Source organism: Bradyrhizobium sp. 23AC, from assembly GCF_054863025.1.
The window spans coordinates 398436-455115 of record NZ_JAVAYN010000003.1 but is presented as its reverse complement, the minus strand read 5'-3'; the positions used below and the strand labels follow the sequence as shown (position 1 = coordinate 455115).

50 protein-coding genes and 2 pseudogenes (2 of these 52 only partly in view) are annotated in these 56680 nt (G+C 64.2%); 28 read left to right on the top strand and 24 right to left on the bottom strand.

The window, feature by feature from the left end; all coding sequences use genetic code 11:
• The 3 genes from RAD10_RS10460 to RAD10_RS10450 all read right to left on the bottom strand — a co-directional run.
• A protein-coding gene (locus tag RAD10_RS10460) for a CBS domain-containing protein (protein WP_461617383.1) crosses the window boundary here: on the bottom strand, window positions 1-69 show its start. The gene continues 372 nt to the left of window position 1, outside the view; only the first 69 of its 441 coding nucleotides appear in the window; it begins with the start codon at window positions 67-69; its stop codon lies off the left edge, out of view.
• Window positions 70-209: 140 nt separating this feature from the next.
• Window positions 210-506 (bottom strand): HGGxSTG domain-containing protein, encoded by a 297-nt coding sequence (locus RAD10_RS10455; RefSeq protein ID WP_461617382.1) that lies wholly within the window; start codon window positions 504-506, stop codon window positions 210-212.
• Window positions 503-1150, bottom strand: a complete 648-nt coding sequence (locus RAD10_RS10450) for a hypothetical protein (protein WP_461617381.1) — start codon at window positions 1148-1150, stop codon at window positions 503-505. Before RAD10_RS10450 ends, RAD10_RS10455 begins: the two co-directional genes overlap by 4 nt.
• A 453-nt stretch (window positions 1151-1603) precedes the next feature.
• Between RAD10_RS10450 and RAD10_RS10445 the strand changes: the two genes are divergently transcribed.
• Entirely contained in the window at window positions 1604-2587 is a 984-nt protein-coding gene (locus tag RAD10_RS10445; protein WP_461617380.1) for a Bug family tripartite tricarboxylate transporter substrate binding protein, read from the top strand.
• Between the two features lie 21 nt (window positions 2588-2608).
• Here RAD10_RS10445 and RAD10_RS10440 read toward each other — a convergent pair whose 3' ends face one another.
• Window positions 2609-3070 carry an NUDIX domain-containing protein gene (locus tag RAD10_RS10440; protein ID WP_461617507.1) on the bottom strand — a complete coding sequence of 154 codons (462 nt, stop codon included), beginning with the start codon at window positions 3068-3070 and terminating at the stop codon, window positions 2609-2611.
• Window positions 3071-3176: 106 nt separating this feature from the next.
• Between RAD10_RS10440 and RAD10_RS10435 the strand changes: the two genes are divergently transcribed.
• The gene (locus tag RAD10_RS10435; protein ID WP_461617379.1) at window positions 3177-4298 is read left to right on the top strand and encodes a DUF1236 domain-containing protein; all 1122 of its coding nucleotides are present in this window, start codon (window positions 3177-3179) and stop codon (window positions 4296-4298) included.
• A gap of 48 nt (window positions 4299-4346) precedes the next feature.
• Here RAD10_RS10435 and RAD10_RS10430 read toward each other — a convergent pair whose 3' ends face one another.
• Window positions 4347-5306 (bottom strand): lytic transglycosylase domain-containing protein, encoded by a 960-nt coding sequence (locus tag RAD10_RS10430; RefSeq protein ID WP_461617378.1) that lies wholly within the window; start codon window positions 5304-5306, stop codon window positions 4347-4349.
• A gap of 185 nt (window positions 5307-5491) precedes the next feature.
• On the opposite strand from RAD10_RS10430, the gene RAD10_RS10425 reads away from it, so the two are divergent.
• Window positions 5492-6526 carry a L,D-transpeptidase family protein gene (locus RAD10_RS10425; RefSeq protein WP_461617506.1) on the top strand — a complete coding sequence of 345 codons (1035 nt, stop codon included), beginning with the start codon at window positions 5492-5494 and terminating at the stop codon, window positions 6524-6526.
• Between the two features lie 6 nt (window positions 6527-6532).
• Here the strand turns inward: RAD10_RS10425 and RAD10_RS10420 are convergent, their stop codons facing one another.
• From RAD10_RS10420 to RAD10_RS10410, 3 genes are all read right to left on the bottom strand, one after another.
• Window positions 6533-6808: a hypothetical protein gene (locus RAD10_RS10420; protein ID WP_461617377.1), complete on the bottom strand. Its 276-nt coding sequence runs from the start codon at window positions 6806-6808 to the stop codon at window positions 6533-6535.
• A 77-nt stretch (window positions 6809-6885) separates the two neighbouring features.
• The gene (locus RAD10_RS10415; protein ID WP_461617376.1) at window positions 6886-7743 is read right to left on the bottom strand and encodes a VOC family protein; all 858 of its coding nucleotides are present in this window, start codon (window positions 7741-7743) and stop codon (window positions 6886-6888) included.
• 148 nt (window positions 7744-7891) lie between these two features.
• Window positions 7892-9094 carry a urate hydroxylase PuuD gene (locus tag RAD10_RS10410; RefSeq protein ID WP_461617375.1) on the bottom strand — a complete coding sequence of 401 codons (1203 nt, stop codon included), beginning with the start codon at window positions 9092-9094 and terminating at the stop codon, window positions 7892-7894.
• 178 nt (window positions 9095-9272) lie between these two features.
• On the opposite strand from RAD10_RS10410, the gene RAD10_RS10405 reads away from it, so the two are divergent.
• Window positions 9273-10637 (top strand): PQQ-dependent sugar dehydrogenase, encoded by a 1365-nt coding sequence (locus RAD10_RS10405; protein WP_461617374.1) that lies wholly within the window; start codon window positions 9273-9275, stop codon window positions 10635-10637.
• A gap of 44 nt (window positions 10638-10681) precedes the next feature.
• Here RAD10_RS10405 and RAD10_RS10400 read toward each other — a convergent pair whose 3' ends face one another.
• Entirely contained in the window at window positions 10682-11482 is an 801-nt protein-coding gene (locus tag RAD10_RS10400) for an SDR family NAD(P)-dependent oxidoreductase (RefSeq protein WP_461617373.1), read from the bottom strand.
• Between the two features lie 249 nt (window positions 11483-11731).
• On the opposite strand from RAD10_RS10400, the gene RAD10_RS10395 reads away from it, so the two are divergent.
• From RAD10_RS10395 to cyoD, 4 genes are read left to right on the top strand one after another with little or no spacing between them, the layout of a single operon-like run.
• Window positions 11732-12565, top strand: coding sequence for a cytochrome ubiquinol oxidase subunit II family protein (locus RAD10_RS10395; RefSeq protein ID WP_091964603.1), 834 nt, complete (start codon window positions 11732-11734; stop codon window positions 12563-12565).
• A complete protein-coding gene (gene cyoB, locus RAD10_RS10390; protein WP_461617505.1) occupies window positions 12555-14555 on the top strand; it encodes a cytochrome o ubiquinol oxidase subunit I in 2001 nt (666 codons plus the stop codon). The genes RAD10_RS10395 and cyoB overlap by 11 nt, the downstream gene beginning before the upstream one ends.
• Window positions 14555-15196, top strand: coding sequence for a cytochrome (ubi)quinol oxidase subunit III (locus RAD10_RS10385; protein WP_104465877.1), 642 nt, complete (start codon window positions 14555-14557; stop codon window positions 15194-15196). Before cyoB ends, RAD10_RS10385 begins: the two co-directional genes overlap by 1 nt.
• On the top strand, window positions 15193-15579 hold the full coding sequence (cyoD, locus tag RAD10_RS10380; RefSeq protein WP_461617372.1) for a cytochrome o ubiquinol oxidase subunit IV: 387 nt from the start codon (window positions 15193-15195) through the stop codon (window positions 15577-15579). The genes RAD10_RS10385 and cyoD overlap by 4 nt, the downstream gene beginning before the upstream one ends.
• A gap of 217 nt (window positions 15580-15796) precedes the next feature.
• Here the strand turns inward: cyoD and RAD10_RS10375 are convergent, their stop codons facing one another.
• The gene (locus tag RAD10_RS10375; RefSeq protein ID WP_179735506.1) at window positions 15797-16585 is read right to left on the bottom strand and encodes a thermonuclease family protein; all 789 of its coding nucleotides are present in this window, start codon (window positions 16583-16585) and stop codon (window positions 15797-15799) included.
• A gap of 200 nt (window positions 16586-16785) precedes the next feature.
• Between RAD10_RS10375 and RAD10_RS10370 the strand changes: the two genes are divergently transcribed.
• The 4 genes from RAD10_RS10370 to RAD10_RS10355 all read left to right on the top strand — a co-directional run bounded on the left by RAD10_RS10370 (window position 16786) and on the right by RAD10_RS10355 (window position 21740).
• Window positions 16786-18384: a GMC family oxidoreductase gene (locus RAD10_RS10370; RefSeq protein ID WP_461617371.1), complete on the top strand. Its 1599-nt coding sequence runs from the start codon at window positions 16786-16788 to the stop codon at window positions 18382-18384.
• Window positions 18385-18391: 7 nt separating this feature from the next.
• A complete protein-coding gene (locus RAD10_RS10365; RefSeq protein ID WP_461617370.1) occupies window positions 18392-18838 on the top strand; it encodes a hypothetical protein in 447 nt (148 codons plus the stop codon).
• Between the two features lie 92 nt (window positions 18839-18930).
• Complete coding sequence (locus RAD10_RS10360; RefSeq protein WP_461617369.1) at window positions 18931-19950, top strand: S1C family serine protease; 1020 nt, start codon at window positions 18931-18933, stop codon at window positions 19948-19950.
• A gap of 59 nt (window positions 19951-20009) precedes the next feature.
• Window positions 20010-21740 carry an FAD-dependent oxidoreductase gene (locus tag RAD10_RS10355; RefSeq protein ID WP_461617368.1) on the top strand — a complete coding sequence of 577 codons (1731 nt, stop codon included), beginning with the start codon at window positions 20010-20012 and terminating at the stop codon, window positions 21738-21740.
• A gap of 266 nt (window positions 21741-22006) precedes the next feature.
• Here RAD10_RS10355 and RAD10_RS10350 read toward each other — a convergent pair whose 3' ends face one another.
• Window positions 22007-25483 (bottom strand): indolepyruvate ferredoxin oxidoreductase family protein, encoded by a 3477-nt coding sequence (locus RAD10_RS10350; RefSeq protein ID WP_461617367.1) that lies wholly within the window; start codon window positions 25481-25483, stop codon window positions 22007-22009.
• Window positions 25484-25649: 166 nt separating this feature from the next.
• Here RAD10_RS10350 and RAD10_RS10345 point away from each other — a divergent pair, with 166 nt between their 5' ends.
• The 3 genes from RAD10_RS10345 (at window position 25650) to RAD10_RS10335 (ending at window position 29372) form a co-directional block, all read left to right on the top strand.
• The gene (locus RAD10_RS10345; RefSeq protein WP_461617366.1) at window positions 25650-26609 is read left to right on the top strand and encodes a hypothetical protein; all 960 of its coding nucleotides are present in this window, start codon (window positions 25650-25652) and stop codon (window positions 26607-26609) included.
• 386 nt (window positions 26610-26995) lie between these two features.
• Window positions 26996-27694, top strand: a complete 699-nt coding sequence (locus RAD10_RS10340) for a cysteine hydrolase family protein (protein WP_461617365.1) — start codon at window positions 26996-26998, stop codon at window positions 27692-27694.
• A gap of 10 nt (window positions 27695-27704) precedes the next feature.
• Entirely contained in the window at window positions 27705-29372 is a 1668-nt protein-coding gene (locus RAD10_RS10335) for a regulator (protein WP_461617364.1), read from the top strand.
• Window positions 29373-29450: 78 nt separating this feature from the next.
• On the opposite strand, the gene RAD10_RS10330 is transcribed toward RAD10_RS10335, so the two are convergent.
• Complete coding sequence (locus RAD10_RS10330) at window positions 29451-30455, bottom strand: helix-turn-helix domain-containing protein (RefSeq protein WP_461617363.1); 1005 nt, start codon at window positions 30453-30455, stop codon at window positions 29451-29453.
• A 164-nt stretch (window positions 30456-30619) separates the two neighbouring features.
• Here RAD10_RS10330 and RAD10_RS10325 point away from each other — a divergent pair, with 164 nt between their 5' ends.
• Together RAD10_RS10325 and RAD10_RS10320 are read left to right on the top strand one after the other, a co-directional pair.
• On the top strand, window positions 30620-32278 hold the full coding sequence (locus tag RAD10_RS10325; protein ID WP_461617362.1) for a hypothetical protein: 1659 nt from the start codon (window positions 30620-30622) through the stop codon (window positions 32276-32278).
• Between the two features lie 33 nt (window positions 32279-32311).
• Entirely contained in the window at window positions 32312-32836 is a 525-nt protein-coding gene (locus RAD10_RS10320) for a hypothetical protein (RefSeq protein ID WP_461617361.1), read from the top strand.
• A gap of 2 nt (window positions 32837-32838) precedes the next feature.
• Here RAD10_RS10320 and soxA read toward each other — a convergent pair whose 3' ends face one another.
• Genes soxA through RAD10_RS10285 form a run of 7 tightly spaced genes read right to left on the bottom strand, consistent with a single transcriptional unit; the run spans window position 32839 to window position 38825 of the window.
• A complete protein-coding gene (gene soxA / locus RAD10_RS10315) occupies window positions 32839-33618 on the bottom strand; it encodes a sulfur oxidation c-type cytochrome SoxA (RefSeq protein WP_461617360.1) in 780 nt (259 codons plus the stop codon).
• Window positions 33615-33932 (bottom strand): thiosulfate oxidation carrier complex protein SoxZ, encoded by a 318-nt coding sequence (gene soxZ / locus RAD10_RS10310; protein ID WP_461617359.1) that lies wholly within the window; start codon window positions 33930-33932, stop codon window positions 33615-33617. The genes soxA and soxZ overlap by 4 nt, the downstream gene beginning before the upstream one ends.
• Window positions 33932-34399: a SoxY-related AACIE arm protein gene (locus RAD10_RS10305; protein ID WP_461617358.1), complete on the bottom strand. Its 468-nt coding sequence runs from the start codon at window positions 34397-34399 to the stop codon at window positions 33932-33934. Before RAD10_RS10305 ends, soxZ begins: the two co-directional genes overlap by 1 nt.
• Window positions 34400-34407: 8 nt before the next feature.
• Entirely contained in the window at window positions 34408-34860 is a 453-nt protein-coding gene (gene soxX, locus RAD10_RS10300; RefSeq protein ID WP_461617357.1) for a sulfur oxidation c-type cytochrome SoxX, read from the bottom strand.
• On the bottom strand, window positions 34853-36124 hold the full coding sequence (locus RAD10_RS10295; RefSeq protein ID WP_461617356.1) for an FCSD flavin-binding domain-containing protein: 1272 nt from the start codon (window positions 36122-36124) through the stop codon (window positions 34853-34855). The genes soxX and RAD10_RS10295 overlap by 8 nt, the downstream gene beginning before the upstream one ends.
• A 52-nt stretch (window positions 36125-36176) precedes the next feature.
• The gene (locus RAD10_RS10290; protein ID WP_461617355.1) at window positions 36177-38363 is read right to left on the bottom strand and encodes a xanthine dehydrogenase family protein molybdopterin-binding subunit; all 2187 of its coding nucleotides are present in this window, start codon (window positions 38361-38363) and stop codon (window positions 36177-36179) included.
• A gap of 12 nt (window positions 38364-38375) precedes the next feature.
• The gene (locus RAD10_RS10285; RefSeq protein WP_461617354.1) at window positions 38376-38825 is read right to left on the bottom strand and encodes a (2Fe-2S)-binding protein; all 450 of its coding nucleotides are present in this window, start codon (window positions 38823-38825) and stop codon (window positions 38376-38378) included.
• A 331-nt stretch (window positions 38826-39156) separates the two neighbouring features.
• On the opposite strand from RAD10_RS10285, the gene RAD10_RS10280 reads away from it, so the two are divergent.
• A complete protein-coding gene (locus RAD10_RS10280; RefSeq protein ID WP_461617353.1) occupies window positions 39157-40773 on the top strand; it encodes a B12-binding domain-containing radical SAM protein in 1617 nt (538 codons plus the stop codon).
• Window positions 40774-41031: 258 nt separating this feature from the next.
• Complete coding sequence (locus RAD10_RS10275) at window positions 41032-43227, top strand: hypothetical protein (protein WP_461617352.1); 2196 nt, start codon at window positions 41032-41034, stop codon at window positions 43225-43227.
• A 39-nt stretch (window positions 43228-43266) separates the two neighbouring features.
• Here RAD10_RS10275 and RAD10_RS10270 read toward each other — a convergent pair.
• Window positions 43267-44654 (bottom strand): annotated as a pseudogene (locus RAD10_RS10270) (MFS transporter).
• 173 nt (window positions 44655-44827) lie between these two features.
• On the opposite strand from RAD10_RS10270, the gene RAD10_RS10265 reads away from it, so the two are divergent.
• On the top strand, window positions 44828-45889 hold the full coding sequence (locus RAD10_RS10265; RefSeq protein WP_461617351.1) for an isocitrate/isopropylmalate dehydrogenase family protein: 1062 nt from the start codon (window positions 44828-44830) through the stop codon (window positions 45887-45889).
• A gap of 150 nt (window positions 45890-46039) precedes the next feature.
• Here the strand turns inward: RAD10_RS10265 and RAD10_RS10260 are convergent, their stop codons facing one another.
• The 3 genes from RAD10_RS10260 to RAD10_RS10250 all read right to left on the bottom strand — a co-directional run bounded on the left by RAD10_RS10260 (window position 46040) and on the right by RAD10_RS10250 (window position 47155).
• Window positions 46040-46315 carry a hypothetical protein gene (locus RAD10_RS10260; protein ID WP_461617504.1) on the bottom strand — a complete coding sequence of 92 codons (276 nt, stop codon included), beginning with the start codon at window positions 46313-46315 and terminating at the stop codon, window positions 46040-46042.
• 14 nt (window positions 46316-46329) lie between these two features.
• Complete coding sequence (locus tag RAD10_RS10255; RefSeq protein WP_461617350.1) at window positions 46330-46761, bottom strand: pyridoxamine 5'-phosphate oxidase family protein; 432 nt, start codon at window positions 46759-46761, stop codon at window positions 46330-46332.
• Window positions 46762-46978: 217 nt separating this feature from the next.
• Window positions 46979-47155 carry a hypothetical protein gene (locus RAD10_RS10250; protein WP_018322718.1) on the bottom strand — a complete coding sequence of 59 codons (177 nt, stop codon included), beginning with the start codon at window positions 47153-47155 and terminating at the stop codon, window positions 46979-46981.
• Between the two features lie 879 nt (window positions 47156-48034).
• Between RAD10_RS10250 and RAD10_RS10245 the strand changes: the two genes are divergently transcribed.
• The 4 genes from RAD10_RS10245 to RAD10_RS10230 all read left to right on the top strand — a co-directional run bounded on the left by RAD10_RS10245 (window position 48035) and on the right by RAD10_RS10230 (window position 52025).
• The gene (locus RAD10_RS10245) at window positions 48035-49663 is read left to right on the top strand and encodes a coiled-coil domain-containing protein (protein ID WP_461617349.1); all 1629 of its coding nucleotides are present in this window, start codon (window positions 48035-48037) and stop codon (window positions 49661-49663) included.
• Window positions 49664-49725: 62 nt separating this feature from the next.
• Complete coding sequence (locus RAD10_RS10240) at window positions 49726-50769, top strand: TAXI family TRAP transporter solute-binding subunit (protein WP_461617348.1); 1044 nt, start codon at window positions 49726-49728, stop codon at window positions 50767-50769.
• Window positions 50766-51383, top strand: a complete 618-nt coding sequence (locus tag RAD10_RS10235; RefSeq protein WP_461617347.1) for a hypothetical protein — start codon at window positions 50766-50768, stop codon at window positions 51381-51383. The genes RAD10_RS10240 and RAD10_RS10235 overlap by 4 nt, the downstream gene beginning before the upstream one ends.
• Window positions 51384-51407: 24 nt before the next feature.
• The gene (locus tag RAD10_RS10230; protein WP_461617346.1) at window positions 51408-52025 is read left to right on the top strand and encodes a DsrE family protein; all 618 of its coding nucleotides are present in this window, start codon (window positions 51408-51410) and stop codon (window positions 52023-52025) included.
• A 61-nt stretch (window positions 52026-52086) separates the two neighbouring features.
• Here RAD10_RS10230 and RAD10_RS10225 read toward each other — a convergent pair whose 3' ends face one another.
• Entirely contained in the window at window positions 52087-52830 is a 744-nt protein-coding gene (locus RAD10_RS10225) for an SDR family NAD(P)-dependent oxidoreductase (protein ID WP_461617345.1), read from the bottom strand.
• A gap of 146 nt (window positions 52831-52976) precedes the next feature.
• Between RAD10_RS10225 and RAD10_RS10220 the strand changes: the two genes are divergently transcribed.
• The 4 genes and pseudogenes from RAD10_RS10220 to RAD10_RS10205 all read left to right on the top strand — a co-directional run.
• Window positions 52977-53747 (top strand): methyltransferase domain-containing protein, encoded by a 771-nt coding sequence (locus tag RAD10_RS10220; protein ID WP_461617344.1) that lies wholly within the window; start codon window positions 52977-52979, stop codon window positions 53745-53747.
• A 198-nt stretch (window positions 53748-53945) separates the two neighbouring features.
• Complete coding sequence (locus tag RAD10_RS10215; RefSeq protein WP_461617343.1) at window positions 53946-54947, top strand: DctP family TRAP transporter solute-binding subunit; 1002 nt, start codon at window positions 53946-53948, stop codon at window positions 54945-54947.
• A 155-nt stretch (window positions 54948-55102) separates the two neighbouring features.
• A pseudogene (locus tag RAD10_RS10210) lies at window positions 55103-55579 on the top strand (TRAP transporter small permease); the annotation flags it as partial.
• A gap of 219 nt (window positions 55580-55798) precedes the next feature.
• Window positions 55799-56680, top strand: the 5' portion of a protein-coding gene (locus tag RAD10_RS10205; protein ID WP_244550726.1) for a TRAP transporter large permease. Its footprint extends 399 nt past the window's final position; 882 of the gene's 1281 nt are visible here — the first part of the coding sequence; the start codon lies at window positions 55799-55801; the stop codon falls past the right edge of the window.

Genomic DNA, 56680 nt, shown 5'->3' with positions numbered 1-56680 from the left:
TGCGTCCTTGATGCTGTCCTGCGGGGTGCAAAGCTGCACCTCGGGAGTCATTACATCCCTGACTCTCATGGAAATCTCCGTCGCTGATAGGCCGCCAACAAAATGCGCCGGCGGTCGTTCCACCGGCGGGTCGCAAATGGGCGACGAATTCATGAAGTCATGATGCAGTACCGCAGGCAATGATTGTCCATTGACGGCACGCTTTTGGACTAAGCGGTTTGATCCCTCGGATCGTCTGACGCCATCTCCCTCAGCAGTCTTCCTGCCTCATCAAGCAGTTCCCGGATCGCCCTTCGTTCGACGATCCGCTCCTGCGTGAAGGCGCCATGCTTGTGCGCGTTGCGGTTTCCCCATGGCGCGCCCGATCCGGGCGCGCCGCCGTGCATACGACAGCGGAGCTTGCCGCGCAGGGCCGGCGCGCGGCAGGCGAGGCCGCCGCGGGTGCCGGCGCCGCAGCGCGGGCTTGCCGCCATCGCGCGCGTGTTGCGGATGTGACCGGCACTCATGCGGTGGCGCCTTGCATGGCCTCGGCGCGGCCGTGTTCTCCGACGTTGCCGGACGGGACCGGCCCCGCGTCGATCGCGGTGCCCGGCTCGGCAGCGATCAGATGCGCCTGTTGCGTGACATTCCCCACGATCGCGCTGCCGCCGTCCTGCACCGACAGATTCTGCACCGTGATCGGACGTTCGCCGTTGCCGCGATGGCGGTTGAGAGCCTCCATCTGGGCTGCGAAGGTGCGGGCCAGCCGGGTCAATGTGCGTGCCACGCCTTCCTGCTGCGGGATGCCTTCGGCGAAGGCGAGGCGGCAGGCAAAGCGCATGGTCGCGACGTGGACGGACACCATCTGCGCCGTCAACATGGTCTCGAGGGAATCCCGCGGCGCGATGCTTTTCACCATCGAGATCATGAAGGCGAGATTATCCTCATCGGGCTTCTGCAGGATCACGCTGGCTTTCATCAATTGCTTGAGGATGCCATGCAGAGCGTCTTGATCGGCGGCACCGAGCGCCTCGCCCATCAAGTGCTCGCCGGTCTCCGCGTCCGGATGCTGAATTGCGATCCGTTGTCCAGTGAGCTTGACCCGCGGGGTGGGCCTGCTGCCGTACCTGACGATTGGCGTCGTGCTGTTGCGTGTCATGGCTGTTGTCATGTCGATGTCTCCTTTGAGCCCACGGCACGGGCGAGCAGGCCCCTCTGGTGCGAGGCCGACCCTCTCGGTTGCCGTGCGGCGATTGCGTTTTCAAATGTCGATGCTGGGCTTGTGCGCGATCGAAGCGAGGCCCACATGACCGTGGAGGCCGGGTTGCTGACGCTAATCGCGATGATGGCATTATGCCCCTGTTTTGCCCGACGAGTCAAAATCGACTTCGTAACATCCGAAAGCCTCTGCCTGGCGTAAGTCCTTGTTCGGACAGGGGCCGTCTACTGTGCATGGGGTTGTTTTCGCATTTTTTGTTTGCGAGCGATGCGCACGTGCCGTGCGGCGGAATGCCGGCGACCAAACGCGATTGCGAAATCCGGGATGGCCGCTATTCATGATCTTCAGATGCGTCGCACCAACAAGCCTGCACAAGTGGCGCTGCTGATGTCTGGGAGAGAACCAATGCAACGAACCGCCCGCCTGCTGGCCGTCATCGCCGGATTGTGTGCCTCTGCGCTGTCGACGCAGGCCATGGCGCAGAAATATCCGGTGCGGCCGGTCAAGGTCATGGTCGGCTTCAGCGCCGGCGGTCCGGTCGATGTCGTCGCGCGCATCATCGGCGATCGCCTGGGCAACAAGCTCGGGCAGCCCTTCGTGGTCGAGAACCGCGCCGGCGCCAACGGCATGATCGCAGCCGAAGGTGTCGCGCGTGCGGACGGCGACGGCTACACCATGCTCGCCTGCAACTCGTCCACCATTACGCTCAACAAGACGCTGTTCAGGGATATCCGCTACGATCCGCAAGGCGACTTCGCGCCGCTGACGACCGTCGTGTCGGCGCCGCTCGTGCTCGTGGTCAATCCGGAGAATCCCAAGACGGCAAACGTCAAGACCGTCGCCGATCTCGTCGCAGCGGCAAAGTCCGCACCCGGTGCGCTGGCTTACGGCTCGGGCGGCAACGGCAACCTCGCCCATCTCGCGATGGAGCTGCTCAGCCAGAAGGCCGGTATCAAGCTGATCCACGTGCCCTATCGCGGCGGTTCGGCGGCCGAGGTCGGCATCCTCGCACAAGAGGTGCTGGCCGTGTTCGATCCGCTCTCCGCCGTGCCGCTGGTCAAGGCCGGAAAGTTGCGCGCGCTCGCGGTGTCGTCGGCCGAGCGGCTGCCGTCACTGCCCGATGTGCCGACCGTCGCGGAAGCAGGCTTCCCCGGCTTCGACATCTCGTTCTGGGTCGGCTTCTTCATGCCGAAGGCGACGCCGGCGCCGATCCTGGAGACGCTGCACCGGGAGATCGCCGCGGCAGCCAAGGATCCGGCGGTCGCGGAGAAGCTCGGCTCGCAGGGCGTGGTCAGCGTGCTGACCCCGGCCGAGTACGCCGCGAAGATCGCGAAGGAGACGAAGGAGCTCGCCGAGGTCGTCGCAGCCGCGGACATCAAGGCGGAGTAGGGAGCGCACCTGCTTCCATCGCTATTCACCGCCGGCCAGCCGCGCCAGCCGATCGAGCAGCGGGCGTTGTCCCGCGTTGATCTTTTCCCGCGCCTCTTCGAGCGTGAACCATTCGGCACGGTCGACCTCCGGGAAGACTTGCCGTTTGCCGCTGCGCGGTGGCCATTCCATCTCGAATGTGTTGCTGCGAATGCGGCGCACATCGATATCGAGCTCGGCGGCGAACGCGATGACGAGCTTGCCGCCGCGCTGCTTGACCTCGCCAAGCGCGATCAGCGGCCCGGACAGCTCGAATCCCAGCTCCTCGGCAAATTCCCGTCGCGCGGCGGCCTCCGCATCTTCTTCGTCCGCATACTCGCCCTTGGGGATCGACCACGCGCCGAGATCCTTGTTGCGCCAGAACGGCCCGCCGGGATGAACGAGGAGAACCTCGAGCTTCCGGCGTTTGCGATAGGCGATGATCCCGGCACTCTTCGATGGCATCGCAGGTTCCGTGCAGAAGCGGTCCGCTTTGTCTCGGGAAAAAGTGGAACCGGCCGTTTTAGCGCAGGTTAGTAGCCAACGTTCATTTGAAAAAAGGGAGTGAACCATGATCCGCCTGTTGGCAACCACCGCATTGGGGCTGGTGCTGGCGAACGCCGCCTTCGCGCAATCGCCAAGCACGACCACGAAGTCCGAGCAGACGCCGCAATCCCAATCAAATTCCACAGCGCCAGCGACGACCTCGCCGTCCGGCACGGCAGGCACGCAGCAGACCACATCGCAGCCGCAGCAATCACCGTCGACAGGAACCTCGGCACAGACGACGCAGAGCACCGCGCCGTCCTCCGGGGCTGCCAATTCCGGATCGGGCACGTCCAATGCTGCGAACAGCACGGACACCTCGCGGCCGCAGAGCGGCACGGCAAGCTCGAACACGACCGGCAACCAGCCCGCGACCCAGCAGGGCGCCAACCCGCCGCCGGCAAACACGAACCAGGCGCAGGATCGGTCCAATCCGCCGCCGGCCAATAGCAATCAGGCCCAGCAGGCGCCCGCTGCATCCGGGACCAACCAAGCTCAGCAGGCGCCGACTGCGCCAACCGGCAATCAGGCGCAGGGCGAGCGGTCCGGAACCAACTCTCAGGCGGCTGCGCAGACCAACGTCAATCTGAACCGCCAGCAGGAGACCAGGATCAGCACCTCGATCTCGCACCTGAACGTTCGGCCGCTGACCAGCGTCAATTTCTCGCTGAATGTCGGCACGGTGGTGCCGCGCGATGTGCATCTGTCGACACTGCCGCCTGACGTGGTCGAGATCGTGCCGCAATATCGCGGCTACAGCTTCGCGCTGGTGAAGAATGAAATCGTCGTGGTCGATCCGGCGACCTACAAGATCGTGACGGTGCTACCGTATTCGGGGCAGTCCACGGCAACGACGACCACCCGCGAGCGTAGCGCCAGCAAGTTCTCTGACCGCGATCGCGATGCGATCCGCAAGCATGCGAAAGCTCGTCCCGAGGGCCGGAGCGAACGGCAGACCACCGGAAGCACCGCACGCACCGAGATCCATGTCGGCGATCGCGTCCCTGATAGCGTCGAGGTCGAGGAATTTCCGAGCACGGTCTACCGTGATGCGCCCGACCTGCGAGAGTATCGCTACATCCATCGCGATACCCGGACTTATGTCATCGAGCCTCGCGAACGACGCGTGATCGAGGAGATCGACTAGTTCACAGCCGTCGGAAGCCGCCCATCGGGCGGCTTCTCGATTTGTGTGTCAGATCGCCGAACGTTCGCGCGCTGCAATGCGGATGGCGCGAGCCTTGGTGCCCTTCGCCGCGCGGGCTGCAATCATGCCCCTCGCCTTGCCACGGGCCGAGGCGTTCTTGTGGAGCAGGGATACGAGCCGCTTGCGCGCGCGGTTTGTCGACAGGCGCACCGCAAGCTGTTCGGCCTTGCGAATGATGGTCGCGACCGAGGGTGTCAGGTTGACTGGGACCCAGGCGATATCCTTCGCCTTGGAGAGGCTGCCGATGCCCTCGCACGGCGCCTCGCGCGGCAGGTCGATCCTGATCGCGAGCGCCTCCGACCGCTCGGTCCAGTCCTCAGCCTTGGTGCCGGTGATGATGCGGACATAGTCGCGCGTCTCACGGGGCAGCTCGCTCTCCTTGGCGAGCCACTTCTGAACGCGGCCGGGACCGGCATTATACGCAGCCGCGGCGAGGCCGAGATTGCCGAAATCGTCGCGAAGCTTGCGCAGGAATTTTGCCGATGCGGGCAACGCCTGCATGGGATCGAAGGGATCGTCGAGCCCGACTTCGGCGGCCGTCCCGGGCATGAACTGCGCCACGCCCTGGGCGCCGGCCTGGCTCACCTCGTTGGACTTGAAGCGGCTCTCCTGCCAGAGCAGGCGGGCAAAGAATGGAACGGGAATGCCGCTGGCCTCGGCGGCCTCGCGAAGCGCGTGGCAAAATCGCTCGGTGGGGGAAACCGGCGCCTGTAGGGCTGGCTCGTCCGCGCGGGGCGGCTCGATCACCTGCTCATGGGCGGCACGCGCGTTGGCGAGCTCGATGGCCTGCACACTTGCGAGGAAGAGTTCGACCACCGGAACAAGTGGGGAGGCCCGATTGTTCTGAATAACGGCGCGGTCGAAAGTTGATGTTTGCCGGGACGCCGACGGATCGAAGTCGCACATCAGAATCATGAACGCGGCGCAAGCCGCGATGACAAATCGCATTTGCGGAGACAACCTCGAACTGTGTGATGAACGGCCAGCGGTGCGCCGGCGATAAGGAGTTCTTAACCGTCCGATTGCGGCAAAGCTGCGGTCTCGTCGGTTCCTTCGGTGTTACTACGGTGTTCCCAAACAGAAACTTCCCGCGGTTTTGCGGACCTTTATTTTGCGAATTGGGACGAGCGATGATGATGCGATGGATGCTTGGCGCGGTGATGTCGCTGTGGCTCATCTGCCCGGTGCTCGCGGGCAATCTCGATGCAAAAGCGGTGAATGATGCCGCGCGGCCCGCAAAACAGCCGGCCACCGACAAGCTCAACGCATCGGTGGTGAAGCTTCAGGTCCTGCTCGATCGTGCGCAATTCTCGCCCGGCGAGATCGACGGCAAGCTCGGCGAGAACGCGCAGAAGGCGCTGAAGGCATTTGCCGAGCAGAACGGTATCGCATCCGAGAAGGGAATTGCGCCCGAACTCTGGGACAAGCTGACGGCAGCGAGCGAGGGAGCCATTGTCGTCGACTACAAGATCGACGAGGCCGATGTAAAAGGACCTTTCCTGAAGGAGCTGCCGGCCAGGCTCGATCAGATGAGGTCGCTCAAGGCGCTGAGCTACACCAGCGCGCTCGAGGGGCTCGCCGAGAAATTCCATATGAGCGCGGATCTGCTCAAGGCGCTCAATCCGGGAAAGTCCTTTGACAAGGCCGGAGAGACGATCGTCGTTGCGAATGTTTCCGCGCGAAAGGAGCTGCCGCGCATTGCACGTCTCGAGGTCGACAAGAAACTGGGAACGCTCAAAGCGTTCGACGGCAGTGGTGCTCTGCTCGCGTTCTATCCGGCTTCAATCGGTAGCCCGGATCGTCCGACGCCGAGTGGCACACTCAAGGTCACGAGCACCAACGAGAAGCCGACCTACCACTACAATCCCGAGTACAAGTTCAAGAGCGTTAAATCCAGGGAGCCATTCGACATCAAGCCGGGCCCGAACAATCCGGTGGGATCGTACTGGATCGGGCTGTCGGCGCAGGGCTATGGCATCCACGGGACGGCGGAGCCCGACAGGGTCAGCAAGTCGGCGTCCCACGGCTGCGTCAGGCTGACCAATTGGGACGCCCGCACGCTCGGCGACAACACCAGGCGCGGTACGCCCGTCGTCTTCCTCGATGCGCCGACGGAATCTTCCTCGAAGCAGAAGGGCAAGACGGCCGGCAGGCGCGCCGCGAATTAGTTCATGCTAGCCCTGGGGGAAATCCTTGCGCATCGCCATCTCGGCGGCATCGCCCGGCGACAGCACGGTCTGATCGAAGGCCGCTTGCGGCTTCGTCATGATGTCGTAGAGCGAGATGCCCTTGATCGGCTTGCCCATGAGCTCGCGGACGCAGTCGGCGAGCGTGCCGTTGTAGACGAGATAGGGCGGACCTCTGTCCTTCTGCCTCTCGCCCTTGAGTGACGGCCACTTCTTCAGCTCGGCCGGCGCGTCATAGGCGATCGGCGATCCCTCTTTGAACATGCGTTTGGCCCCGGTGGCTTGGATTGCAGGGAATCCTAGAGCCGCCGGGTAAACACGCGTTAAAGAATTAGTTCAAATCAGCCGGCAATGAAGGCGAGCAGGGTGCCGTTGGCCTTGGCCGGCGGCACACAGATCGCCGGCCCGCTGCGCACCGCTGCCGAACCCAGCGCTTTTTCGGTCGAAGCCAGATCGCCGCTGACGAGCACCAGCGCCGCGCCACCGCGCTCGGAGAGGCCCGCGAGGGGCACGCCCGGATAGCGTTTGGCGAGCTGGTCCAGTGTCAGATAGACGAAGTCGGCACGATCGCCGCCGGAGGGCACCCTGACCGCGCCATCGGCCTCGGCGGTCGGTGCGCGGTCGATCAGCCTGCCGAGATGCGCGGCGTCGTTTGCCGGCTCCGGCGTTGCGATCAGCGTCTGCCTGATCCGCTTCGCCGCATTGGCGTGTTTCATCAACTCGGGAATCCAAACCGTGTCACGCGTCTTGTGCTGGCAGGCGAAGATGCGTACCCCGCCGGGCGCTTCCGCGGTCGGCCACATGAAGGTGCGGAATTTGGCCGCCGAGACCGTGCCGTCAGGCAGCGTGACCGGGCGCTCGAAATCGGTCGGGCCGATCGGCGTGAAGCCTCGTGCGCGGATCTCCTCGGCACCTTCAGCGGAATCGACCGCGGTGAAGGCGATGCGCTCGATGCCTTCGCCGCGCTTGTCGAGGAAGGCGCGCGCCGGCGCGTTGTGCTCGGTCGCCGCGAGCACGCCCAGCAGCTCCATATAGTCAGGGTCGAACATGATGGTGTAATTGCCGGTGCCCATATGCGCGCTGTGGGTGCCGCGCGGCGACACGGTGAAGCCGAGCTGCCGATAATTCTCGGCAGCCTTGTCGAGGTCTTGAACCATGACCACAGCGTGGTCGATACCGATGACGTTCTTGAGGGCCACTGTTCTTTCCCCGCGCATGCAAATGACTTTGGGCCGCGTCGGCGGCCGCTGGTCCTGTCTACGCCGGATAGGCGGTCAAGTCATTTTCAATTCAGTAGGAGATGCGGAATTTCATTCCGCGAAATGATCTGTCGCCGCGCGGGCAGCATCAGCGGGCCTGCTCAAGATAGGCGGCGAGGATCGCGCGCTCCTCGCCGGTCATTTCGGTGATGTTGCCCGGCGGCATCGCGCTCGACCAGGCCGCGACGCGGCCGATCAGGCGGATGTTGCGATGGATGTGCTCGGGCGCATCGAGCAGGATGCCCTTCGGCGCGGTCACGATGCCGGCCCAGACCGGCTCGGCGGCGTGGCACATGCTGCAGCGGGACATCACGATCTCCTCGACAGCGGCAAGCGTCGGCTGTGTCGGCAGTGCGCCGGACTTGACCTCGCGCGGTCCTGCGGCGGAGAGGAAGAGGATCGCGACCATGCCGGCCGCGGCCACGCCCCACACCCACCACGGCGATTTGCGCCCCGCGTGTCGCTCGTTGAAGAAGTGGCGGATCACGGCGCCCAGCGCCAGGATGATGGCGACGATGATCCAGTTGAAGCGCGTGGCGTAGAGCAGGGGATAGTGGTTGCTGATCATCAGCACGACCACGGGGAGCGTCAGGTAGTTGTTGTGGACCGAGCGCTCCTTGCTGGCTTTGCCGAGCCTTGGATCCGGCGGCTGTCCTGCGATCAGGCTGGCCACGATCTTCTTCTGGTTCGGAATGATCAGCGCAAAGACATTGGCCACCATGATGGTGCCGATGATGGCGCCGATCTGGTTGAAGGCGCCACGGCCGCTGAGCACATGGATGAAGGCAAAGGTCAGCGCGACCAGGAACAGATAGCCGCCGATGGCGAAGGGCAGTTCGCGCTGGGCAAGCCCGGTGCGGCAGGCGGCTTCATAGAGCAGCCACGCCAGTGCCAGGCTCGCGAGGCTGAACAGGCCGGCCTGGAACGGCGTGAGATCGAGGATCGATTTGTCGACCAGGAACAAATCGGCCTCGAGATAATACACCACCACCATCAGCGCGAAGCCGGACAGCCAGGTGGTGTAGGCCTCCCATTTGAACCAGGTCAGCTCGTCCGGCATCTGGGAGGGTGCGACCAGATATTTCATGATCCGGTAGAAGCCGCCGCCATGGACCTGCCAGGCTTCGCCCTGCACGCCGTCGGGCAAGTCACTCGTTCGGTTGCCCTTGGGCCTGAGGCTGAGGTCGAGGGCGATGAAATAGAAGGAACTGCCGATCCAGGCGATCGCCGCCACCACGTGGAGCCAGCGCAGCAGCAGGCTCGCCCATTCCGATATGATGGATCCCCACATGATCATCCCGTCAATTGCGACAGCGATGCCGCAGCTTTGATGACCGCAACCCCCGCCCTTACAATGTGTCGCACCTATCCGCGGTGTTTTCCAGTACGATGGGCGCAACTGATGCACATCGTGCGGGCATCGGTTGACGTGGGATGCGGCAGAGCTTCGACCTGTCGCGGTGGTATCGATGTTCGAGATCGCAGGCCGGGAGGACAATTTGAAGAGCAGAATTTCGTCCGTCGCGATATCCGCGGGGCTACTGATTGCTACCGGTGCACAGGCCGAGCCGGTGTTGCAGGGCAAGGACGCTTATGGCGATTGGAAGGCTGACAAGCCGGGCACGGTCAGGCTGATCCGGCCGCAGGATCTGGTCAGGCCCGGCGCCACGCGCTCGGTTGCGAGCTCTTCGCGCGTGGTGCCGCGCCCGGCCGAGGCTGCGCTCCAGGTGCCGGCGGGCTTCAAGATCGAGCTGTTCGCCGAAGGCCTGCGCGCGCCGCGCATCGTGCGGGTGGCGCCGAACGGCGACGTCTTTGTCGCGGAGACGCGGGCCGGCACCATTCGCGTGCTTCGTGCCGGGGAGGGCAACAAGCTCGCGACCAATGAAGTGTTTGCCAGCGGCCTGAGGCAGCCATTCGGCATCGCCTTCTTCCCGAACGGTGACAATCCGCAATGGGTCTATGTCGCCAACACCGACAGCGTCGTCCGCTTTCCCTATCAGGCCGGCGATCTCAAGGCGCGCGGCAAGGCCGAGACGATCGTGCCGAGCCTGCCGCATGACGGCGGCCATTCCACCCGCGACATCGTCTTCACGCCCGACAACAAGCGTATGCTGGTCTCCGTCGGCTCGCTCAGCAACGTTGCGGAAGGCATGGGCACGCCGCCGGGCGGGATGGAGGCGTGGGCGAAAACGCAACCGCTCGGCGCAGCCTGGGCTAGCGAGACCGAACGCGCGGCGGTGTTGGCTTTCAATCCCGATGGCAAGGAGCGGAAGATCTACGCCACCGGCATCCGCAATTGCGTCGGCCTTGCGATCCAGCCGCAGACCGGTCTGCCCTGGTGCTCGACCAACGAGCGCGACGGCCTCGGCGACGATCTCGTGCCCGACTACGTGACCAGCGTGAAGGAAGGCGCATTCTACGGCTGGCCCTGGTTCTATATCGGCGGCAACGAAGACCCACGCCATGCCGGTGCGCGGCCGGATATCAAGGACAAGGTGACGACCCCCGACGTGCTGGTGCAGCCGCACTCGGCCTCGCTCGGCATGGCCTTCTATCACGGCACGCAGTTTCCGCCCGAGTATCAGGGCGACGCCTTCGCGGCCGAGCATGGCTCCTGGAACCGGTCGAAGCGCACCGGCTACAAGGTGATCCGCATCCGGATCAAGGACGGCAAGCCGACGGGTGAGTACGAGGATTTCGTGACGGGTTTTGTCGTCAGCGACACGGAAGTGTGGGGGCGGCCGGTGGGAGTCACCGTGGCGAAGGATGGATCGCTGTTGGTGTCGGAGGATGGCAACGGCACGATCTGGCGAGTGACGCACGCGCCGCAGTGACGGTGCACCCCTCCAGGGGAGGGTAAGAAAGGCGCTCGCCTGACCTACCCCCGTCTCACGCTGGCTCCACCATCCACCGGCAGCGTCACGCCCGTAATGAAGTTCGCCTCATCGGACGCCAAAAACAGCGCGGCGTTGGCGACGTCCCATCCGGTGCCCATTTTCTTGCGCAGCGGTACCTTGCTGTCGCGTTCGGCTTCGACCTCGGCGCGGGTCTTGTGCCATTCGCGGGCGCGGGTGTCGACGGCCATCGGCGTGTTCATCAGGCCGGGCAGGATGACGTTGGCGCGGATGCCGTATTCGGCGTTCTGGTAGGCGAGCTGTTCGGTGAAGGCGATCATTGCCGACTTCGTCGCCTTGTAGGCGACATAGGGATAATTCGTGATTGCCGCCATCGAGGAGATGTTGATGATGGCGCCGCTTCCTTGCGCGCGCATGATCGGGATCACTTCTTTTGCCGCCAGGATGCAGCTCTTCAGATTGATGGCGACGACGCGGTCGAACGCGTCCTCGGTCAGTTGCAGCAGCTCGGCATCGCCGCCGGACAGGCTGACGCCGACATTGTTGTGCAGCACGTCGATCCGGCCCCAGCGCGACTGCGCGTCCTTAACCATCGCCTTGATGTCGGCCGACTTCGTGACGTCGGCCTTGAAGGCCGCGGCGGTGCCATGTTTCGCGGTGATCATCGCCACCGTTTCCCGCGCCGATTCCAGATGATGATCGACGCACAAGACCTTTGCGCCCTCGCGCGCGAAGGTCAGCGCGGTGGCGCGGCCATTGCCCATGCCTTCGCCGGGGCTTTGTCCGGCCCCGACGACGATGGCGACCTTGTCCTTCAAGCGCATCTCGGTTCACTCCCTGATCCCGGACTTCTCATTATTTTCGTGCAGATTAGCAATCGCCCCGACCGGGGAGAAGGGCGCGGCTTCTGCGTTCATGTCATTGACATCGCATGGAATTGCATGTTGCGCCGGCCCAACGCGCATGGCTGGCCCTTGCGGTTCAGGAACCGTTCTGAGGTCGCCGCGTTTGTTGCGGAGCCTTTCCCGCGCTAGGCTCTGTCCCGGGGCTTCCCAACCGCCAGTGGCTTGCCGATGAATCTGCTCGACCCACAAGGGCCCGTGGCTGCGGCCAACAGCACCATTCTGGTCGATTCCGTCTTCATCATGCTCGTGATCGTGGTGCCGACCATTTTCGCGATTCTCGGTTTTGCGTTCTGGTTTCGCGCCTCGAATCCAAAAGCGCGCTACCAGCCTGACTTCGTCTATTCCGGCCGCGTCGAGATGGTGGTGTGGGCGATCCCAGCGCTCACCGTCATCCTGCTCGGCGGCGTCGCCTGGATCGGCTCGCATCAGCTCGATCCCGCAGCACCCGTGCCAGGGACTGGAAGCCCGGTGCGGATCCAAGCGGTTTCGCTCGACTGGAAATGGCTGTTCATCTATCCGGACCAGCGCATCGCCACCGTCAACACGCTGACGGTGCCGGCCGGCGCCGAACTGAACTTTCAGCTGACGTCGTCGAGCGTGATGAACACGTTCTTCATCCCGCAGCTCGGCAGCATGATCTACACCATGAACGGCATGGTGACGAAGCTGAACCTGCGCGCCGACAACGAAGGCAAGCTGCAGGGGTTGTCCGCGCATTTCTCCGGAGACGGCTTTCCCGACATGATGTTCGACGTCAACGTGGTCTCGCCGCTCGCCTTTCCGGAATGGGTTGCGACCACGGCGAAGACCGATGCCGTGCTGAATGAGGACAGCTACAAGAAGCTGATGCAGCAGGGCGTCGAGAAGGGCAGGCCGATCTATCGCCTGGAAGATCCCCGCCTGTTCGATCTGATCGCAACCCAGCACATTCCGCCGGGACCGGGGCCGGAACTGCTCTCCGATGCAGGCCGTCCGCACAGTGGAGGCCATGATGCTCGGTAAGCTCGATTGGTCGGCCATTCCGTTCGATCAGCCCATCCCGCTGGTCGCGGGTGCAGTGGTGCTGGTCGCGATCCTGGGCGTGCTGACCTGGGTCGTGGTGAAGGGGCATCTGCCCTATCTCTGGAGCGAATGGATCACCAGCGTCGATCACAAGCGCATCGGCGTCATGTACATCCTGCTGGCCTCGGTGATGCTGCTGCGCGGCGGCAGCGACGCCATCATGATGCGGATCCAGCAGGCCGTCGCCTACCAGTCACAGGGCTACCTGCCGCCGGAGCACTACAACCAGATCTTCTCGGCGCACGGCACCATCATGATCTTCTTCGTGGCGATGCCGTTCGTGATCGGGCTGATGAACCTCATCGTGCCGCTGCAGCTCGGCGTGCGCGACGTCGCTTTCCCGACGCTCAATTCGGTCGGATTCTGGCTGACGGCGACCGGTGCGCTGCTGGTCAATCTCTCGCTCGTGGTCGGCGAATTCGCGCGCACCGGCTGGCTCGCCTTTCCGCCGCTGTCGGAACTATCCTATTCGCCGGGCGTCGGCGTCGATTATTACGCCTGGTCGCTGCAGATCTCGGGCGTCGGCACGCTGGTGGCCGGCATCAACCTCGTCACCACGGTGCTGAAGCTGCGCACCAAGGGCATGAATTATCTGCGCATGCCGATGTTCTGCTGGACCACGCTGGCCTCGAACCTCCTCATCGTCGCAGCGTTCCCTATCCTCACCGCCACGCTCGCGATGCTGCTGCTCGACCGTTACCTCGGTTTCCACTTCTTCACCAACGAGGCCGGCGGCAACGTCATGATGTTCATGAACCTGATCTGGGCCTGGGGACATCCGGAGGTCTATATCCTGGTGCTGCCGGCCTTCGGCATCTTCTCCGAGGTGGTCTCGACCTTCTCCGGCAAGGGGCTGTTCGGCTATCGCTCGATGGTGCTTGCGACCATGGCGATCTGCGTCATCTCCTTCATGGTCTGGCTGCATCATTTCTTCACGATGGGGGCGGGGCCGGACGTCAATGCCATCTTCGGCATCGCCAGCATGATCATTGCGGTGCCCACGGGCGTGAAGATCTACAACTGGCTGTTCACGATGTATGGCGGCCGCATCCGCTTCGCGACGCCGATGCTGTGGGCGGTCGGCTTCATGGTGACATTCATCGTCGGTGGGTTGACGGGCGTCCTGCTCGCGGTGCCACCGGCTGACTTCATGCTCCACAACAGCATGTTCCTGGTGGCGCATTTCCACAACGTCATCATCGGCGGCGTGCTGTTCGGCGCCTTCGCCGGCTTCGAATACTGGTTTCCCAAGGCGTTTGGCTTCCGCCTCGACGAACGCTGGGGCAAGCTGGCGTTCTGGTTCACCTTCCTCGGCTTCTTCATCACTTTCATCCCGCTCTACATCGCCGGCATGCTCGGCATGACCCGGCGCATGCAGCATTATGATGTCGCGGCGTGGCGGCCCTGGATGATCGTTGCAGCAATTGGCATGGCCGTGCTGACGATCGGGGTGATCTGCCAGATCGTGCAGCTCGTGGTCAGCATCCGCAACCGCGAGGCGCTGCGCGATCGCACCGGCGATCCCTGGGACGGCCGTTCGCTGGAATGGGCGACCTCGTCGCCGCCGCCGGTGTTCAACTTCGCCTTCAATCCCGATGTGCGCGGCGAGGACGCCTATTGGGACATGAAGGTCCATGCTCAGCAGCAATCGCTCGAACGCGACGGGCCGGAATATCAGGACATCGAGATGCCCCGGAATTCCCCGACCGGCTTCGTCTGCGCGTTCTTTGCCACTATCATGGGCTTTGCACTGATCTGGCATATCTGGTGGATGGTGATTTTGGGCGGCCTCGGCGCGTTCGCGACCTTCGTCGTGTTCGCCTGGCGCGACCATGACGAATACATCATTCCCGCGGAGGAGGTCGCCGCGATCGACCGCGTCAATCTCGAGGAACGACGCGGCCTCATCAGCATGGCGGGGGCGGTCTGATGGCGATGACGGCGACCGCTGGCCGTGCGCATGCCGATCCCCATCACATTGGGCTCGTCATCGAGCATCCCGGACCCGCTTCGAAGCGGATCGTGACCGCCTACGGCTTCTGGGTCTTCCTGCTCTCCGACATCGTGATGTTCTCCTGCTTCTTCGCGGCCTATGCGGTGCTGTCTGGCCAGACTGCCGGCGGCCCGAAGGGCTCGGAGATTTTCGAGCAGAGGAACGTCGCGATCGAGACCGTCTGCCTGCTGTTGTCGAGCTTTACCTGCGGCATGGCCAGCATTGCCGCCGATGTGCGCAACCGGTTCTGGTTCTATCTCGGCATGGCCGTGACTTGTCTGTTGGGACTCATATTCCTGGCGATCGAATTCCGCGAATTCGCCGACCTCGTCGCGCGCGGCTATGGCCCGTCGCGCAGCGCGTTCCTGACCGCGTTTTTCTCGCTGGTCGGCTGCCACGGCCTGCATGTCTCGGCCGGCGTGCTGTGGCTCCTCACCATGATGGCCCAGGTGTTCGCGAAAGGCTTTCGCGCCGACGTCCTGCGCCGGATGATGTGCTTTGCGCTGTTCTGGCACGCGCTCGACATCGTCTGGGTCGGGGTGTTCTCCGTCGTCTATTTGCTTGGGAGTGCCGCATGAGCGATCAGAGCCACGCGCGGAGCGACCACGACCTCGCGCCGGGCGAGGAAGAGCAGCACAGTGTCGGCACCCGCATTCTCGGCTATGTCGTCGGCCTTGTCCTGGCGCTGCTGCTGACGGCGACGTCGTTCTTCATCGCCGGCACCGATCTGGTCTGGCAGCCATCCATCCCGGTTGCGTTGATCGTGCTGGCGATCGCGCAGATGGGGGTGCATCTGGTGTTCTTCCTGCACATCACGACCGGCCCCGACAACACGAACAACGTGCTGGCGCTGGCCTTCGGCCTGCTGGTGGTCTTCCTGGTGGTGGGCGGCACGGTCTGGATCATGGCGCATCTGAATGCGAACATGCCGCCGATGGACCAGATCATGCGGATACAGTGAAAGGACCACCAAAAAAGAAGAGCCGCTTGTGTGACAAGCGGCCCAAGTCTAGGGAGGAAACGCCCAAGCAAGGCAATCAGGCCGGAGCCGGATTGCTGCCAAGGAAACGCCCGCGCAAGCGCTTGCGTACCTTAATGAGTGCAGCAACTCGCGAAGGAGTTCAATTCCGGATCAATACGGTCATGGACTACTACTCACGGATGCGTGAGGGAATTATTCACTTCGGCCGGCGGCAGTTGTAGGCCTTGCGGAAGCCGGCCGCCTGGGCGTCGTCCTCCGAGCAGAACCAGCGGTCCGGCTTGGTGGTCGCCGGGTAGCTCGGACAACCCCGCAAATGATAGATGCCGATGTTGCCGGTGACGCGTGCGCGCACTGCGAGCTTTCCCTTGATGCTGCAACTCGGCGGCATCGTCAGCTCCTCCGGGAACAGCACGGCGCGAATTTCCTTGTCGCGGTCCGGGCGGCAGGCGGCGCCCAGCAGTGCGCCGTCCTTCTTGCCCGCGCGGAAGTCTTGCGGTGCAACAAAACAGCCCTTCCAGATCCCGGCGGCGGCTGACTTGGCCTCGGCCACGGCCGGCTTGACGTTCGCCTTGATCGGCTCCCGCGCAACGGCAAAGCCGAGCTTGACCAGCTGTTCGTTCAAGCTGGCCTTGTCGCCCTCGGCCGTGCAGATCGCGCGGTGCCGTTTGCCAAAGCTCTTCTCCGGCCCGACATCGTCACAGCGCACGGAGCGCTTGTTGATCAGCTTCGCCAGCTGGTCACGAGCCTCGATGCCGCAGGTCCAGGAATCGGCGTGGTCGTCGATGCAGACCTGGTCCAGCTCGGGCGCGTCGACGCCGTCGAGCCGGTAGGTGACGTCGCCAAGCTGGATGGAGTTGCCGTCGCGGACTGTCGCGGCGGCGGTCAGCGCGGAAGCCGGTTCGGAAGACGCCAGGACTCCGGACAAGGCGAAAAACAAAACGAGCGCAAAAGCGCGGGCGGCGGCAAAGACATTTCGGAAGGACATACGGTCTCGCTATCGATTGCTCGTGCGCCTGTTCCTAGCATCCGGATGTGGCGATACCAATGGTCTGCACCCTGCGAAGTGCGACATTCCGGCCCCGCGGCTTTACTCCCCGCCCGCTCTGACCCTATCGTTCGCAGGCCTTGCGGACCGTGCAGGTCGAATCGCCCGGGAAGCGGCGAGGGCGGGAGGAAAAAGTTGCGATGAAAGACCCCGTGGACGTCCTGATCATCGGCGCCGGCGCTTCGGGCGCGGCGGTGGCGTGGTCGCTGGCCGAGACCAAGATGCACATTCTCTGCCTGGAGCAGGGCGGCTGGATGAACCCGGCGGAATATCCCAGCACCGGCCGCGACTGGGAGGCCAAGTTCTACGGCGAGTGGTCGTCGAGCCCGAACGTGCGCGGCCGGCCCGAGGACTATCCGATCAACGACGACAATTCGCCGATCAAGGTTGTAAACTACAATGCGGTCGGCGGCTCCACGGTGATGTACACCGCGCACTGGCCGCGGCTGCATCCCTCCGATTTCAAGGTGAGGACGCTGGACGGCGTCGCCGACGACTGGCCGATCGATTACGACGCGCTGACCCCGTTCTTCGAGGAGAACGATCGGATCATGGGCACGTCGGGACTATCGGGCGATCCGCTGTCGCCGCTGACGCATCCGCCGATGCCGCAACAGCCGCTCGGATTGTCCGGCGCCATCATCGGCAAGGCCATGAACAAGCTCGGCTGGCACTGGTGGCCGTCGGATACGACGGTCGCGACGATGGATTATGAGGGCCGGTCGCGCTGCATCAATCTCGGCCATTGCACGCCGGCCTGCGCGCAGGGCGCAAAGTCGTCCACCGACATCACCTATTGGCCACAGGCGATCCGCGCCGGCGTCGAGCTGCGCACCCATTGCCGGGTGCGCGAGATCACCACCGACGAGAGCGGTATGGCTTCGGGCGTGGTCTATTACGACAAGGACGGCATCGAGCAGTTCCAGCCCGCGCATGTCGTCATCATCGCCTGCAACGGCGTCGGCACGCCGCGGCTATTGCTGAATTCGGCGTCCTCGCGCTTTCCGAACGGCCTTGCCAATTCGTCCGGCCTCGTCGGCAAGAATTTGATGTTCCATCCCTACGCGCAGATCTACGGCTATGTGAAGGAGCCGACCGATAGCAACCGCGCGCCGCCGACCTGCCTGTGGAGCAAGGAGTGGTACGACACGGACCCCTCGCGCGGCTTCGTGCGCGGCTATGGCGTTCAGTTCGTGCGCGGGGCCGGACCGGTGTTCGAGGCTGTCGTCAGCGAGCAAAAGGGCATTCTGCCCTGGGGCGAGGATCATCACCGCGTCTTCCGCAAGCTGAACGGCCATCGGCTCGGATTTTCCGCGATCTGTGAGGATCTGCCGGAGGAGCATAATCGCGTCACGCTCGATCCCGTCCTGAAAGACAGTCACGGCATTCCCGCGCCGAAGATCGACTACACGATCAGCGAGAACAGCCGGAAGATGATGGAGCATGCGCTGGCGCGCGGCCGGGAGGTTTTGGAGACCGCGGGCGCCACCGATATCTGCATCAACTCGCCGATCCCCTGGGGCGGTTGGCACCTGCTCGGCACCGCGCGGATGGGCGCCGATCCTGAAAGCTCCGTGGTCAATGAATGGGGCCGCACGCACGACGTCAAGAATCTCTTCATCGTCGACGGCAGCATCTTCGTCACGTCGGGCGGCGTGAACCCGACCTCCACCATCCAGGCCCTCGCGCTCTACATCGCCGACCAGATGAAGCAGCGCCTCGCCAATTTGTTTGATTAAGGCCGCCATGTCCGCAGACAATCTCACGCGCACCCAACGCGACGACCTCCGCGGCATCGCCGCGATGATCGTTCCCGCCAGCGACGAGTACAAGGTGCCCGGGGCGGACGATCCCGCGATCCAGGCAGACATGCTGGCGACGCTTGGCCGCGACACCAAACTGGTCGCGGCGGCGCTGGACCATCTGGCGCAACTGGCAGGATCGCCGCTCGCCGAGCTCGATGCCGCCAGGCGTGATGCGGTGGCGCAGGAGTTTCGCAAACACGGCGGCGTCGCCGCCGCGACGCTCGTCCGCGTCGTGCTGCAATGCTACTACCGCGACGACCGCGTGCTGGGTTCGCTGGGGATCGAACTGCGGGCGCCATTCCCGAAGGGCCATGTGCTTCCGGATGGGGACTGGTCGCTGCTCGACCCGGTGAAGGCGCGGGCCGGTACGCTCAGGCGGGCGCCCTAGCCATCTGGGCAGTCCAGCCTTGCGCGCCCGGCTGGCACCTTGCGCGGCCGGGCACAGGCCACCATCTGTGTGAGCCTTCAAGGACTCTTGCCATGCTGGATTTCACCTCAGATATCGTCGATGACGCCGCGTCATCGCGAACGACAGCATCTGCGCCGGCCGATGACCGGGCGTTGCTGGACGCCTATTCCAATGCCGTGATCGATGTGACCGACCGGGTCGGCCCCGCAGTCGTGCGTGTCGAGACCGGGCCAAAAGTGCCGAACGGCCGTGAGCGCGGCGGGCTCGGCTCGGGCATCGTGATCTCGCCTGATGGCCTCGTCCTCACCAACAGCCACGTGGTCGGCACGTCGAAGGAGATCCGGCTGCGCGACGTCGAGGGCCATGTCGGCGAAGCCCAGGTGCTCGGCGTCGATCCCGACACCGACCTCGCGCTCTTGCGTGCCAATGGCGTGCGTGACTTGCCCTATGCCGCGCTCGGCAATTCCAAGACGCTGCGCCGCGGCCAGCTCGTGATCGCGATCGGCAATCCGCTCGGTTTCGAATCGACCGTGACTGCCGGGGTGGTCTCGGCGCTCGGCCGCTCGATCCGCTCGGTCAGCGGCCGCACCATCGAGGATGTGATCCAGACCGACGCCGCGCTCAATCCCGGCAATTCCGGCGGGCCGCTGCTGTCGTCGAATGCCGAGGTGATCGGTATCAACACCGCCATCATCAACGGCGCGCAAGGCATCTGTTTCGCGGTTGCCAGCAACACCGCGCAATTCGTGCTGTCGGAGATCATCCGCCACGGCTATGTCCGCCGCGCCTATATCGGCGTCGCCGGGCAGACCGCGCCGGTGCCGCGGCGGCATGCGGTGCTGGCCGGCATCGAAAACAAGATGGGCGCGCTGCTCGCGCAGATCGAGCCGGATGGTCCGGCGGCGAAGGCGGGCCTGTTGCCCGGCGACGTCGTCATCAGGCTCGACGGCGTGGAGATCAACGGCGTCGACGATCTAATCCGCGTGCTCGACCGCGACCGGATCGGCCGGCGGCTCGCGATGGACGTGCTGCGGCTCGGCCGCCTGCGGGCGATCGATATCGACCCGATCGAGCGCAAGCCGCAGCGCTAGCGCGGGACGGGCGAGGCGGGGTATGACGGTGTCATGCCTCGCCTTCGGAAACCCGCCGCATGATGCCGGCACACGAGACCTACGACGTCATTGTCATCGGCGCCGGTGCCGGTGGCATGACGGCGACGGCCGTGGCCGCTGCGCAAGGCCTGCGCGTGCTGGTGATCGAGAAGACCGCGTTCGTCGGCGGCACCACCGCCTGGTCTGTCAGCATGGTCTGGATTCCCGCCAATGCCAGGATGAAGGAGGCCGGGCTTTCCGACAGCGTCGCGGATGCCGTCCAATATCTGTCGAGTACGGTGCCCGAGCCCGCCAATGCCGGCCTGCGCGCCGCCTTCCTCGCGCGCGGGCCCGAGGCGATCGCCTATCTCGAAGCCAACACGGAAGTTCGCCTCCAGCCGGTGAAGGCCTGTCCGGATTGTTATCCGGAGCGGCTGGGCGCAACGGCTGGCGGCCGCGTGCTGGAGCCGGTCGGTTTCGATGGCACGCGGCTGGGCGACGCTTTTGTGCGACTGCGGCCGCCGCTGCCGGAGTTCAACCTGTTCGGCTGGATGATGATCGATCCTCTCGACGTTCCGCATTTGCGCAGTGTTGGAAAATCGCTGCGCTCGACCCTGCGAGCGGCGCGGCTGGTTTCCGCGTATGCGTTGCAACGGCTGCGCAGCCCCCGTGGAACGTCGCTGCATCTCGGCAACGCACTTGCCGCGCAGCTCTACGCTTCGCTGCTGGCGCGGCAGGTTGAAGTTCTCTTCAGCGCCGACGTCGAAGACCTCTCGATGCAGGGCGACCGCGTCAGCGGCGTGGTGATCCGTCATGGCTCCCGCGACCGGCCGATCGCAGCGCGCCGCGGCGTGGTGCTGGCGACCGGCGGCTTTTCGCACGATGCCGTGTTGCGCAAACGCTTCTTCCCGGCTGGCGCCGGTTTTATCTCGGCGGCCAGCACCTCGGCGACGGGCGATGGACTTCGCCTCGCAGCCACGGCCGGTGCCGCGCTCAACACGGACGCATCCAGCCCGGCCTATTGGGTGCCGGCCTCGCTATTCCGGCGCAGGGACGGAAGTCGCGGCGTTTTCCCGCATACCGTGACCGACCGCGCCAAGCCCGGCGTGATCGCGATCAACGCAGTGGGCCGGCGTTTCGTCAACGAGGCGCTGTCCCACCACGAGTTCGTGCTCGCCATGCTCCGTCATGGCGATGGCGATCCGGACCGGCCGTTCTATTTGATCTGCGACCGCCGGTTCCTGTGGACCTACGGCCTCGGCCGCATCAAGCCGTTCACGCGCAGCTATCGGCGCTATGTGGTGAGTGGTGAGTTGGTCGAGGCGCCTGATATCGCGGGACTCGCGGCGAAGATCGGCGTCCAGCCGACGGTGCTGGCGGCGACGATCGCGAGCTACAACGAAGGTGCGAAGGCGGGGCGCGATGGCGAATTTGGCCGCGGCAGCACTATCTACCAGCGCCATCTCGGCGATATCAGCCACAAGCCCAATCCCTGCGTTGCGCCGATCGTCCGCGCGCCGTTCTTCGCGATGCGCATCCATCCGGCTGATCTCGGCACGGCCATCGGCATGAAGGTGGACGCCCAGGCCCGCGTGCTGCGCGCGGACGGAGCGCCGATTGCGGGCCTCTACGCCTGCGGCAATGACATGGGCTCGATCATGAACGGGAATTATCCGGGACCGGGGATCACGCTGGGGCCGGCACTGGTGTTTGGATATATCGCAGGAAGGCATTTGGCGGAGGGGAGCGTCACACGTGAGACCGCTGCAGGCGTGTCGGCGTCGGTTTAGCTATTTCCACCGCTGTCATGTTCCGCGAAAGCGGGGCATCCAGTACGCCGCGGCCCATCGGTTCAATCGCAAACGCCTCGGAGTACTGGATCGCCCGGTCCCGGCTCCGCCAAGGCTACGCCGAGGCCCACACGAGCGCTTGGCACGCCGAAGCTTCAGCGAAGGCGGCAAGCCGGGCGATGACACTGAGTATGTGGCGAGACTCTGGATTGCTTCGTCGCAAGGGCTCCTCGCAATGACGTGGAGAAAGCCTGCGTTCTTAACCTCTACTCCGCCGCCGCCGCAAAACGGCTGTTCTCCAGCTCGGCCTCCAGCCGCGCCGTCTCGGCGGCCGCCAGCTTGATATTGGCCTCCTTGACGTGGCCGAAGCCTCGGATGGTCTCCGGCACCCTCGCGAGCCTTGCCAGCAGCGGGATCTGCTCCGCTTTCAGCCCCGCGATCCGCTGATCGATCATGCCGAGATAATCTTCAACCAGCTTCCGCTCGGTCCGGCGCTCCTCGGTGCGGCCGAACGGATCGAGGGCGCTGCCGCGCAGGAACTTGAGTTTGGCGAGAACGCGGAAGGCATGGATCATCCAGCCGCCGAACTCCTGCTTCTGCAGCCGGCCCGTCGTCTTGTCGCGCTGTGCGAAGATCGGCGGCGCCAAATGGTATTTCAGGGTGAAGTCGCCGTCGAATTTCTCCGAGACCTTCTTCGCGAAGCTGCCGTCGGTGTAGAGCCGGGCGACCTCGTATTCGTCCTTGTAGGACATCAGCTTGAACAGGTTTTTCGCGACGGCCTCGGTCAGCTCGGTTGATGCGGACAAGGCGGCCATTTCCGCCTTGCGCACCTTGGCGATCGCCGCAAGGTAGCGGTCGGCATAGGCCCTGTCCTGATAGCGAGTCAGGAATTCCGCGCGCGTCGTGATGATGTCGTCGAGCGACTTCGTCGGTGCCGCCACTCGGCTCTTGAATTGGAGCACGCTGCGCACCCGCGACATGTCGTGGGCGGCGAGCCGGCCCCAGGTGAAGGCGAGCTTGTTCATCTCGATTGCGGCACCGTTAATCTCAATGGCGCGCAGCAGCGCCTCCAGCGACAACGGGATCGCGCCCTTCTGGAAGGCAAAACCGAGCATGAAGGGGTTGGTCGCGATGCTGTCGCCCATCAGCGCGGCGGCAATGCCGGTGGCATCGATGATATCGAGGTTCTTGTCTCCGACGGCGTCGCGCAGCACGGTCTGCATCGTGCCCACCTCGAAGTCGAGATCGGGATTTTGCACAAAACTTGCGGTCGGCTGCAGATCGGCGTTGATGTAGGCTTTAGTCACGCCGCGTTCGGCGCGGCTGAGCGCGGTGGGGCCGGCCGAGACAATCATGTCGCAGCCGAGGATGACGTCGGCGCCGCCGGTGGTGATGCGCACCGCGGAGATGTCTTCAGGCCTCCGTGCGATGCGGACGTGGCTCATCACGGCACCGTTCTTTTGCGACAGGCCGGTGAAGTCGAGCGCCGAGCAGCCGCGGCCGTCGACATGGGCGGCCATGCCGAGCAGGGCGCCGATGGTGATGACGCCGGTGCCGCCGATGCCGGTGACGAGGATGTTGTAGGGCGCGTCCAGCTCGCGTGCGGGCGGCAACGGCAAATCGGCGAATAGCTGGCCGGAATCGACGGCCGAGGTCTTCATGCGCTTCAGCGAACCGCCATGTACGGTGACGAAACTCGGGCAAAAACCTTCGACGCAGGAAAAGTCCTTGTTGCAGTTCGACTGGTCGATCTGGCGCTTGCGGCCGAACTCGGTCTCCAGCGGTTGCACCGAGACGCAGTTGGAGGCCTGCGAGCAATCGCCGCAGCCCTCGCAGACCAGCTCGTTGATGAAGGCGCGCTTGGCGGGATCGGGATAGAGGCCGCGCTTGCGGCGGCGGCGCTTTTCCGCGGCGCAGGTCTGGTCGTAGATCACGACGGTGAGACCCTTGATGTCGCGCAGCTCGCGCTGCACGGCATCGAGCTCGCGGCGGTGGTGGATGGTCGCGCCTTGCGGGAAGTAATTTCCTTGCGGGTACTTGCCCGGATCGTCCGAGACGATGGCCAGGCGCTTGACGCCCTCGGCCCAGACCTGATGCGCGATCTGCGCGACGTTGAAGGCGCCTTCGGCGGGCTGGCCGCCGGTCATCGCGACGGCGTCGTTGTAGAGGATCTTGTAGGTGATGTTGATGCCGGCGGCGGAGGCGGCGCGAAGCGCAAGCAGGCCGGAATGGGTGTAGGTGCCGTCGCCGAGATTCTGGAAGATGTGCGTCTCGGTGGTGAAGGGCGACTGGCCGATCCAGTTCACGCCTTCGGCGCCCATATGCGAGATCAGATCGGTGCGGCGCGTCGGCATGCTCAGGGCCATGCCGTGACAGCCGATGCCGGCCATGGCGCGGCTGCCTTCGGGCACGCGGGTCGAGGTGTTGTGCGGGCAGCCCGAGCAGAAGAATGGCGTGCGAGCGAGCTTGATCTGGGTGCTGGTGGTGACCGGATTGTCGAAGGCCTCCAGCCGCGCCAGCCGCTGCTCCAGCACCGGGCTGTGATGGCCGAGCTTGCGTAAGCGTGCCACCAGCGCGCCCGCGACGATGGTCGGCGTCAGTTCGCCTTCGCTCGGCAGCAGTGGCGCGCCGCGCTCGTCGCGCTTGCCTGTGATCGTCGGGCGCCTGGACGCATCGATATTGTAGAGGATGCGCATCAGCTGGTCTTCGATGAAGCCGCGCTTCTCCTCGACCACGAGCACGTCTTGCAGACCCTCGGCGAAACGCTTGGCACCGCTCTCCTCCAGCGGCCAGGTCATCGCGACCTTGTAGATGCGAAGGCCCAGATCCTGCGCGTCCTTGTCGGTAATGCCGAGATCGGCGAGCGCCTGGCGCAGATCGAGATAGGCCTTGCCGGTGGCGACGATGCCGAGCCGTGCCGGCTTTGAATCAAGCACGATGCGGTCGAGTTGGTTGGCGCGGGCAAAGGCCTGCACCGCCGCCATCTTCGGGCCGAACAGGCGCCGCTCGGCATCCAGCGGCGGATCGGGCCAGCGGATGTTGAGGCCGCCGGGCGGCATCTCGAAATCCTCGGGCAGCACGATCTTGATGCGTTCAGGGTCGCTGTCGATCGACGCCGAGCTTTCCACGGTCTCGCTGATCGCCTTGAAGCCGACCCAGCAGCCGGAGAAGCGCGACAGCGCGAACCCATAGAGGCCGAGATCGAGATAGTCCTGCAGCGTCGCCGGATTGATCACCGGGATCAGCGCCGCCGCGAACACCTGCTCGCTCTGATGCGCCAGCGTCGAGGACTGGCAGCCGTGGTCGTCGCCGGCCAGCGCCAGCACGCCGCCATTGAGCGCGGTGCCGGCCGCATTGGCATGCTTGAGCGCATCGACCGAGCGATCGACGCCGGGGCCCTTGCCGTACCAGATGCCGAAAACGCCATCGACCTTGGCGCCGGGAAACAGGCCGACCTGCTGGCTGCCCCAGACCGCGGTCGCCGCCAGATCCTCGTTCAAGCCAGGGACGAAGGCGATGTCATGCTGTTGGAGGTGCGACTTCGCGCGCCACAGCGCGTGGTCGTACATGCCGAGCGGGGAACCGCGATAGCCGGAGATGAAGCCGCCGGTGTTGAGGCCCTGGAGCCGGTCGCGTTCGCGCTGCAACATGGGCAGGCGAACCAGGGCCTGTGTGCCGGACAGGAAGATCCGCTTCGATTCGAGCCGGTATTTGTCGTCCAGCTCGACCTGCATCAGCGTCATTTCGGAGGTCCTTGTTCTTCTTGGTTCGGCGGGGATTTTGCGCCGCGGAAAGAGAGGCGGCTTGCGAAGCGGGTGTTGCCAGTCAAAAGCATGGACAGGCGAAGTCAATATCGCTGGCCGCATCCGTGGCGGTCCTGTTAGTCATGGCTGCCTGTGGAGGAAAGCCATGACCACAAACGCATTCGAGACCGAGATCACCGAGACCGCGAAGACGCTGATCGGCCCGTGGCGTAAGCCGCGCCAGATGCTGCAGGCGCAAACTTACGATGCGCACGCCTCCATCCACGACGACGCCACCGCCCAGAAGCTCGGCTTCAAGGGCGGCACCATCGAAGGCCCGACGCATTTCAGCCAGTTCGCCCCGCTCGGCGCGCAGCTGTGGGGACGCGCCTGGTTCGAGACCGGCTGCCTGTCCGCGCATTATCGCAGCGTGTGCTATGAAGGTGGGGACGTGCAGGCGATCCTGTCGAAGCCACTGCCCGGGACAAGCCAGTGCCAAATCCAAATGGTCAAGCGCGATGGCACGGAGGTGCTGCGCGGCTCGGCGTCCGTCGGCGAGCCGCACGCCGCGACGGCGCTGGAGGCGCGCCTCGCCGAGCTCAGGCCGCTCGCCGACCCCGTGATCCTGCGCGACGTCAAGGTGGCGCAGACCGGCAAGCGGCAGACGGTCCGCATGACGTTCGATCAGACCATGGGCGACCTCTATCCCTTCTCGCTGAGGCAGAAGCTCGCTGTCATCACCGAAAACTCGCCATACTATTCGGGCGCCGACAACTCTTCTTTGAACCCTTGGGGCAGACCGATCATCCCGATGGAGATGCTGAGCGTGCTGTTCCAGTATCGCTCGAAGGACGATCCGCTGCCGGCCAAGGGGCCGGCCGTCGGCCTGTTCGCCGATCAGGAGATCCGGCTGATCAAGGGCCCGCTTTTCGTCGACGAGGACTACGAAGTCGAGCGCGAGATCGTCGCGCTTTCCGGCAGCCGCCGCACCGAAAGCGCCTGGGCCAGGACGCGTGTGTTCGACAAGGTGGGCAGCATGGTGGCCACCATGCTGCTGAACATGGCGACGATGAAGGACTCCTATGCGCCGTACGAGGAGGAGTATCGGCAGCTGTATGGGGCGTAGGGGCGAGCCGCGAGTGCTTCGCCTCTCCCCGCTCGCGGGGAGAGGCCGGATTGCATCGAAGATGCAATCCGGGTGAGGGGGACTCTCCGCGAGTCCGTCTCTCACCGTGATTGCGAAGGCAGCCCTCACCCCGACCCTCTCCCCGTAAGAACGGGGAGAGGGAGAAGAGAGAGCGTCGCGCCGGAATGACGGCGGAGGCCGCCCATCCTTTAAGCAGATGCACGCCGCGAAGCCGTCGCACAGGGAATATGCAGATGCCGATCGCTTGCGTAACCTTCTGACCACACAACGAATTCTCTCGCCGCCCACGCTCCACCGCAATTGTACACAATGGCACGGCGCTTGCAGAACTCCGGCAAGGAGAGTTCTCGCGAGGGGCGGGCGTCATGCTGGACTCGAGCAAGCCGACATTGGGCGTCATCAACGCCGAGCCCGAGCCGATCAAGCTCGACTGGCCGAGCACCGCGCTTCTCATCATCGATATGCAGCGCGACTTCATGGAGCCCGGCGGCTTCGGCGAGACGCTCGGCAACGACGTCAGCCAGCTTGCGCGCGCGGTGAAGCCGATCGGCACCGTGCTGACGGCGGCGCGCGACACCGGCATGCTGGTGATCCACACCCGCGAGGGCCATCTGCCCGATCTCTCCGACGCGCCGCCGGCGAAAGTCGAACGCGGCGCGCCGTCTTTGCGCATCGGCGATCCCGGCCCGATGGGCCGCATCCTCATCCGTGGCGAAGCCGGTCACGACATCATTCCCGAGCTCTATCCGCTCGACAGCGAGATCGTGATCGACAAGCCCGGCAAGGGCGCGTTCTACGCCACCGAGCTCGGCGACGTGCTGGCGAAATACGGCATCGAGAATTTGCTGGTGTGCGGCGTCACCACCGAAGTCTGTGTCAACACCACGGTCCGCGAGGCCAATGACCGCGGCTACCGCTGCGTCGTCATGTCGGACGGTTGCGCGTCCTACTTCCCCGAGTTTCACGAGATGGGCCTGAAGATGATCAAGGCCCAGGGCGGCATCTTCGGCTGGGTCGCAACCTCAGCCGCAGTCCTGGAGGCAATGAAGGTTTCGACCACATAGGGGTATTCTCATGAGCACATTGACGGGGACGGCCGGCAAGTCTGAGATCAATACGTCCGAGTTCAGGCCGGCACTATGGACATCGGGCGACTGGAATGCGTTTTTCGGCTTCGGCACCAACATCCTCGTCAACATGCTGGTGCTCACGGGGCTCCTGCGTTTCGTTTTGAAGATGCCGGACAGCCTGGTGTTCGGCCGCATCCTGCCCGCGCTCGGGCTGATGATGTGCCTCTCGACCTTCTACTACGCCTACCTCGCCTATCGTCTGGCGCAGAAGACCGGCCGCAACGACGTCTGCGCGTTGCCCTCGGGCGTCAGTGTGCCGCACATGTTCATCGTCACCTTCGTGATCATGCTGCCGATCACGCTGAAGACCGGCGACCCGCTCAAGGGCTGGTCGGCCGGCCTGGTCTGGGTATTCTTCCAGAGCTTCATTCTCATGATCGGCGGCTTCATTGCGCCGTTCATCCGAAAGATCACGCCGCGCGCGGCACTGCTCGGCACGCTTGCCGGCGTTTCCGTCACCTTCATCTCGATGCGCCCGGCGCTTGAGATGTACATGACGCCGCAGATTGGTCTCGTCTGCTTCGCCATCATCCTGGTGAGCTGGTTCGGCGGCGTGAAATATCCGCGCGGAATCCCCGCGGGCCTCGTCGCGATCGCGGCCGGCATGATCATCGCCTGGGGCTCGAACCTGTTCGGGCTCGGTCTCGGCGGCTTGAGCGTGAAGGGCGTCGGCGATGCCTTCGCCAATTTCGGCTTCTCGGTGCCGATTCCCGCCGTGGGCTACGTGTTCTCCGGCTTCGAATTCCTCGGCATCATCCTGGTCACCGCCATTCCGTTCGGCATCTATGACCTCGTCGAAGCCATGGACAATGTCGAGAGCGCGGAAGCCGCCGGCGACGAATATCCGACCACGCGGGTGCTCACGGCCGACGGCGTCGTCAGCCTGATCGGCTGTCTGATGGGCAATCCCTTCATCAACGCTGTCTATATCGGCCATCCCGGCTGGAAAGCGATGGGCGGCCGCATCGGCTACTCCGCCGCAACCGGCATCATGGTGATCGTGCTGGCCTGGTTCGGCATCATCTCGGTGCTGCTGGCGCTCGTGCCCGTGGTCGCGATCTCGCCGATCCTGCTCTACATCGGCATGCTGATCGGAGCGCAGGCGTTTCAGACCACGCCGGTCAAGCACGCGCCCGCGATCGTGCTGGCGCTGACGCCGCATCTGGCCGCCTGGGCCAAGCTGCAGATCGACACGATGCTGGGCTCGACCATGAATGCAGCGGCCACCGTTGGCGGGATGGCGGCGGACAAGGCGGACGCGGTGAAGAGTGCTGCGATCGCCGCGCTGCCGCAGCAGGGCGTGTTCTACCACGGCCTGGAAGTGATGGGCGGCGGCTCCATCCTCGGCGGCCTCATCCTGGGCGCGATCGGCGTCTTCATCATCGAGCGCGACTTCGAGAAGGCCTCAGGCTTCGCGCTCGTCGGTGCGGTCCTGACCTATTTCGGCTTCATGCATGGCGAGGCCGTCGGCATCGGCGGCGGATTCGGTGTCACGCCCGCCGTTGCGCTAGCCTATGCCGCGATGGCCGCCGGCCTGTTCGCGGCCAGCAAGCTCGGCGCCAGCGAGCACTATGCTGCGCATCCGGAGCTGTCGGCCGCGCCGGCGGAGTAGGAGAAGCGAAGCGGAGATTGCGGCCGGGCGGGGTTATGCTGCCCGGCCGTTTCCTTTCGAACCGCACGACATGGCAAGTCAACCGAGCTGGTTGATCCACTCGCGGAATAGCTCCGGGCCAGCGTCGACGGCAGCTGCGAGATCGCGGGAGTCGCGTGCTGCGCGCGGCGAGTAGCCGAAGCGTTGCCGGAAGCTGCGGCTGAAATGGGCCTGGCTCACGAAGCCGAATTCAGCTGCGATCTCCGCATTCCAGCGATGTTCGTCGGCGTCATCCAGCAGCACATGGATCGCCTCGAGCCGTCGTCCGCGGATGTAATCTGCGACGCCCGCCAGCGGTGTGAAGACCCGATAGAGCACCGAGCGCGACACGCCGATCTCGCGGCAGATGGTTGCCACCGAGAGATCGGGGTGACCGAGGTTCTGATCGATGAAACGGCTGGCGCGATGAAGGATGGCGATGTCGCGCCGGGCGAGCCCTTGCTCGCGCGGCCGCGCGGCCATGCCAAAGCATCCGCGCAGCAGCCCGAGCGTCGTCTGCACCGCCTCGGGCGCCTCATTCGCGTCCATCGCCGGAAGCCGTCGTCGCAGCAGTCCCATCTGATCGGCGAGCACGCGGCCGGCGGCGCCGTCGAGGACGAGCCCGTGCAGGTCGAGACCATCGAGCGCCGCGCTGACGATCGCATCGCGCTCGACGTCGAGGCTGATCGTATCGGTCGCCGTGGCGATGCCATCAAAGGGCCGGGTCAGGTCGAGCACCAGCACCTGGCCGGGGCCGGCCGAGATCGGCTCGCCGTCGACCTCGCCGCTCCAGGCGCCGCGACGGAGCAGCAGCAGCGCGAATGAGTTGCGGCCATCGGCCTGCGCCAGCGCGGCGGAGCGGGTGAAGCGCACGGGCCCCATCCTGGTGGATGCGGTCACCAGGCCGCCCAGCAGCCAGGCCTCGGCCAGAACCTCGAAGTCGTCGCTGGCCGTGCCCTCGGGGACCGACACCTCGTAATGCGTGAGAATCGCGCGGTAGCGGTCGAGCCGCTCGGCGGCGGGCAGCTCCGCTGTATCGAAACGCAGATACGGAATTTTCGTCATGCCGGGCCGCTCCCTTCGGCAGTTGGTCTGCAAATTGGGACGATCAGGCAAGTTTCCACGTCGTCGAACCGCAGTCTACGGACATGAATATTCATATTATCGCGCGCGGGCCAGACGTGAGTGTTTGCCGGCCCGCGCAATTTGCAATGACGTGAAGGTGAGCGATGGATAGACGGGGGGCGGGTCTTGCGGTGTGGTTGGCCCTGGGGCGGACCAGCGAGACAGCGGGACGAACGCTGCAGGAGGTGACGCGGCGGCAAACGTGGCCGGCTGCGATGTGTGCGGTGGCGGCGCTCGTGCTGGCCGCGGTCGTCGACGTGTCATCCGCGCAGGCACAGTTCGTCTGCGCCGACGCCAGCAACAGCACCGGCGGCGCTGTCGCCGTTGCCGCCGGAGGCACGGCGTGTGGCGCCAGCAGCGCGGCGGGCGGTGCATCCGGCACGGCCTATGGCGCCTCCAGCACCGCCTCAGGCTATAATGCTCTCGCCGTCGGCGCTTCTAGTCAGGCGACCAACGCGCAGACCACCGCGATGGGATTTGGCGCCCTCGCGATCGGTCAGCACGCCTCCGCCGCCGGGGCGCAGAGCGCGGCAACCGGCTACGAGAGCACCGCCTACGGCTATGTGAGCAGCGCGACCGGCAATCAAACCGTGGCCGTTGGCGCCAACAGCAGTGCACCCGGCTGGTACTCGACGGCGGTGGGTGCCGACTCCCGGGCGTCCGGCGACTTCGCAACTGCGACCGGTGGCCGGAGCACCGCGACCGGCCTGTCCAGCTCGGCCTACGGCGAGGACAGCTATGCCTATGCCGACAGTTCGGTGGCGGTCGGTTCGTGGGCGGTCGTCAACGCCGGCAGCACGAGCGGAACGGCTGTCGGCAACAACACCACCGTGACCGGCGTCAACAGCACCGCGGTCGGTGCGTTCAACAGCGTCACCGGCACCAACAGCGGCGCGTTCGGCACCGGGCAGACCGTGCGCGGCAATGGCAGCTACGCCATCGGCGACCCCAATACGCTGAATGGCAACGGCAGCTTCGTGCTGGGCGACAACAACACCGTCAACGGCACCAATCAGGCCGGGCGGGGCGACAACGTCAATGTGGTCGGCTCCAACAATGCGGTGGCCGGCACGGCGGGCGCTGCGGGGTCCTCCGTGTTCGGTTCCGGCAACGCCGTCAATGCGCCCAATGCGCTGGTGATGGCGAACGCGGCGACCGTGACCGGCTCAGGCGGCATCGCGATCGGCAACAGCGTTTCGGTCGCCGGTGCCAATGCAGTCGCCGTCGGCAACAATTCCAGCGCCGGCTTTTCCAATTCCGCCGCCTTCGGCAATGGCGCCACGGCGACCCGCGCCAACCAGCAGACGTTCGGCACGGCCGGCAACACCTACACCATGGCCGGCATCACCTCGTCGGCGAGCAAGGCCGCGCAAAGCGGCGCGGCGCAGCTCGTCACCTCCGATGGCGCCGGCAATCTGGCGACCACGACGCTTGCCAATCTCGGCATCGCATCGGCCAGCGATCTCAGCGCCATCAATGGCCAGCTCGCCAGCATCAACGGCCGCCTCGACGACCTCAGCAGCCGGACCAGCAAGGTGACCAGCGGCGTCGCCATGGCCTTTGCCATGGCCGGCGTGCCGACGCTGCTGCCGAATGAGAGTTTTGCCGTGACCATGAACTACGGGACCTTCGAGCGGGCCAACGGTCTCGCGTTCAACGCGGCACTACGTCTCAATCAGAACATGCAGTTCAACGGTGGAATAGGTTACGGACCCGACCAGCGGGTCGCCGGCGGACGCGTCGGCTTGCGCATGGGCTGGTGAGGAATGATTGCACCCCCACGAGTGGCCCTAGGCATGTTCCTGATCGCAGCTTGCGCGCCGGTGCGAGCGGAGACGCAATCATCGCCTTCCGGCTTTGCGGATCGTTGGGCGGTTCAGCCGGTCGCGGCCCCGACAAGACAGGGCGGGCCGCAGGTCACCGTCGAGCAGGCACTCTATCTGATCCGCTCCTCGCTCCTGACGTTGAACGACGCCAATCGCTCCGGCAATTATTCGGTGTTGCGCGACCTCGCTGCCCCCGAATTTCAGGCCAGGCACAGCGCGGCCGACCTCGCGCTGGCGTTCTCCGACCTGCGGGCGCGCAAGTTCGATCTGTTTGGCGCAGCGCTTCTCGCGCCGCGATTGTCGATGCCGCCCAGTATCAATGCCGGCGGCATGCTGCGGCTCAGCGGCACCATTCCGACGAGGCCATTGCAGATCGATTTCGATCTGGTGTTTCAGAATGTCGGCGGCAGCTGGAGGCTCCATGGACTTTCGGTCGCGACACCCGCGGCTGCGGCCGAAGCCACCTCGCCGCAAGCGGAAGCCTCAAAGCATTAGTCTCAGGGCCGGACGGCGGGCGTCTCCATCGGCAAGCCGCGCGCCCGCGACATCAGATAGAGTTCGAGCGCGACCAGCTCAGGCGAGCCGTAATCATAGGCCTGGGCGCGGACGCCGCTCATGCAGCTGCGCAGCCGCCGCTCCAGCGATCCCAGCGTTTGCCATTCCAGGCGATAGAGCGGATAGCCGGTCGGCTGTCCTTGCGTGATCGGCGCGCCCGCGAGGCGCTTGTCGAAATTGTCGTCGTGACAATTGGTGCAGGCGAGGTTGAGCTGGCCCTGCCGCTGCATGAAAAGGTCGCGGCCTTGCGCCACGAAGGGCTTTGCTTGCGGATCGTCGCCGGCGGTGATCGCGACACCGCGCGATTGATGGGCAACGAAGGCGGACAGCGCCAGGAGGTCGCGGCTCTCGTAAGGCAGTGGCGACGCCTGCTGATGATTGGTGCGGCAGAGATTGATGCGCTGATCGAGCGTGACGGGGCGACTGAGCGTCTTGTCGATGGCCGGATAGCGCGCAGCGACGCCCTTCATGCTGCTGCGCGCATCGCCATGGCAATCCGCGCAGGCTTTCTCGGCGCTGCCGGACTTCTTGCCCCATAGCTGTTCGCCATCGAGCACGAACAGCATGCCCGGATTGGAGGTGTCGTCATCCTGCATGGCGCGCGTGTCCGGGCCCATGAAGGAGTAGCCGGACCGGCGCGCATCGGGCAGGATTCCACCGGCGAGCAGGGCAGGGGCTGCGGCGAACAAGGCCGCTGCTGCTATCGCGTGCCAAACGCTCATTCGACAGTGATCGACGCCGACGCAGTGGACGAATAGCCGTTGTCGCCGATCCATTCGAACTCGAACTTGCCGCTTTCCCTGGCGACCGTGAAGAACGACAGATAAGGATTGGCTGCGATCGCCGGAAACAGATCGGCGCGAAAGATCTCGGCGCCGTTGTAGCGGCAGGTGAAGCTCGTGATGATGTCGCGCGGCACCAGCTTGCCGTCCACGGTGTGGCGGAAGCCCGTCTCCATGATGTGCGAGGTCAGCGTGCGGATCTCGATGACGTCGCCGCGCTTGGCCTTCGCGGGAACGTTGATGAGCGCGGCCATCAGTTCATCTCCTCGGTGCAGGCGGCCAGCGTCACGACCACGTCGACGGCGACCTGCCAGAACGTGTCGTCGGACAGGCGCGCGATCGCCACCACCTTCTGGGTGTCGGCGAGCCGGATTCGGGTTGAGATCTGGGCGCGGCCGGAGGAGGGGCCGAAATAGAAATTGCCGATGTTCGGCTGCGGGTTCTTCTCGTTGAAGACGTGGATGCTCTTGACGTGGTCGTCCGCCGTCATTGGGCTTGCAACGCTCACCGTCACCGGCACCGTATTGCCGTTCTCGACCAGCGGCGGAATGTCGAGCTTCACCTTGCCGGTGCGAATCGGCGCTTCGCCGACGACGTTGCGGATCGCGGTGTTGAGCATCGCCGGCGTCGCGTGAAGCGGACGCAGGGTGACGATCGGGATCGTCCCGGCGGCAGTGACGCCTCCGGCGAGGCTCAAAAATTGTCGTCGCGTGGTTGGCATGAACAGTCCTAGTCGCGAAGCGTTGCAAGAAAAGCCACGATGTCCTCGATCTCCACCGCCGACAATATCGGCTTGCCGGTGAAATTGCGTCCGACACGCACGAAGCCGTCGTTGCGATAATAGGACGGCATGATGGTCTCCGGGTTGAAGCGGGCCGCATCGACCAGCCGAAGCCGCAACTGGCTCACCGACCAGCGGTTCCCGGCGCCGGTGAGGTCAGGTGCGAGATCGCCCTGGAACCGCGTTTCCGGGAAGGGACCGGAATGGCAGAGGATGCAGGTCGTGGTGCGCGCCAGCACCAGCGCGCGGCCGCGCACGGCGTCGCCTGGCGTGCCCGTGAGCGATTCCACTATGCCGTCGCCGGCTACCTTGTAGGGGGCGAGTTCGTCCGCGCGCGCAACGCTGACGAAGGCGAGACTGGCGGCGATCAGCGCCACGCCATGGACGAAGGATTTAGCCAAAGGTGTCCGCCGTGATGATTTGAAACCAGCGCTCGGCTTCGGTCGCCTCGCGGGCGCGCAATTCGCGCGGGGCATCGACTGGGCTCGTCGCGCCGCCCTCGACCTCGGCAAAGATGTCGCCTTTCGGCTGATAATTGCCTGCAAGCAAAAATCCATAGCCTGGCGCGACGGTGTTGTAGCAGACGCCGGTCAGCCGTGGCGTCTCGGGTGCTCGGCCCGCGAGCAAAGCGACGATGGCAGCGGCGCACGCCTTGCCCTGCGCGCTTGCGGCCGAGGCCGATTTGGGAATGCCGCCGCCGAGGCAGGCGTCGCCGATCACATGGATGTTCTTGACGAGTTTCGACTCGAAGGTCACGGGATCGATCGGACACCAGCCGGTGTGGTCCGCCACGCCCGCGATCTCGGCAATACGTCCCGCGCGCTGCGGCGGGATGACATTGGCGACATCTGGCGTGTAGTTGCCGAACTCGGTGATGATGGTCCTGGTTGCAGGATCGACCGAAGTCACGCGGCCGCCTTGCGACAGCGCGATGCGCTCGATCATGTCGCCGTAGAGCTCCTTCCACGCCTTTTCGAACAGCCGCTGCTGGGAGAAATTGTCCTTGGCGTCGAGGATCAGAACTTTTGACCGTGGCTTGTTCGTCTTCAGGTAATGCGCGATCAGGCTGGCACGCTCGTAAGGCGCCGGCGGGCAGCGCAAGGGATTGGCGGGGATTGCGATCGCGACCGTACCGCCGTCCGCCATCGCTTGCAGCTGCCTGCGCAGCAAAAGCGTCTGCGCGCCGGCCTTCCAGGCGTGCGGCATTTTTTCCGACGCGGCGTCGTCATAGCCGGGCAGGGCTTCGAAATGGAAGTCGATGCCGGGCGAAAGGACGAGGCGGTCATAAGCAAACGTGGCGCCATCGGCGGCCGTCACGCTGCGCTTTTGCGCGTCGACGGCCGTAGCGGCCTGAGCGGCGACGGTGATGCCCTCGGCGGCAAGCCTGTCATAGCCGAACTGCTGCGCTTGGATCTCGCGCAGGCCGGCGATCACCTCGTTGCTGAAGGGGCACGACGTGAAGGTCTTGTTCGGCTCGATCAGCGTCACCTGCAAGCCCGCCTGCGCGCGCTTGAGCGCCCGCGCGCAGGCCGCGCCGCCAAAGCCGCCGCCGATCACGACGATGCGGCCCGCCGATTGCGCGCGCAGGATGGAGGGGACGGCGAACGATGTGGCCGCGGCGGTGATGCCGAGAACGGCATTCCGCCGTGTCACCGGCGCATTCATGAATCTTGTCCGCAAAATGCCGCGGCGGCCGATAGGACCGCCGCGGCTGCTTTTAGGCGAAGGTGATGTTCTGGTCCCGCAGCGGCACGGAGCGGATGCGCTTGCCAGTGGCGGCGAAGTACGCGTTGAGAACCGCCGGCGCGGCGACGCCGATGGTCGGCTCGCCGACACCGCCCCAGAACCCGCCGCTCGGCACCATCACCGATTCCACCTTCGGCATCTCGTTAATGCGCATCGAGTTGTAGGTGTCGAAGTTGGTTTGCTCGATCTTGCCGTCCTTGACGGTGCAGCCGCCGTAGAACAGCGCCGAGAGGCCATAGACGAAGGACCCCGCGATCTGCCGCTCCACCTGCGCCGGATTGACGACGTAGCCGGGATCGGTGGAGGCGACGATGCGATGCACCTTGATCTTGCTGCCATCGGTCACCGAGATTTCGGCGGCGCCGGCAACATAGCTGCCATAGCCCATGACCTGGGCGATGCCGCGATAGACGCCCTGCGGCGCCGGTGTGGTCCAGCCGATCTTCTCGGCAACGGCATTGAGCACCGCCAGATGCTTGGGATGGTTGCCCATCAGCTTGCGACGGAATTCGAGCGGGTCCTGGCCTGCGGCCTGGGCCAGCTCGTCCACGAAGCATTCCATGTAGATCGCGTTGTGATTGACGTTGACGCCGCGCCAGAAGCCCGGCGGAACGTGCGGGTTGCGCATCGCATGCTCGACCAGCAGGTTCGGCACCGAATAGCCGAACGCGGCTTCGCCGGATTGGGCGACGCCCTGGAAGGCGGCCGGATCCATGCCATTCTGCAGCGCTTCGGGGCGCAGCGAGAACAGGATCGATTGCCCGGACAGGCGGTAGTGCAGCGCGACCAGATTGTTGTTGGCGTCGAACGCGCCGGTCATCTTGCACTGGGTGATCGGGTGGTATCGGCCGTGCGCCATGTCCTCTTCGCGCGACCACAACAGCTTGACCGGCGTTCCCGGCATCTCTTTGGCGATCATGACGGCCTGGCGGACATAGTCGGTCTGGCCGCGCCGGCCGAAACCGCCGCCTAACATCACCTTGTGCACGTCGCACTTGTCCGCCGGCAGGCCAGACGCCTCCAGCACCGCCGCGAACGCCGCCTCGCCATTCTGCGTGCCGCACCAGACCTCGCATTTGTCCGCCGTGTAGAGCGCGGTGGCGTTCATCGGCTCCATCGTGGCGTGGTTCTGGTAGGGATAGGAGTAGACGGCCTCGACCTTCTTTGCCGCACTCGCAATCGCCGCTTTCGCGTCGCCGTTCTTGTTGCCGACATAGGCCGGCTGGTTGTTATCAAGGCCCTCGGCCAGCCACTTGGCAATCGACTCGCTGGAGACCTTTGCGTTGTCACCCTCGTCCCAGACGATCGGCAACGCCTCGAGCGCGGTCTTGGCGTGCCACCAGGTGTCGGCAACGACCGCGACCGCGGTATCGCCGACCCTGACGACTTTCTTCACGCCTTTCATGCTGGCGATCTTGGCTTCGTCAAAGCTCTTCAGCTTGCCGCCGAACACCGGGCAGTCCTTGATCGCGGCATTCAGCATGCCCGGCAGCTTGATGTCGGCGCCGTAGATCATGGCGCCGTTGGTCTTGTCGACGGTGTCGAGCCGCTTCACGCCCTTGCCGATCAGCTTCCAGTCCTTCGGGTCCTTCAGCTTGACCTCGGCCGGCGGCGTCAGCTTCGCGGCGGCCTCGGCGACCTTGCCGTAGGTCGTGGTCCGGCCCGACGGCGTATGGGTGATGACGCTGTTCGCGGCCGCGCATTCGGAGGCCGGAACCTTCCATGCATCGGCGGCGGCCTGGATCAGCATCACGCGCGCGGTGGCGCCGCCCTTGCGGACATAGTCCTGCGAGGAGCGGATGCCGCGGCTGCCGCCAGTCGAGAAATCGCCCCAGACGCGCTTGCGGGCGACGCTCTGGCCCGGTGTCGGATATTCGGTCGTGACCTTGGTCCAGTCGCATTCGAGCTCCTCGGCGACGAGTTGCGCGAGACCGGTCAGCGAGCCCTGGCCCATCTCGGAGCGGGCGATGCGGATCACGACGGTGTCGTCGGGCCTGACCACGACCCAGGCGCCGATCTCGGGCGAGCCGTCGGCGGCGCGGACCACGGCGGGGCCGCCGAAGGGGAGGTCGAGGCCGATGGCGAGGCCGGCACCGACCGCGGCCGTGCCGATGACGAAGGCGCGGCGGTTGAGCCGCGGCGAGATATGCTTATTCATGTGGGGATTTCCTTACGCGCTTGCGATCGTGTGGATCGCTTCGCGCACCTGCTGGAAGGTGCCGCAGCGGCAGATGTTGGTGATGGCCTCGTCGATATCGGCGTCGGTCGGCTTCGGCTTCTCGCTCAGCAGCGCCGCCACCGCCATGATCATGCCGCTCTGGCAATAGCCGCATTGCGGCACGTCCTGGGCGATCCAGGCCTCCTGTACCTTGTGCAGCGTATCCCCGGAGGCGAGCCCCTCGATGGTGGTGATCTTCTTGCCCTTGGCTTCGCTGACCGAGACGCCGCAGGAGCGGGTGGCGACGCCTTCGATGTGCACGGTGCAGGCGCCGCATTGTGCAATGCCGCAACCGTATTTGGTGCCCGTCAGGCCGGCATTCTCGCGAATCGCCCAGAGCAGCGGCGTATCCGGCTCGACGTCGAGAGTGAAGGTTTTTCCGTTGATTGTTAGGTTTGCCATCGCAGTCCCCTGATTGGCCCAATCCACCGATTGAACTCAGGGGCGCAATGTGTCCGGCAAACTGGAACTGTTCAAATCAACAGTCCGAGGGGTGAAATACGAAGAATTATGCCGCCGAGGGAAGATTGTGGGAGGGTGGTGTTTTGTCTCGCCCTCCATCATGGTTGATTCGGTCGACCTTCCGCGGGCGCCAATCCATGGGTCTGAGGCGACGCCCAGCTGTGAGCGCCGGTTCCAGGCCCGGTCGAGGCCACGGCGACAGTTTGTCCCTTTTGCCGGGGTGCAAGACGCAGGCGCTTTGATACACTGCGCCGATGCCAGAAGGAGTTCCATGAACGTGCCGAGTCCCAACGTGCTGATGCTGTACCCGCTGTTCTCGGCAGAGTCCTTCTGGACCTTTGGCGAATCCTGCAAGGTATTGGGCGTAAAGCGCCCGGCCGCTCCTTTGGGCCTGATCACCGTTGCCGCGATGCTGCCCGAAAGCTGGACCGTCCGGCTGATCGATTGCAACACGGCGCCCTTCAACGACGAGGATCTCGCCTGGGCCGATGTCGTCTTCACCGGCGGGATGATGCCGCAGCAGGCCGACACGCTGCGCCTGATCGAGCTCTGCCGTGCCGCAGGCAAGCCGGTGGTCGTGGGCGGTCCCGACCCGACTTCAAGCCCCCACATCTATGAGCGGGCCGACTTCCGGGTGCTCGGTGAGGCCGAGAGCGTCATCGACGAATTCATTGCGGCCTGGGAGGGTGGCGCGCGGAGCGGCGTCTTCACCGCACCGAAATTCCAGGCGGACGTGACCAAGACGCCGGTGCCGCGTTTCGACTTGCTCAAGTTCGATGACTATCTCTATCTCGGTGTGCAGTATTCGCGCGGTTGTCCGTTCACCTGCGAGTTCTGCGACATCATCGAGCTCTATGGCCGCGTGCCCCGGACCAAGACGATCGAGCAGATGTTCATCGAGCTCGAGAGGCTCTATCAGATGGGCTATCGCGGCCATCTCGACTTCGTCGACGACAATTTCATCGGCAACAAGAAGTCGCTGCGGCAGTTCCTGCCTAAGCTCGCAGAATGGCAGCGTACCCACGGCTATCCGTTCGAATTGTCGACCGAAGCCTCGGTCAACCTGGCCGATGATCCCGAGCTATTGGAGTTGATGGGGGCGGCGAATTTCTTCGCCATCTTCGTCGGGATCGAGAGTCCGGATCCGGCGACGCTGGTCGCGATGCGCAAGAAGCAGAACACGCGGCGCAACATCGCCGAGAGCATCCACAAGATCTACGCCGCCGGCATGCTCGTCACCGCGGGCTTCATCGTCGGCTTCGACAATGAGAAAGTCTCGATGGCTGACGCCATGATCGACTTCATCGAAGAGGCCGCGATCCCCGTCAGCATGGTCGGCCTGCTCTACGCGTTGCCGAACACGCAGCTGACGCGCCGCCTGGAGCGCGAAGGCCGGCTGCATCTGGGCCACGATGTGGCGCCGACCATCGGCGCGGATCAGTGCACGGCCGGGATCAACTTCGATCCGGTGCGCCCGCTCCGCGACATCCTGACGGACTACAAGCGGGTGCTGGAGCACGTCTACAGCCCGGCTGCCTATGCAGGACGCGTCGACCGCCTCATGACGCTGCTCGACCGGTCCCGGCAGCGCCACGAGCTCGCCGAAGGCGATATCCGTGCCAAGCTCGGTGCGATGGAGACGGTGCACAAGGTGGTCACCGCCCTTCCCGAGGCGCGTGGACCGTTGTGGCAAACTTTCATGAACTGCGCCAAGCGCGACACGACATCCGCGCGCATTGCGGTCCAAATGATCGCAGCCTATGCCCATCTCGGACCGTTCTCGCGCAAGGTCATCGCCGCCATCGACGCGCGCCTGGCGGCGCTGGACGAGCAAATCCCGAGTCCAGCCGTGGTGGCGGGCGCGACCGAGGCTCGACATCTGGCCTGACATCCGGAGAGCCGATGGAACCGCCGACGCTTTGATCCGCTGCCCGGTGCGCCGTCGGCAATCAAAGTGGCTGTCATGTGTGAGATCCCGGCTTGACAGCAGGACAACCTCAAGCTGATCGTCATCAGGACGACACCGGGCCTGCCGCGATTTCGGCGTCTGGCCGTGCGGGTATTCGAATTGTGGCCCGCGAGGCTCAGTGCTCGTCTGCCATTGCGACCGACGTCATTGCCGGAAAAGCTTTAGCGGGGTTGGGCCATGTTCAGGAAGGTGATCCGCTGGTCGGTTGCGCTGATTGTCCTAGCGGTGCTGGTCCTCGCGTATCTGCCTTCCTTCATCGCCGATTCCATCTACAAGAACGTCGACGACATCACCGACGGTGAGATGCCAGCCACCGTCACGGCCTTTCAATCGGGGCCGGACGTCGTCAGTACCATCGGTGGCAGCGGCGAGGGCTTGAACTGCAGCCTGCCGCCTTGGGCCAACATATTTTTCGACGGCGGCAGGGATTCCAACCAAAAGCGCCATCTCGTCCTGCAGCGCTTCAGGCAGGCGTGCGTCTTTCACGACCTGTGCTATCGCCACGGCCTTGCGACCTACGGCTATAACCAGAACGATTGCGATCGCATTCTGCAGAACGCGGCTTTTCGACTCTGTCTCTACGTACGAAACGGCAGTCAGGAGAGCAGCGCGGCGCGTTGTCAGACCGACTCCAAGATGGTTCTGGCAGGCGTGAGTCTCGGCGGATACGACGCCTATCGCGGCTGGGACCGATCGACCTATTTCGAGTTCGATTCGGACCCGTCGCGGTCGAACGGATTTCTGGTCAGCCGTGTGGTGGATCATCCGTTCAAAGCGGCCGCGCCGGCCAAATACGGCAGCGACCCCGATCAGGTCATTCTCATGTTCGAGAACGTCCGCTCCAATCTTGCGGTGACCTGCATCACCTGCGCGAGTGTTCCCGTTCTCGAGTGGACGACCGATCCCAACGCCGTCAGCGCCGAGTTGCGCTCGCTCGGCGTGACGCGGTTACCGGAAGCGCTGCTCAAGCGGGAGCCCATGCTGTCCGAAACCATGCCGGTCTGGTTGCCGCCGCGCCGTCGACACGCGGCGCCGCATCTCCTGGTCGACGGAGCGGGCAAGGACCATCTGATCTGGATGAGCCGGAACAACCCGCAGGACAGCATGTCCTGCATCGTCGGCGCCGATCCGGCGCGTCTCCTCACCAATACCCTGCCGGCCCGGGATCTCTGCTCGGTCGATGCGGGCCCGTCGCTCAGCAGGGTGGAGGTCGACATGTTCGCGACCTCTCCGCTTCCGATGGAAGTGCCCGGAAGTCCGGATCTCGTCTACGCGACGTCGATCAGCACACAGAAGACAAAGGAGCAGCATCTGAGCTTCTGCTCCCGCTCTGCGTCCAGGAAGGTCGAGGAGTCCGGAGGCGACGACCAGTCCAAATGCGTCACCTTCCCCGAACCGGAGGTTCGCAAGGGCGCGGCGCTCGGTGCATTTCAGAACTTTCCGCTGGTTCGCGCCGGACAGCAGATTTATTTCGCGCGGGACATCGATCAGCGGACGGATTCGCTGCTGACCGCCGCCTGGCAGCGCGCCTTCGGCAACAGCTTTTCGCCCGACGGCACCCTGCTCGTGATCGACGTGGCGCCGTCGCTCGCCGCCAAAGGGCCTCTCTCGGCCAAGCTGAAGAAGATCATCCGGTTCAACATCGACGATCGCTTCGATCCGATGATGCCGCTCACGCGCAAGGTGGACGATTTGCGATTCCTGAGCCTCGAGGCGTCGAAGTCGAGTGTACACCTTCGCACGATCGATTTCGCCAGGGACAACCCTTCCGTTGGCAATGTGCGGCTGACGATGGGCAACGGTGAGGTGGACCTGGACCGCTCGTGGGCGGAGAGGCCGATGCTGGTGCTGGAGACTAGGGAGGCGCGACCGAAGACCAAGCTGGTGTTCTCGCGTGGGGAAGTAGCGATCGAACCGGGCAAGCCCAACGTGTCCCGCGGGACGACCGAAGTGTTGACGCTGCAGACCCTGGTCTTCGAACGCGATGCGGCCGCGCCGTCGGATGCGCCGTTCGTGAAATCGGCTGGCGCGGCATGCCGGATCGTCTATGAGTTCGAAGCGAACCACACCGATTGGCCGTGCTACCGCGCGTTCGACCCCGACCGCACGATGCGGGCCTCGCCGGCGACGCGGATGCAGGCCTCCCAGATGCTGGTTGGGCGGTTCAGCCCAGGCGGGGGCCATGGCCTCGCATTTCCCGATCTCTGCCTGAAGTCGGAGCCGATCATCCTGACGCCGCAAGGGGGCACGTTTGCGCCCCTGAGCGAGACCGGGGGCTGGAAAGGCCCGCCAAAGCTGACACGGACGATCAAATGCGAGCCGCTCGATGCCGCGGCAATCGTGAGCCGTCCCATCGCGCAGAAGGCTCCGTGAAGGAAGGCCGGCCGATTGAGGCGCGCCACCGCGTTCGGTCTACTTCACCGCCAGCCTCAGGAAGCTCATCACGCTGCCGAGCGCGGCAAAGCCGGCGCCGAGCGCCAGCGCGACGGTTGCCCCGTCGTGGCCGGCGAGCGCGAAGCAGAGAGCCGCGAGGGCCGCCCCCGTCGTCTGTCCCGTCAGGCGCGCGGTCGCGACGATGCCCGAGGCGCTGCCGCTCCTGTGCGGCGGCGCGCTCGCCATCACCGCCTTCATGTTCGGTGCCTGGAAGAAGCCGAAGCCCATGCCGCAGATCACCATCCGCCAGATGATGTCGGCAATGGCGGGATTGGCCGGAAGCGTCGCGAGCAGCGCCATGCCGAGGCCGAGCAGCACCAGGCCGATGCCGCCGAGCAGGCCGACCGCGTGGCGGTCGGACAGGCGTCCCGCGATCGGCGCCATGATGCCGACCACCAGTGGCCACGGCGTCATGAAGAAGCCGGTCTCGACCTGCGAGCGGCCGAGCACGTCCTCGAAATAGAACGGCAGCGAGACGAAGGCGAGACCCTGCACGGCGAAGGAGCACACCGCGGTCGCAGCCGACAGCGCGAACATCGGCCGGCTGAACAGGTCGATCGGCAGCATCGGCGCCGGGTGATCGGCGTGCCGGCGCGTCAGGATGACGCCGAGCGCGAGGGCCGTGACCAGCTCGATGCCCACGACCACCGGCGACAGATTATGCGCGGCACTGCCGATGCCGGTGATGAACAGGCCGAGGCAGGCCGACGCCAGGATCGCGCCGAGAAAGTCGAACCCGTGATCGGCGCGCGGAGTCTTCGGCAGCATCGCAAAGCCGATGCCGATCGCGACGAGGCCGAAGGGGATGTTGACGGCGAACAGCCACGGCCACGGGCCGATCGCCAGGATGGCGGAGGCAATGGTGGGGCCGAAGGTGAAGGCGGTTGCGACCACCAGCGCGTGTGGCCAAAACCGCGGCCCAGCATCCGGCCGGGATAGACGAAGCGCACCAGCGCGGTGTTGACGCTCATGATGCCGCTGGCACCCAGCCCTTGCAGCGCGCGCGCGACCAGCAGACTCTCCAGCGACCACGCCACCGCGCAGAGCAGCGAGGCGATGGTGAACAGGATGAGGCCGCCGAGATAAATGCGCTGGTGCCCGACGATCTCGCCGAGCGCGCCCAGCGGCAGCAGCGTCGCCACCAGGGCGATCTGGTAGACGTTGACCACCCAGACCGACTGCTCCGGCGAGACATGCAGATCGGCGGCAATGGCGGGCAGGGCGATGTTGGCGATCGCGGTGTCGAGCGAGGCCATCGCCAGCGCGGTGAAGATCGCGGCGATCGCCCAGCGCCGCTGCGTGGCGGGGAGGCCGTCAGAGATGGTGTGGTCGGGCTCGCGCGCGGCGGCAGGTAACGTGATCGTCATTGCGTTGGCGCGTGGCTCCGGCGGCGCGGCTCAAATCGGTCATTTCGCATGTACTACGGTGGGGCCGCCTTCCACAGGCATATGCTTGCATGCTGTGTATGCGTGAAGGTGGGGCGATGCCGCCTCGCGCTGCCGTATGATCGCGCCGCTGCTGCAAAAATCAGGGGATCGCCATGCAAATCGTCGTTCTGCCCGGTGACGGCATCGGACCCGAGATCACGACCGCGACATCGGGCGTGCTGCGCGCGGCCTCCGAGCGCTTCCAGCTCAATTTGCGCCTGGAGGAGCACGCGGTCGGGCATGCGAGCCTGAAGCTATCAGGCACGACAGTGCGCCCCGAGCTGCTCGACATCGTCCGCGCCGCTGACGGCCTGATCCTGGGCCCGACCGCGACCTTCGACTTCAAGGACGAGGCGCATGGCGAGATCAATCCGTCCAGGTACTTCCGCAAGAACCTCGACCTCTACGCCAATATCAGGCCCGCGCGCACCTATGCGGGGCGGCCCGGCCGCCTTGGTGATTTCGACCTCGTCGTGGTCCGCGAGAATACCGAGGGGTTCTACGCCGACCGCAATCTGGAGCAGGGCAATGGCGAGATGCTGGTCACGCCTGATGTGGTGATCTCGCTGCGAAGGATCACACGCCTATGCTGTGAGCGCATTGCGCATGCCGCATGCCGGCTCGCCATGAAGCGGCAGAGGCACCTCACCATCGTGCACAAGGCCAATGTGCTCAAGATCGGCGACGGCATGTTCCTCGAGATCTGCCGCGCGGCGGCGAAGGCCTATCCAGGACTGAGCGTCGACGACATCCTGGTCGATGCCATGATGGCGCATGTGGTGCGCAGTCCCGATCGTTTCGATGTCATCGTGTCCACCAACATGTTCGGCGACATCCTGTCCGATCTTACCGCCGAACTTTCGGGGAGCCTCGGCCTCGGCGGCTCGCTCAATGTCGGCGAGCGCTACGCCATGGCGCAGGCCGCGCACGGCTCAGCGCCCGATATTGCCGGACAGGACGTGGCCAATCCCGTCTCGTTGATCCTGTCGACCGCGCTGCTGCTGGCCTGGCACGGCGAGAAGACTGGTGCGGTCCGCTATGAAGAGGCCGGGCACGCCATCGAGGCGGCGGTGGCGAAGGCGATCGGCGAGGGCAGGGCGACGCGGGACGTCGGCGGCAAGCTCGGCACGATAGCGGCGGGGGCGGCGATTGCGGAGATTCTGCAGGCGGAGTGAGCGGTGCTTGTACATTTTTCTCGGGGCCCAAGACAAAAGTTCGAAAAACAACCCCATGCACAGTAGAAGTCCCCTTGATTGATAAGGGATTTTCGAACCGCATTGCGACGGCAGTCGCGGCTGCGATCAAGTTGACTGAAATACGTGGATTCACGGCAGAAGCGTCATGAATTCAAAGACGACTACGGCAGCGCCGAGACAGCGCCGCCAGGGATTCACGCCGCGGAAGACCTCGTCGGCGCCCCAGACGACGAGTCCGCCCTTCATAACGATCGTCAAGCCGGCGCTGACTTTGCCTGCGGAAGGCCAGATCCAAAGCAGAAGGCCCGCAACGATAACGATCCAAAGAAGAAGATTCGGCCACTGCGCGATGGTGATGGCACCTGTTTCGCGGCTCCGGAAGAACCAATCAACGAATCGCCGCACCGTCACGGAGCCGATCAGAGCGTAACCTCACCCTCTTCACGGCCCTTCCAATAAGTGATGCGGTTGGCTTTGACCTTGATCAGCACGATGCCCGGCGTATCGATGCCGTGGTCGAACCATTTGTCGAGATCGCTCGTCCAGTGCTGCTGGAAAGCCGCCTTGTCCCGGATCAGTTCGGCCGTCCCCTCGACGGCGACGTAGATCCCCTTCGAGAAGAGGCCCGCTTCCGACGAAAGCCCGAGCGCGACTTTCGGATTTCGTTGGATGTCCGATACGGTGCGGGCCTGTTCATAGGCGAAGTAATAAGACGTGCCGTCGTAGGTGACATCGCCGTTGTTGCTCATGGGACGGTTGGCGATTTCGCCGTTCTCGGTGTGGGTCGAAAGAATGGCGATGTCGATGTCGGCCATTTCCTTCGCGATCTCGGCGAGCGATGTCTTGGACATGAACTTTCCTCCAGCGGGGCTGGAGCAACGGCGGGATGCAGACCATGTTCCCTGATGAATAGAGTGGGGGTCCATGCCCATCGGGCGATACTTCGCTGATGCAGGCTTGGCGGGTTTGAAGGAAGGGCCGTCGGCGCGGGTCTGATTGACGCGCTCTTTGTACCTCGAAATAAAACCGCCCCCGACATCAGCCGGGGGCGGTTTGGATGAGATCGTATCAGTGGCCGGTGCCGGGCTTGGTTGTCTTCGGGGGCTTGCCGTCTTCCATGCGGCCCTCATTGCGAAGATCGCGTCCCTCTTGAGCCTTGCGCTGGCTCTCGGGATCCTTGCCGTGCTCGTTCATCTCTTCCTTGATGTAACCGGCGCCTTCCTTGATCTTGCCTTCAACGCTCATAATCTTCTCCTTCGATATGGGAGATAACGCGTTGGCGGACTTGGCGTTCCGGCATCAGGACGGCGCAGATTTGCGGGGAACCGAGTTGTGCCTTCCCGAGCGTCTAACGCGCAGAATGGCAGAGCATTTGCGAAACTCATCGTGCTGAGTGCTGAACGTTCGTCGATGGGTGTCGCTGCGCGTTCATGGCGTGGCTCGCTGCCACGGGAGGGGCGACTTGCGCCATGCAGTACCTGTTGATCCGCAGGTGGTGGTTGAAGAAGCCGGCGGCGGGGCAGTGATCGTGCGCGCACCTCTCACGAGCACGATTGGCCGCCTTTGAGGGCAAGATGCTCGACACGCTGTCGCCGACATTGTTGTCGGCGCGAGGTCGCGGCAAGACGGCTGGTAAGAAACCGGCGGGCTAAGTGACGTGGAGATCAACGCTCGTGGTGGAAAACCGTCACTCGAATACAAGCCCCAACGCCAGCCAGGTCGCAAGAGACAAGCAGACGCCAATTCCCAAATAGGGCAATGCAAGGCGCATCGGTCACTCCTCAGCTCCGAGACGCTGCGACAGCTTCGCATGTTCGCCGTGCCCTGCCCATATTCCATACGATGTACGAGCTTTGGTTTACCGTGGACGGCAACGTACCCGACTGCGCAATGAAGACGATGCCAACAGCAAACAAGCGCGCCTGATTTGACGCCCCCTTGCCGTACCAGGCTGATTTAATTTGACTCCGCATTTGGTTCAAAATATATAATTTATTTAATTATTTAATTTCGGGTATGGTGCCTGCCAAGTCATTTCGATCTAAGGATTTTTCTTCCATGCCGGACTGCGAAACGGGCGGAGCAAGCGCGCCGCTCTAGCCGCTATCTAAAGAGGCGTGATCGATGCGCCGACCGATTGATACTGCACCCAGGGACGGAGAAGACATCTGGGTGGAAGATGCGACCGGGGCTGTTGACGTGGCTCGCTGGTCGCCTCAAGCAGGCAAATGGGTCTCCAAAGACGGCGCTCCAGTCGACGCTGAGCCGACCCATTGGTATTCCGAAACTGAGGACAGTGACCCAGAGGGCGGACCATTGGGCATTCCGCTCGGAGCGGGTGTCATTTTGCTTCCCGCGATCCTGATTGGAGCGGCCTTACTGGGTGTGTTCGACACTTTCGGCGCACGAGCGATTCCGGAACCGACGCAAATCGGCGGCGAGAGTGCCCTCAGCTTCGACCAACGGCCGGAAATAGGGGCGGGGTCGCAAGCGCTCTTTCAGCGCGAAGCGAGCGGAGCCCTGACGTACACGGTGCCGGCAGGCATGGCACAGCCTGAGCCATGGCCCGATCGAGATGCTTTGCACAGTCATGCGCGCGCCAGTGAACTGGACGGGGCGCGCAGGGAACTTGACGAGGCGGTCCAGCACGCGCACGCGGCAAAAATTGCGGCGGACGAGTTGCGGCAGTCGCTGCAACAGGAGCAAGCGCGCAACGCTGCGCTTGCGAACGAAGTCGCCGAATTCCGCCGCGAGATCGATGCCCGCGACGCAGGATCGCGGAAGGCGGAGGATGTGGCCGCGCAGCAGAGAGAGGCGGCGCAGCGGGAGATCGCAGAACTAGAGCAGTCTCTGCAGCGCGAACGAGAAAATAGCGCCGTCCGCGCAAGGCAGGTGAACGCCGCACAGGCAGCAGCGGCGAGCGCTGAGCAGGAACGCCACGAGGCGCAGTCGCGCGCCGCCGCGCTCGCCAGCGAACTCGCCGGAATGCCTCGCCACTTGCCTATGACGGAAGCTGCGACCGCGGAGCAAAGCCCGACGGCGGGCCTGGAGATTGCGGAACTGCGGCAGTCCCTGGAGCAAGAGCAGGAAAAGAATGCCGTTCTCGTCACGGAAGCCAAAGCAGCACAGGCAGCAGCTGTCGATGCCGATCAACAACGCCGCGCTCTCGAAGAGGCTCAGGCGCACGCCGCTGCGCTGGAGAGCGACCTTGCCGAAGTGCGCCGGGAGATCGAAACCCGCAACGTGCAATTTCGCGAGGCCGAAAATGCGACCCGGCAGCAGAGACAGGCAGCGGAACGAGAGATCAGTGAACTACGGCAGTCGCTGAAACAGGAGCTGAGCAAAACCGAGGCCAGGGAGAGAGACCTTGCACGGCGCTCCACCCATGAGCGCGTCCTCGCCGAGCGAGCAAATGCCGCCCCGGCCTCGCCGGCGACGCGGAGCGTGGAAGTGGCGGCGCCACCGACCGACGCAGTCAAGAACGAGGCGGAGGCCCGTTTGATCCCGCGTGCCAGGGCGCTGCTCGATCAGGGAAATATTGGTGCTGCACGCATTGTACTCGAGCTCGCGGCTGAGAAAGACATTGCGCGGGCAAGTTTCATGCTCGCCGAGACCTACGATCCGGCGGTTCTATCCGCCTGGGGTACTTATGGAACTCGCGGCGAAGCGGCCAAGGCGCGCGAACTCTACGCGAAGGCACACAGGGGCGGTATTCGCGAAGCAAAGGAACGGCTGGATGCGTTGCGACCCTGAGAATGGGCTTCTTGCAGTCCGAGAGACGAAAGCTTGCGGTGGCTGAGCCGGAAGGGAACGACATGAACAAGGCGCCAAAGTCACGCTCGTTGCTCCTGCTCACTTGGTTGGTGCCAGTCGCTATGATGCTTCAAACGGCCTGCTTGGAAGCGCAAACGGCGAGAAATGCCAAGGCCGATGCACAGCTCGACCGACGGCCGCTTCCGAAAGAGAACGAAAAGGACCGGATGAACGCCTGGACGGTCGGGCTCGCCGGGGGCCTGCTCGAGGGCGCGCCGATCCGCCTCGCCGCAGAAATGGCTCGCGTCGTCGACGACGGAGCAGACCTGCATCTCCTGCCGATCGTCACCCGTGGGGCCACCGACAATCTGAATGCGCTGCTCTATTTGCGCGGCGTCGATACTGCCATCATCAATTCCGACGCGTTCGAGGAGTATAAGATTCAGGCACCGCAGATCAAAAGCCGCATCACCTATCTGCTCAATCTCTTCCCATCCGAGCTGCACATTTTTGTGCGGCCTGAAATCACAAGCCTGCAGGATCTTGTCGGCAAGAAGGTGAACTTCAACACCCTGGGCACCGCGGCCGCCTATTCAGGACCACTCATCTTCAGCCGTCTCGGGATCGATGTCGAAAAGACATTCATCCCGCATCAGGTTGCCCTGGAACAGATGCGCAAAGGCGAAATGTCGGCCGTGGTGTTCATCACCTCGAAACCCGTCGATGCCTTCGTAAAGGGCCGCTGGGAGGCTGGATTCAAGTTCCTCCCGATCGGTTACGACAAGAAGTTCGAGGACTATTATCTGCCCGCGACCTTGGACGCCAATGAGTATCCCAACCTGATCAAGCAGGGTGAGCGGATCTCGACCATCGCGGTCCCGACAGCGCTTGTCGCTTTCAACTGGTCGCCGGGCTCCAATCGCTACCAACGCGTGGCTCGCCTTGTCGAGTACCTGTTCTCGCGCATCGATCGCCTGCAGGCACCAGGCTTCGATCCGAAATGGCAGTCGATCAATCTTGCGGCATCCGTCCCGGGTCTCACCCGCTTCCAAGCCGCGCAGGAATGGCTGGATCGCAAAGCGCGCAGCGTACAGGCGAGGCCATGAAGACTGCCGCTCCGCCGCTCGCTGTCGCCTTCAACGTCGCCTGCGGTATCGCCTACGCGCAAAGTACGAGCGATCCCATGGAAACACTTAGGGCTTGTTCGGCGATGGAGGGACAAGCCCGGCTGGAATGTCTGCAAGACGTATCGCGCAAGATTCCACCGTCCAGTCGGAGTGACTGGATCGTCAGCGAGACGACTTCGCCAGTCGATTATCAGCCGGTCGTCACCGCCACCGCCACTTCTGTCGGCAGTTCGGATGGCGCCGCGATGCAGCTCGCAATCCACTGCCGCAGAGGCCGCACGGAAGTCATAGTCGCCGGACCGGCGCTGTCACGCAGCGCCAACGAATACGTCATCTCCTTTCGGCTGAATGCGGATACGCCAATGCAATTCACGGCAGCGTCGCCGTCATTTGGCTCCGGCGTCGCTTTCGGGGGCGACGTCGTAAAGTTGTTGAGCTCACTACCCGACGACGGCCACATCGTTGTGAGCCTTTTCACCCGCACTGGCCCGGTGCAAGGCGGACAATTCCTGCTCAGCGGATTCGAAAACGTGCGCAAGAAAATGGCGGCTGCATGCAAATGGCCACATGCCGTCGCCAGACCGGGTAGGTGATGGTCAGGAAATGGGAGGCACGAGATGATCAATCCAAAACTGGCGATGGCAGTCATCGGCGGCTTGACGATAGGGCTTCTGGTCGGACCAAGCGCGCAGGCGCAGCAGGACAACCAGTGGATCCCCCAGGCGCGCGAGAAGAGCCAAGCGAGCACCCCGAAGCATCCGGGTGGACAGAAGCAGGTGAGCAAGCCGCGGCAGAATCACGCGATCAGGCAGGATCCTGCGAACAACACGAAGATGGCTCAGGCCACAAAGACCGAGAGCGCGAAAAAGCCGCACCGGCTGATACTGCAGGTCAATTCCAACGAGCCTGCGATGATGAACCTCACGCTCAACAATGCGAGCAACGTCGCGCAATACTATCGCGATCTCGGTGAACCGGTGTCGATCGAGGTCGTCACCTTTGGTCCCGGCCTTCACATGCTGCGCGACGACACCTCGCCGGTAAAGCCGCGCATCGAGGTGCTCGCGATGAGCCATCCCGAAATCTCGTTTAAGGCTTGCGGCAACACGCAGGAAAACATGCGCAAGGCGGAGAACAAGGACATAAGCCTGATTCCACAGGCCACGATCGTCAAATCCGGCGTCGTCCGCGTCATGGAGCTACAGGAGCAGGGCTGGAGCTACGTCAAACCGTGAGGTCCGGCGGCAGACCGGACATGGCGTGCGTTCGCGGGCCGTGGATTCTGGGAGGCCAACCCTAGAACTGATACCGCCGCAGGCCGCCATCCACCGGGATCACCGTGCCCGTGATGTAGCGCGCCACCGGTGAGGCCAGGAATACTGCCAGTGCCGCCAGATCTTCCGGCTCGCCCCAATAGCCGACGGGAATCTCTTCCTCCGCAAAGCGCTCGCGATAATCAGGCGGGTAGTTGCGGCGGATCTGCTCGCTCATGATGCGGCCGGGCGGGATGCAGTTGATGGTGATGCCATGCTCGCCGATCTCGCGCGACAGGCCCTTGGCCCAGGCGTGCACGGCGGCCTTGGCGGCGAACGCCGCGTTGAGGCCTTCTGGCTCGGACTTGCCGGTGATGTTGACGATGCGGCCCCATTTGCGTTCGATCATCTGCGGCAGCAACGCATGCGCGATGCGGCGGTAGCTGGTGAAATTCAGCGCGATCGCCTCGTCCCATTTGCTGTCGGGGGCATCGACCGGCAGCGGCCGGCTGCCGCCGGCATTGTTGATGAGGATGTCGACATGGCCGAGCTCCTTCACCGCAAAGGCCGCGATCCGCTCCGCCGCGTCCTTGGCCATCACGTCCTGCTCGAACGGCGTGATCAGCCCGGAGCCTTCCTCCTTCACCAGCTCGACGAGAAGATCGGTGCGCCGCGCCACGCCGACCACGCGCACGCCCTCGGCGGCCAGGCCCTTGGCGATCGCGCGGCCGATGCCGATGCTCGCGCCGGTGACGACTGCGGTTTTCGATTTGAGCCCGAGGTCCATGGTGACACGCTCTCTTGTTTGGTTCTTGCTTATTGCTGTCCGCTTCCTGCCCGTCCCGCGGGCCTTGCGAATTGCCTGAGCGGGACGAGCAGTGGTAACCAAGAGCGACGTTGAAGGAAATACGAAAAAGAAAAAGGCGTTGAGCGATGGTCTGGGATCCGCAGCAATATCTGAAATTCTCCGGCCACCGGCTCCGGCCCGCCGTTGACCTCTTGATGCGGATTCCGGATTTTGGCCCGCGCGAGATTGCTGATCTCGGCGCGGGTGCCGGCAACGTGACAAAACTCATCAAGGAGCGCTGGCCGGAGGCGAGCGTGACCGGCGTCGAGGGCTCCGCCGAGATGGTTGCCGCCGGCCGCAAGGCTGCACCCGATGTGGAATGGTCCCACGAGAACCTCGGCCATTGGCGCCCCGCCAAGCATTACGACTTGATCTATTCCAATGCCGCACTGCACTGGCTGCCCAATCATGTGGCGCTGTTTCCATCGGTCATGGAGAAGGTGAAGCCTAGCGGCATGCTTGCGGTGCAGATGCCGCGCAACTTTCTGGCGCCGTCGCATGTGCTGATCGGCGAGACCGCGCTTGATGGTCCGTGGCGGTCCAAGCTCGAGCATCTCGTGACGCCGCCGCCGGTCGAGGGGCCGGCGTTCTATCACGATCTTCTTGCGCCGATGTCGGCCAACATCGACATCTGGGAGACCGAATATCTGCAAGTGCTCGAAGGCGAGAACCCCGTCAAGGAATGGACCAAGGGGACCTGGCTGACGCGCTATCTCGACGTGCTCGCAGGCGAGGAGAAGATCGCATTCGAAGCCGCCTATGGCGCGCGGGTTGCGAGGGCCTATCCGAAGAATGCGGCGGGGCAGACCCTGTTCCCGTTCCGCCGCCTCTTCATGGTCGCGCAGCGCAAGAGCTGATGCATTGCCGCAATGCGACATAAGCGCTCGTTCCCTTGGACGGAAGCAGGTGCCGGGTTGCGTAGACAGCGTTCGTCAAGATAGCTTGACTGCGGCAAATTGGGCTTAGGTCTAGTTGTTCGGCCTGCGGATTGCTGCCACTACTCAAACCGGAAAACAAAAAAGCACCCGGTTTGTCGAGGTTGTTGGGAGGTCTTCATGCGCAAACTGCTTCTTGCGGTCGGGGCGGCCGCGCTGATTCTGGCCCCTGCCGCTGCGCAGGCCCAAACTCCGATCGTCATCAAGTTCAGCCACGTTGTCGCCAACGACACCCCGAAGGGGAAGGGCGCGCTGAAGTTCAAGGAGCTCGCCGAGAAATACACCGACGGCAAGGTCAAGGTTGAAATCTACCCGAACTCCACGCTCTACAAGGACAAGGAAGAGATCGAGGCGCTCCAGCTCGGCTCCGTGCAGATGCTCGCGCCCTCGACCGCGAAATTCGCGCCGCTCGGCATCAAGGAGTTCGAGGCGCTCGACCTGCCCTGGCTGTTCAAGGACGACCAGACCTATTCCAATGCGATGAAGGGTACGGTCGGCAAGTGGCTGTTCCAGAAGCTGGAAGCCAAGGGCATCACCGGGCTCGCCTATTGGGACAACGGCTTCCACATGGTTTCTTCTAATCGTCCGTTGGTGAAGCCGACGGATTTCCAGGGCCTGAAATTCCGCATCTCCGGATCGAAGGTCGCCGACCAGTACTTCCGTCTGGTCGGCACGATCCCGCAAATCATGGCGTTCTCGGAAGTCTATCAGGCGCTCCAGACCGGCGTGGTCGACGGCTGCGAGAACACCGCGTCCAATTACTTGACGCAGAAGTTCTACGAGGTGCAGAAAGACATCACCGTCTCCTATCACGCGCATCTGCAATATGCGGTCATCGTCAACTCGAAGTTCTGGTCGGGCCTGCCGCCCGATATCCGCACCCAGCTCGACAAGGCGATGGCGGAGGCATCCGACTACACCAATTCGATCGCACGCCAGGAGAACGAGGACGCGCTGGCCGAGATCAAGAAGACGGGCAAGACCAATCTGCATTATCTGACTGACGCAGATCGCAAGGCATGGCAGGAAGCGATGCAGCCGACGTATAAATGGGCAAAGGGCAGGGTCGGGCAGGAAGTGCTCGATCTCGTCGCCAAGGAACTCGACGTCAAGATGAACTGACGGCCGCGCCCTGACAAGAACAATAGCAACGGTCGGGGGTGATCGCACTCCCGGCCGTTTCGCTCTTGAATGGACGCGCCAATGCTGGGGGGACGAAGTTGCTGCGTGTGCTGAATCGTGTGCTCGATCATCTCGAGGAATGGCTGATCGCGACGATGATCGCGGCTGCGACGTCGCTCATCTTCGTCGCCGTGCTGCACCGCTACGGCGCCGGGCTGTCGATCGACATCGCCAAATGGGCGGAAGCCCGCAACCTGACCTTCCTCGCCGTCCCGGCGCGCGCGGCGTTCGTCTGGCTTGCCGCGCTCGATTTGTCCTGGGCGCAGGAACTCTGCATCTACATGTTCATCTGGATGGCGAAGTTCGGTGCCGCCTACGGCGTGCGGACCGGCATCCATGTCGGCGTCGACGTGCTCGTCAACATCCTGCCCGGCGGATCGCGCCGGCGCGTCATCACCTTCGGTCTGTTGTGCGGCGCTCTCTTCACCGCCATCGTCGCCTATTTCGGCGCCGCGTTCGTCGGGCAGATGTGGCAGACCGGCCAGCAGTCCAACGATCTGGAAGCACCGATGTGGATGGTGTATCTCACCATCCCGCTCGGCTCCGGCCTGATGTGCTTCCGCTTCCTGCAGGTCGCCTGGTCGTTCCACCGCACCGGCGAGCTGCCGCATCACGACATGGCGGGCGTCGAGGGCGTCGAGGCGGATCCGGTGCATCCGGCGCCGGTCACGCATAGTCAGGTCGTCCGCGACGAGCGCAGCCCGCTCGGCTGGATTCTGATGCTGCTGCCGGTCCTGATCGTCGCGCTGTGCTTCGCGCATGCGGGCCATGTCATCACGCTGCCGCAGGGCTTGCGCGTCCTCATCGTGTTCGCGCTTCTGCTCTCCTTGATGCTGACGGGTATGCCGATCTCGATCGCGCTCGGTCTCACCGTGCTCAGCTTCATGTTCACGCTGACCGACGTGCGAACGGAATCCGTGGCGCTGAAGCTGTTCACCGGCATCGAGAACTTCGAGATCATGGCGATCCCGTTCTTCATCCTCGCCGGCAACTTCCTGACCCATGGCGGGGTGGCGCGGCGGATGATCACCTTCGCGACCTCGCTGGTCGGCCATTGGTACGGCGGTCTCGCGCTGTCGGGGGTGGTTGCCTGCGCGCTGTTTGCCGCCATTTCCGGCTCGTCGCCGGCGACCGTGGTGGCGATCGGCTCGGTGATCCTGCCGGCGATGGTCGCGCAAGGCTTCCCGAAGCGGTTCGGCGCGGGTGTGATCACGACGTCGGGCTCGCTCGGAATTCTCATTCCGCCGTCGATCCCGATGGTTCTCTACGCCGTCTCCACCAACAGCTCGGTCGGCAAGCTCTTCATCGCCGGCATCGTGCCGGGATTGGTCCTGGCCACGCTTCTCGGCGCAACCACATTTTATCGGGCCTGGCGCAACGACTATCCGCGGATGCCGAAGGCAACGCTGCGCGAGCGCTTCGATGCCTTCCGCAAGTCGATCTGGGGCATCCTGCTGATCGTGATCGTGATCGGCGGTATCTACAGCGGCCTGTTCACGCCGACCGAAGCTGCCGCCGTCAGTGCGGTCTACGCCTTCATCGTCGCTGTGTTCATCTACAAGGACCTGAAGCTGAGCGACGTGCCGCGGGTGCTGCTGTCGTCGGCGAATCTCTCGGCGATGCTGCTCTACATCATCACCAACGCCGTCCTGTTCTCGTTCCTGATGACTTAC

Coding starts and splice junctions, on each gene's coding strand:
- RAD10_RS10440 (WP_461617507.1), bottom strand. CDS start 3,070: ATGCCATCGAAGAGTGCCGGGATCATCGCCTATCGCAAACGCCGGAAG.
- RAD10_RS10410 (WP_461617375.1), bottom strand. CDS start 9,094: ATGTGGGGATCCATCATATCGGAATGGGCGAGCCTGCTGCTGCGCTGG.
- RAD10_RS10340 (WP_461617365.1), top strand. CDS start 26,996: ATGCTGGACTCGAGCAAGCCGACATTGGGCGTCATCAACGCCGAGCCC.
- RAD10_RS10370 (WP_461617371.1), top strand. CDS start 16,786: ATGAAAGACCCCGTGGACGTCCTGATCATCGGCGCCGGCGCTTCGGGC.
- RAD10_RS10360 (WP_461617369.1), top strand. CDS start 18,931: ATGCTGGATTTCACCTCAGATATCGTCGATGACGCCGCGTCATCGCGA.
- RAD10_RS10355 (WP_461617368.1), top strand. CDS start 20,010: ATGATGCCGGCACACGAGACCTACGACGTCATTGTCATCGGCGCCGGT.
- RAD10_RS10285 (WP_461617354.1), bottom strand. CDS start 38,825: ATGGCAAACCTAACAATCAACGGAAAAACCTTCACTCTCGACGTCGAG.
- RAD10_RS10245 (WP_461617349.1), top strand. CDS start 48,035: ATGCGCCGACCGATTGATACTGCACCCAGGGACGGAGAAGACATCTGG.
- RAD10_RS10385 (WP_104465877.1), top strand. CDS start 14,555: ATGGCGATGACGGCGACCGCTGGCCGTGCGCATGCCGATCCCCATCAC.
- RAD10_RS10375 (WP_179735506.1), bottom strand. CDS start 16,585: ATGTCCTTCCGAAATGTCTTTGCCGCCGCCCGCGCTTTTGCGCTCGTT.
- RAD10_RS10395 (WP_091964603.1), top strand. CDS start 11,732: ATGAATCTGCTCGACCCACAAGGGCCCGTGGCTGCGGCCAACAGCACC.
- RAD10_RS10405 (WP_461617374.1), top strand. CDS start 9,273: ATGTTCGAGATCGCAGGCCGGGAGGACAATTTGAAGAGCAGAATTTCG.
- RAD10_RS10225 (WP_461617345.1), bottom strand. CDS start 52,830: ATGGACCTCGGGCTCAAATCGAAAACCGCAGTCGTCACCGGCGCGAGC.
- soxA (WP_461617360.1), bottom strand. CDS start 33,618: ATGAGCGTTTGGCACGCGATAGCAGCAGCGGCCTTGTTCGCCGCAGCC.
- cyoB (WP_461617505.1), top strand. CDS start 12,555: ATGCTCGGTAAGCTCGATTGGTCGGCCATTCCGTTCGATCAGCCCATC.
- RAD10_RS10455 (WP_461617382.1), bottom strand. CDS start 506: ATGAGTGCCGGTCACATCCGCAACACGCGCGCGATGGCGGCAAGCCCG.
- RAD10_RS10450 (WP_461617381.1), bottom strand. CDS start 1,150: ATGACAACAGCCATGACACGCAACAGCACGACGCCAATCGTCAGGTAC.
- RAD10_RS10290 (WP_461617355.1), bottom strand. CDS start 38,363: ATGAATAAGCATATCTCGCCGCGGCTCAACCGCCGCGCCTTCGTCATC.
- RAD10_RS10445 (WP_461617380.1), top strand. CDS start 1,604: ATGCAACGAACCGCCCGCCTGCTGGCCGTCATCGCCGGATTGTGTGCC.
- RAD10_RS10280 (WP_461617353.1), top strand. CDS start 39,157: ATGAACGTGCCGAGTCCCAACGTGCTGATGCTGTACCCGCTGTTCTCG.
- RAD10_RS10235 (WP_461617347.1), top strand. CDS start 50,766: ATGAAGACTGCCGCTCCGCCGCTCGCTGTCGCCTTCAACGTCGCCTGC.
- RAD10_RS10350 (WP_461617367.1), bottom strand. CDS start 25,483: ATGACGCTGATGCAGGTCGAGCTGGACGACAAATACCGGCTCGAATCG.
- soxZ (WP_461617359.1), bottom strand. CDS start 33,932: ATGGCCGCGCTCATCAACGTTCCCGCGAAGGCCAAGCGCGGCGACGTC.
- RAD10_RS10425 (WP_461617506.1), top strand. CDS start 5,492: ATGATGCGATGGATGCTTGGCGCGGTGATGTCGCTGTGGCTCATCTGC.
- RAD10_RS10325 (WP_461617362.1), top strand. CDS start 30,620: ATGGATAGACGGGGGGCGGGTCTTGCGGTGTGGTTGGCCCTGGGGCGG.
- RAD10_RS10320 (WP_461617361.1), top strand. CDS start 32,312: ATGTTCCTGATCGCAGCTTGCGCGCCGGTGCGAGCGGAGACGCAATCA.
- RAD10_RS10250 (WP_018322718.1), bottom strand. CDS start 47,155: ATGAGCGTTGAAGGCAAGATCAAGGAAGGCGCCGGTTACATCAAGGAA.
- RAD10_RS10220 (WP_461617344.1), top strand. CDS start 52,977: ATGGTCTGGGATCCGCAGCAATATCTGAAATTCTCCGGCCACCGGCTC.
- RAD10_RS10230 (WP_461617346.1), top strand. CDS start 51,408: ATGATCAATCCAAAACTGGCGATGGCAGTCATCGGCGGCTTGACGATA.
- RAD10_RS10435 (WP_461617379.1), top strand. CDS start 3,177: ATGATCCGCCTGTTGGCAACCACCGCATTGGGGCTGGTGCTGGCGAAC.
- RAD10_RS10265 (WP_461617351.1), top strand. CDS start 44,828: ATGCAAATCGTCGTTCTGCCCGGTGACGGCATCGGACCCGAGATCACG.
- RAD10_RS10335 (WP_461617364.1), top strand. CDS start 27,705: ATGAGCACATTGACGGGGACGGCCGGCAAGTCTGAGATCAATACGTCC.
- RAD10_RS10275 (WP_461617352.1), top strand. CDS start 41,032: ATGTTCAGGAAGGTGATCCGCTGGTCGGTTGCGCTGATTGTCCTAGCG.
- RAD10_RS10420 (WP_461617377.1), bottom strand. CDS start 6,808: ATGTTCAAAGAGGGATCGCCGATCGCCTATGACGCGCCGGCCGAGCTG.
- RAD10_RS10330 (WP_461617363.1), bottom strand. CDS start 30,455: ATGACGAAAATTCCGTATCTGCGTTTCGATACAGCGGAGCTGCCCGCC.
- RAD10_RS10400 (WP_461617373.1), bottom strand. CDS start 11,482: ATGCGCTTGAAGGACAAGGTCGCCATCGTCGTCGGGGCCGGACAAAGC.
- RAD10_RS10305 (WP_461617358.1), bottom strand. CDS start 34,399: ATGCCAACCACGCGACGACAATTTTTGAGCCTCGCCGGAGGCGTCACT.
- RAD10_RS10295 (WP_461617356.1), bottom strand. CDS start 36,124: ATGAATGCGCCGGTGACACGGCGGAATGCCGTTCTCGGCATCACCGCC.
- RAD10_RS10345 (WP_461617366.1), top strand. CDS start 25,650: ATGACCACAAACGCATTCGAGACCGAGATCACCGAGACCGCGAAGACG.
- RAD10_RS10430 (WP_461617378.1), bottom strand. CDS start 5,306: ATGCGATTTGTCATCGCGGCTTGCGCCGCGTTCATGATTCTGATGTGC.
- RAD10_RS10255 (WP_461617350.1), bottom strand. CDS start 46,761: ATGTCCAAGACATCGCTCGCCGAGATCGCGAAGGAAATGGCCGACATC.
- RAD10_RS10365 (WP_461617370.1), top strand. CDS start 18,392: ATGTCCGCAGACAATCTCACGCGCACCCAACGCGACGACCTCCGCGGC.
- cyoD (WP_461617372.1), top strand. CDS start 15,193: ATGAGCGATCAGAGCCACGCGCGGAGCGACCACGACCTCGCGCCGGGC.
- RAD10_RS10215 (WP_461617343.1), top strand. CDS start 53,946: ATGCGCAAACTGCTTCTTGCGGTCGGGGCGGCCGCGCTGATTCTGGCC.
- RAD10_RS10240 (WP_461617348.1), top strand. CDS start 49,726: ATGAACAAGGCGCCAAAGTCACGCTCGTTGCTCCTGCTCACTTGGTTG.